This is a genomic window from Komagataeibacter sp. FNDCF1, from assembly GCF_021295335.1.
In the GTDB taxonomy this organism is placed as follows: domain Bacteria; phylum Pseudomonadota; class Alphaproteobacteria; order Acetobacterales; family Acetobacteraceae; genus Komagataeibacter.
On the sequence record NZ_JAIWOT010000001.1, the window covers coordinates 978,123 to 1,035,793 of the forward strand.

At 63.6% G+C, this 57,671-nt stretch carries 50 protein-coding genes and 1 pseudogene (2 of these 51 cut by a window edge); 31 read left to right on the forward strand and 20 right to left on the reverse strand.

Features of this window, described 5'->3' with window-relative positions; genetic code table 11:
• Together LDL32_RS04580 and LDL32_RS04585 are read left to right on the forward strand one after the other, a co-directional pair.
• Positions 1–159, forward strand: the 3' end of a protein-coding gene (locus LDL32_RS04580; RefSeq protein WP_233064791.1) for a Ppx/GppA phosphatase family protein. The gene continues 969 nt to the left of window position 1, outside the view; 159 of the gene's 1,128 nt are visible here — the last part of the coding sequence; the start codon falls outside the window, past its left edge; the stop codon is at positions 157–159.
• Positions 160–171: 12 nt separating this feature from the next.
• Positions 172–936: an RlmE family RNA methyltransferase gene (locus LDL32_RS04585; RefSeq protein ID WP_233064792.1), complete on the forward strand. Its 765-nt coding sequence runs from the start codon at positions 172–174 to the stop codon at positions 934–936.
• Positions 937–968: 32 nt separating this feature from the next.
• Here the strand turns inward: LDL32_RS04585 and LDL32_RS04590 are convergent, their stop codons facing one another.
• Positions 969–1,877, reverse strand: a complete 909-nt coding sequence (locus tag LDL32_RS04590; protein WP_233068701.1) for an ROK family protein — start codon at positions 1,875–1,877, stop codon at positions 969–971.
• Between the two features lie 123 nt (positions 1,878–2,000).
• Here LDL32_RS04590 and LDL32_RS04595 point away from each other — a divergent pair, with 123 nt between their 5' ends.
• The 11 genes from LDL32_RS04595 to LDL32_RS04645 all read left to right on the forward strand — a co-directional run bounded on the left by LDL32_RS04595 (position 2,001) and on the right by LDL32_RS04645 (position 11,587).
• Positions 2,001–2,267, forward strand: coding sequence for a sulfurtransferase TusA family protein (locus LDL32_RS04595; RefSeq protein ID WP_233064793.1), 267 nt, complete (start codon positions 2,001–2,003; stop codon positions 2,265–2,267).
• 101 nt (positions 2,268–2,368) lie between these two features.
• Positions 2,369–2,599, forward strand: a complete 231-nt coding sequence (locus tag LDL32_RS04600; RefSeq protein WP_233064794.1) for an exodeoxyribonuclease VII small subunit — start codon at positions 2,369–2,371, stop codon at positions 2,597–2,599.
• An 8-nt stretch (positions 2,600–2,607) separates the two neighbouring features.
• A complete protein-coding gene (locus LDL32_RS04605) occupies positions 2,608–3,543 on the forward strand; it encodes a polyprenyl synthetase family protein (RefSeq protein WP_370636636.1) in 936 nt (311 codons plus the stop codon).
• A gap of 5 nt (positions 3,544–3,548) precedes the next feature.
• On the forward strand, positions 3,549–5,540 hold the full coding sequence (dxs, locus tag LDL32_RS04610; protein ID WP_233064795.1) for a 1-deoxy-D-xylulose-5-phosphate synthase: 1,992 nt from the start codon (positions 3,549–3,551) through the stop codon (positions 5,538–5,540).
• Between the two features lie 24 nt (positions 5,541–5,564).
• Positions 5,565–6,308 (forward strand): TlyA family RNA methyltransferase, encoded by a 744-nt coding sequence (locus LDL32_RS04615; RefSeq protein ID WP_233064797.1) that lies wholly within the window; start codon positions 5,565–5,567, stop codon positions 6,306–6,308.
• Positions 6,309–6,415: 107 nt separating this feature from the next.
• Positions 6,416–7,654, forward strand: coding sequence for a 23S rRNA (adenine(2503)-C(2))-methyltransferase RlmN (rlmN, locus tag LDL32_RS04620; protein ID WP_233064799.1), 1,239 nt, complete (start codon positions 6,416–6,418; stop codon positions 7,652–7,654).
• A gap of 116 nt (positions 7,655–7,770) precedes the next feature.
• Complete coding sequence (locus tag LDL32_RS04625) at positions 7,771–9,000, forward strand: argininosuccinate synthase (RefSeq protein ID WP_007400432.1); 1,230 nt, start codon at positions 7,771–7,773, stop codon at positions 8,998–9,000.
• A gap of 42 nt (positions 9,001–9,042) precedes the next feature.
• A complete protein-coding gene (locus tag LDL32_RS04630; RefSeq protein WP_233064800.1) occupies positions 9,043–9,540 on the forward strand; it encodes an FKBP-type peptidyl-prolyl cis-trans isomerase in 498 nt (165 codons plus the stop codon).
• A gap of 76 nt (positions 9,541–9,616) precedes the next feature.
• Entirely contained in the window at positions 9,617–10,105 is a 489-nt protein-coding gene (locus LDL32_RS04635) for a cytochrome c (protein ID WP_233064802.1), read from the forward strand.
• 48 nt (positions 10,106–10,153) lie between these two features.
• A complete protein-coding gene (gene trpS / locus LDL32_RS04640) occupies positions 10,154–11,149 on the forward strand; it encodes a tryptophan--tRNA ligase (RefSeq protein WP_233064804.1) in 996 nt (331 codons plus the stop codon).
• A gap of 18 nt (positions 11,150–11,167) precedes the next feature.
• On the forward strand, positions 11,168–11,587 hold the full coding sequence (locus tag LDL32_RS04645; protein WP_233064806.1) for a secondary thiamine-phosphate synthase enzyme YjbQ: 420 nt from the start codon (positions 11,168–11,170) through the stop codon (positions 11,585–11,587).
• 15 nt (positions 11,588–11,602) lie between these two features.
• Here LDL32_RS04645 and fghA read toward each other — a convergent pair whose 3' ends face one another.
• Together fghA and LDL32_RS04655 are read right to left on the reverse strand one after the other, a co-directional pair.
• Positions 11,603–12,472 carry an S-formylglutathione hydrolase gene (gene fghA, locus LDL32_RS04650; protein ID WP_233064808.1) on the reverse strand — a complete coding sequence of 290 codons (870 nt, stop codon included), beginning with the start codon at positions 12,470–12,472 and terminating at the stop codon, positions 11,603–11,605.
• Between the two features lie 3 nt (positions 12,473–12,475).
• Positions 12,476–13,591 (reverse strand): S-(hydroxymethyl)glutathione dehydrogenase/class III alcohol dehydrogenase, encoded by a 1,116-nt coding sequence (locus tag LDL32_RS04655; RefSeq protein WP_233064810.1) that lies wholly within the window; start codon positions 13,589–13,591, stop codon positions 12,476–12,478.
• A 243-nt stretch (positions 13,592–13,834) separates the two neighbouring features.
• On the opposite strand from LDL32_RS04655, the gene LDL32_RS04660 reads away from it, so the two are divergent.
• Together LDL32_RS04660 and LDL32_RS04665 are read left to right on the forward strand one after the other, a co-directional pair.
• Complete coding sequence (locus LDL32_RS04660; RefSeq protein ID WP_233064812.1) at positions 13,835–14,710, forward strand: bestrophin family protein; 876 nt, start codon at positions 13,835–13,837, stop codon at positions 14,708–14,710.
• Positions 14,711–14,769: 59 nt separating this feature from the next.
• Complete coding sequence (locus LDL32_RS04665) at positions 14,770–15,366, forward strand: CarD family transcriptional regulator (RefSeq protein ID WP_026018640.1); 597 nt, start codon at positions 14,770–14,772, stop codon at positions 15,364–15,366.
• Between the two features lie 77 nt (positions 15,367–15,443).
• Here LDL32_RS04665 and LDL32_RS04670 read toward each other — a convergent pair whose 3' ends face one another.
• From LDL32_RS04670 to LDL32_RS04680, 3 genes are read right to left on the reverse strand one after another with little or no spacing between them, the layout of a single operon-like run.
• The gene (locus LDL32_RS04670) at positions 15,444–16,619 is read right to left on the reverse strand and encodes an MFS transporter (RefSeq protein ID WP_233064814.1); all 1,176 of its coding nucleotides are present in this window, start codon (positions 16,617–16,619) and stop codon (positions 15,444–15,446) included.
• 49 nt (positions 16,620–16,668) lie between these two features.
• Entirely contained in the window at positions 16,669–20,868 is a 4,200-nt protein-coding gene (locus LDL32_RS04675) for a translocation/assembly module TamB domain-containing protein (protein WP_233064815.1), read from the reverse strand.
• A complete protein-coding gene (locus LDL32_RS04680) occupies positions 20,868–22,841 on the reverse strand; it encodes an autotransporter assembly complex family protein (RefSeq protein ID WP_233064816.1) in 1,974 nt (657 codons plus the stop codon). The genes LDL32_RS04675 and LDL32_RS04680 overlap by 1 nt, the downstream gene beginning before the upstream one ends.
• A 517-nt stretch (positions 22,842–23,358) precedes the next feature.
• Between LDL32_RS04680 and miaB the strand changes: the two genes are divergently transcribed.
• The 6 genes from miaB to LDL32_RS04710 all read left to right on the forward strand — a co-directional run bounded on the left by miaB (position 23,359) and on the right by LDL32_RS04710 (position 32,627).
• Positions 23,359–24,672, forward strand: a complete 1,314-nt coding sequence (gene miaB, locus LDL32_RS04685; protein WP_370636747.1) for a tRNA (N6-isopentenyl adenosine(37)-C2)-methylthiotransferase MiaB — start codon at positions 23,359–23,361, stop codon at positions 24,670–24,672.
• Between the two features lie 92 nt (positions 24,673–24,764).
• Positions 24,765–25,826 (forward strand): PhoH family protein, encoded by a 1,062-nt coding sequence (locus LDL32_RS04690; protein ID WP_370636748.1) that lies wholly within the window; start codon positions 24,765–24,767, stop codon positions 25,824–25,826.
• A 52-nt stretch (positions 25,827–25,878) separates the two neighbouring features.
• Complete coding sequence (gene ybeY / locus LDL32_RS04695) at positions 25,879–26,391, forward strand: rRNA maturation RNase YbeY (protein WP_233068704.1); 513 nt, start codon at positions 25,879–25,881, stop codon at positions 26,389–26,391.
• Positions 26,388–27,329, forward strand: a complete 942-nt coding sequence (locus tag LDL32_RS04700) for a hemolysin family protein (protein WP_233064824.1) — start codon at positions 26,388–26,390, stop codon at positions 27,327–27,329. Before ybeY ends, LDL32_RS04700 begins: the two co-directional genes overlap by 4 nt.
• 119 nt (positions 27,330–27,448) lie before the next feature.
• Entirely contained in the window at positions 27,449–28,075 is a 627-nt protein-coding gene (locus tag LDL32_RS04705; RefSeq protein ID WP_233064826.1) for a thioredoxin domain-containing protein, read from the forward strand.
• A gap of 16 nt (positions 28,076–28,091) precedes the next feature.
• Positions 28,092–32,627 (forward strand): AAA family ATPase, encoded by a 4,536-nt coding sequence (locus LDL32_RS04710; RefSeq protein WP_233064827.1) that lies wholly within the window; start codon positions 28,092–28,094, stop codon positions 32,625–32,627.
• A 161-nt stretch (positions 32,628–32,788) separates the two neighbouring features.
• On the opposite strand, the gene LDL32_RS04715 is transcribed toward LDL32_RS04710, so the two are convergent.
• Positions 32,789–34,306 carry an acetyl-CoA hydrolase/transferase family protein gene (locus LDL32_RS04715; protein ID WP_233064828.1) on the reverse strand — a complete coding sequence of 506 codons (1,518 nt, stop codon included), beginning with the start codon at positions 34,304–34,306 and terminating at the stop codon, positions 32,789–32,791.
• Between the two features lie 611 nt (positions 34,307–34,917).
• Here LDL32_RS04715 and LDL32_RS04720 point away from each other — a divergent pair.
• From LDL32_RS04720 to LDL32_RS04740, 5 genes and pseudogenes are all read left to right on the forward strand, one after another.
• A pseudogene (locus tag LDL32_RS04720) lies at positions 34,918–35,531 on the forward strand (phosphatase).
• A 48-nt stretch (positions 35,532–35,579) separates the two neighbouring features.
• Positions 35,580–35,897 carry a chorismate mutase gene (locus tag LDL32_RS04725; protein WP_233064829.1) on the forward strand — a complete coding sequence of 106 codons (318 nt, stop codon included), beginning with the start codon at positions 35,580–35,582 and terminating at the stop codon, positions 35,895–35,897.
• A 7-nt stretch (positions 35,898–35,904) separates the two neighbouring features.
• Positions 35,905–36,456 carry a histidine phosphatase family protein gene (locus tag LDL32_RS04730; RefSeq protein ID WP_233064831.1) on the forward strand — a complete coding sequence of 184 codons (552 nt, stop codon included), beginning with the start codon at positions 35,905–35,907 and terminating at the stop codon, positions 36,454–36,456.
• Between the two features lie 222 nt (positions 36,457–36,678).
• Positions 36,679–37,977: a citrate synthase gene (gene gltA, locus LDL32_RS04735; RefSeq protein WP_233064834.1), complete on the forward strand. Its 1,299-nt coding sequence runs from the start codon at positions 36,679–36,681 to the stop codon at positions 37,975–37,977.
• Between the two features lie 118 nt (positions 37,978–38,095).
• Positions 38,096–40,036, forward strand: a complete 1,941-nt coding sequence (locus tag LDL32_RS04740; protein ID WP_233064835.1) for a DUF2075 domain-containing protein — start codon at positions 38,096–38,098, stop codon at positions 40,034–40,036.
• A gap of 85 nt (positions 40,037–40,121) precedes the next feature.
• Here LDL32_RS04740 and LDL32_RS04745 read toward each other — a convergent pair whose 3' ends face one another.
• Positions 40,122–40,376, reverse strand: coding sequence for a hypothetical protein (locus LDL32_RS04745; protein ID WP_233064836.1), 255 nt, complete (start codon positions 40,374–40,376; stop codon positions 40,122–40,124).
• Between the two features lie 228 nt (positions 40,377–40,604).
• On the opposite strand from LDL32_RS04745, the gene LDL32_RS04750 reads away from it, so the two are divergent.
• Positions 40,605–41,366, forward strand: coding sequence for an orotate phosphoribosyltransferase (locus tag LDL32_RS04750; protein ID WP_233064838.1), 762 nt, complete (start codon positions 40,605–40,607; stop codon positions 41,364–41,366).
• Positions 41,367–41,379: 13 nt separating this feature from the next.
• Positions 41,380–42,216 (forward strand): glutamate racemase, encoded by an 837-nt coding sequence (locus LDL32_RS04755; protein WP_233064840.1) that lies wholly within the window; start codon positions 41,380–41,382, stop codon positions 42,214–42,216.
• Between the two features lie 98 nt (positions 42,217–42,314).
• Here LDL32_RS04755 and LDL32_RS04760 read toward each other — a convergent pair whose 3' ends face one another.
• Positions 42,315–43,319: a polyprenyl synthetase family protein gene (locus LDL32_RS04760; RefSeq protein WP_233064842.1), complete on the reverse strand. Its 1,005-nt coding sequence runs from the start codon at positions 43,317–43,319 to the stop codon at positions 42,315–42,317.
• Positions 43,320–43,524: 205 nt separating this feature from the next.
• Here LDL32_RS04760 and LDL32_RS04765 point away from each other — a divergent pair, with 205 nt between their 5' ends.
• Positions 43,525–44,274, forward strand: coding sequence for a tRNA1(Val) (adenine(37)-N6)-methyltransferase (locus LDL32_RS04765; RefSeq protein WP_370636749.1), 750 nt, complete (start codon positions 43,525–43,527; stop codon positions 44,272–44,274).
• A 103-nt stretch (positions 44,275–44,377) separates the two neighbouring features.
• Here the strand turns inward: LDL32_RS04765 and LDL32_RS04770 are convergent, their stop codons facing one another.
• From LDL32_RS04770 to uvrC, 7 genes are all read right to left on the reverse strand, one after another.
• Positions 44,378–45,379, reverse strand: a complete 1,002-nt coding sequence (locus LDL32_RS04770; protein ID WP_233064845.1) for a ribonucleotide-diphosphate reductase subunit beta — start codon at positions 45,377–45,379, stop codon at positions 44,378–44,380.
• Positions 45,380–45,487: 108 nt separating this feature from the next.
• Complete coding sequence (locus tag LDL32_RS04775) at positions 45,488–47,434, reverse strand: ribonucleoside-diphosphate reductase subunit alpha (protein WP_370636637.1); 1,947 nt, start codon at positions 47,432–47,434, stop codon at positions 45,488–45,490.
• 229 nt (positions 47,435–47,663) lie between these two features.
• A complete protein-coding gene (locus tag LDL32_RS04780) occupies positions 47,664–48,128 on the reverse strand; it encodes a molybdenum cofactor biosynthesis protein MoaE (RefSeq protein WP_233064846.1) in 465 nt (154 codons plus the stop codon).
• Positions 48,129–48,134: 6 nt separating this feature from the next.
• Positions 48,135–48,389, reverse strand: coding sequence for a molybdopterin converting factor subunit 1 (gene moaD / locus LDL32_RS04785; RefSeq protein ID WP_233068707.1), 255 nt, complete (start codon positions 48,387–48,389; stop codon positions 48,135–48,137).
• A 52-nt stretch (positions 48,390–48,441) separates the two neighbouring features.
• A complete protein-coding gene (locus LDL32_RS04790; protein WP_233064847.1) occupies positions 48,442–48,948 on the reverse strand; it encodes a hypothetical protein in 507 nt (168 codons plus the stop codon).
• Between the two features lie 91 nt (positions 48,949–49,039).
• The gene (pgsA, locus tag LDL32_RS04795; RefSeq protein ID WP_233064848.1) at positions 49,040–49,639 is read right to left on the reverse strand and encodes a CDP-diacylglycerol--glycerol-3-phosphate 3-phosphatidyltransferase; all 600 of its coding nucleotides are present in this window, start codon (positions 49,637–49,639) and stop codon (positions 49,040–49,042) included.
• Positions 49,640–49,731: 92 nt separating this feature from the next.
• On the reverse strand, positions 49,732–51,618 hold the full coding sequence (gene uvrC, locus LDL32_RS04800) for an excinuclease ABC subunit UvrC (protein WP_233064849.1): 1,887 nt from the start codon (positions 51,616–51,618) through the stop codon (positions 49,732–49,734).
• Positions 51,619–51,998: 380 nt separating this feature from the next.
• Between uvrC and LDL32_RS04805 the strand changes: the two genes are divergently transcribed.
• Positions 51,999–52,793: an exodeoxyribonuclease III gene (locus tag LDL32_RS04805; protein WP_233064850.1), complete on the forward strand. Its 795-nt coding sequence runs from the start codon at positions 51,999–52,001 to the stop codon at positions 52,791–52,793.
• 81 nt (positions 52,794–52,874) lie between these two features.
• Here the strand turns inward: LDL32_RS04805 and LDL32_RS04810 are convergent, their stop codons facing one another.
• Positions 52,875–53,594: a response regulator transcription factor gene (locus LDL32_RS04810; RefSeq protein ID WP_233064851.1), complete on the reverse strand. Its 720-nt coding sequence runs from the start codon at positions 53,592–53,594 to the stop codon at positions 52,875–52,877.
• A gap of 222 nt (positions 53,595–53,816) precedes the next feature.
• Between LDL32_RS04810 and LDL32_RS04815 the strand changes: the two genes are divergently transcribed.
• Complete coding sequence (locus LDL32_RS04815; protein WP_233064852.1) at positions 53,817–54,272, forward strand: L,D-transpeptidase; 456 nt, start codon at positions 53,817–53,819, stop codon at positions 54,270–54,272.
• Here LDL32_RS04815 and LDL32_RS04820 read toward each other — a convergent pair.
• The 3 genes from LDL32_RS04820 to guaB form a co-directional block, all read right to left on the reverse strand.
• Positions 54,259–56,118 carry a sodium:proton antiporter gene (locus tag LDL32_RS04820; RefSeq protein ID WP_233064853.1) on the reverse strand — a complete coding sequence of 620 codons (1,860 nt, stop codon included), beginning with the start codon at positions 56,116–56,118 and terminating at the stop codon, positions 54,259–54,261. The genes LDL32_RS04815 and LDL32_RS04820 overlap by 14 nt on opposite strands.
• A 104-nt stretch (positions 56,119–56,222) precedes the next feature.
• The gene (locus LDL32_RS04825; RefSeq protein WP_233064855.1) at positions 56,223–57,518 is read right to left on the reverse strand and encodes an RsmB/NOP family class I SAM-dependent RNA methyltransferase; all 1,296 of its coding nucleotides are present in this window, start codon (positions 57,516–57,518) and stop codon (positions 56,223–56,225) included.
• Positions 57,519–57,554: 36 nt separating this feature from the next.
• A protein-coding gene (gene guaB / locus LDL32_RS04830) for an IMP dehydrogenase (protein ID WP_233064856.1) crosses the window boundary here: on the reverse strand, positions 57,555–57,671 show its 3' portion. 1,386 nt of this gene lie beyond the right edge of the window; 117 of the gene's 1,503 nt are visible here — the last part of the coding sequence; its start codon lies off the right edge, out of view; it ends in the stop codon at positions 57,555–57,557.

Below are 57,671 nucleotides of genomic sequence, written 5' to 3' on the forward strand. Positions count from 1 at the left end.
ACGTGGCCGATGCTCAACCTGACGGTAGCGGACAGGGGATTGCGTGACGGACTGCTTTTACGCATGATCGGGGACCGCAGGCGGCATGGCGGCTTTGCCACCCCCCCGTCGCCTTCCTTCTCCCTGCACAGTCATATGGAGCACCGGGTCAGTACCTGACCGCGTCCCGTCATGAAACAGCGTTCCACCACCCGCATACCGGGCAAGGCCCGCACCAGCAGCCTTACGCCCGGCACAGGCGACACCAGCACCGACGGACGGGCGGCCCAGACCAGCCGGACCAAGACCGTAACCGTAAAGAAGGCGCGCGGCCGCACCACCGCCCAGCATCGCTGGCTGCAGCGCCAGCTCAACGACCCCTATGTGCAGGCCGCGCAGAAACAGGGCTGGCGCTCCCGCGCGGCCTTCAAGCTGATCGAACTGGATGACCGCTTTCACCTGATCCGTCCGGGCACGCGCGTGGTTGACCTGGGGGCTGCCCCCGGTGGCTGGACACAGGTCGCGGTCAAGCGTGGCGCAGCGGAAGTGGTGGGGGTTGACCTGCTGCCTGTCGATCCGGTGCCGGGTGCAACCGTAATCGAAGGCGACTTCAATGACCCCGCCATGCCTGACCGCCTGACCGGCCTGCTGGGGGGCAAGGCGGATCTGGTCATGTCCGACATGGCGCCCAACACCACCGGCCATGCCCCCACCGATCACCTGCGCATCATCGGCCTGGCGGAACTGGCTCTGGATTTCGCAACCCGCATCCTGGCGCCCGACGGGGCATTCGTGGCCAAGGTGTTTCAGGGCGGTTCGGAAAAGCAGATGCTGGCGGATCTCAAGCGCCTGTTCACGCAGGTCCGCCATGCCAAGCCACCGGCCAGCCGCAAGGAATCAAGCGAACTGTATGTGGTGGCAACCGGCTTTCGTGGCCTGGATGCAGCGGAAGACTGATCCAGGCCGCAGTCATGCAGCCTGAAATGTGATCAGGCCACGTGATGATCATTCCACAGCCACGCCGCCCCGCGCACGCCTGAACTGTCGCCATGGCGGTTGCGCACGATGGGCGTGGTGCAGTTGGGCGTAATGACATAACGCTGCATCAGGCGGGGAACGCGTTCGTAAATCGATTCAAGGTTGGATACCCCGCCGCCCAGCACGATCACATCGGGGTCCATGAAATTGATCGCCATGGCGCAGGCGCGGGCCATGCGGTCCATGTAGCGGTCCAGTGCGCCAATGGCGGTCAGGTCGCCCGCTTCGGCTTCCTGCTCGATATGGGCGGCACTGCGATGGCCGGGCCCCTTCCAGTCCTGCGCCAGCGCCGAACCGCTCAGGAATCGTTCCATGCACCCCTCATTGCCACAGAAGCATTTGGGCATGGGGAACTCCTCCAGCCGTGGCCATGGCAGCGGAACATGCCCCCATTCACCGGCAATATGGTTATGGCCGATCAGCAGTTTCCCATCGATCACGATGCCGGCACCCATGCCGGTACCGATGATTACCCCGAACACGCTGTGGTGACCCGCACCCGCACCATCAATCGCCTCGGACAGGGCAAAACAGTTCGCATCGTTCTCGATCCGCACCTCACGGCCAAGGGCCGCCGTCATGTCACGGATCAGCGGCTGGTTGTTGAGCCATGTCGCGTTGGCGTTCTTGATCACGCCCGTATCGGGACTGATCGAACCTGGGATCCCGATTCCCACCGTTCCCGTGCCACCCAGTTCCTGATCCACGCCGTGGATCAACTCGCACATGGCCTTGATGGCAGCGGGATAGTTGCCAGGATTGGTGATGCGCCGGCGTATGCGCTCGGCCCCATCCTTGGCAAGGGCGGCTATTTCGATCTTGGTGCCGCCAAAATCAATTCCAATACGATAGGAGCCCATGCGGAGTCTTTCTTTCATCATGTTTTATCAACGGCGCGTTTTCTTTTATGGTCTTACCCGAGCGCAACATCAAACCATAGTATGCACGGGCATGGCTGCCCATATCACGGAGATACGGTTCCCATGAGCGAGATCCTGCTAGACGCCCGCGGCCTGAGCTGTCCCCTGCCCGTGCTCAGGGCCAACCGCATGCTGCGCACCCTGCCCCCCGGCGCCCGGCTGCGCGTGATCGCGACCGACCGGGCATCCGTTGCGGATTTCCAGGCCTTCTGCCGCGAGACCGGGCACGCGCTCATTGCCTTCGGGGAGGAAGGTGGCACGCTGTCCTTCGTGATCCGCCGCAAACCCGATACGGTATCAGGCTCCGGCACCACCGCGCTGCCCGCATAAGTGTCAAAACGCCACAGAACCAGTTGTACCCTTGGCAGGATGCCCCACATGGATGTAATGCCTGCGCCAGCCAAGTCATTTTCAGGAAGCGCCACGCACACATGACCCAGGACCTGAACACGCTTTCGTTCGAGGACGCACTGGCCGAACTCGAGACCATCGTGCGCCAGCTTGAGGTCGGACAGCTCAGGCTGGAGGACGCGATCACGTCCTATGAGCGTGGCGCCGCCCTGCGCCAGTACTGCCAGAAAAAGCTGGACGAGGCCGAGGCCCGCGTCCAGGCGATTGTCCAGCGTGCCGATGGCACGCTGGATGCAAAACCAATGGATTGATGCACCAGATGAGCCAAACAACAGCCCCCTCGTCCCGAACCGACAGTGCGGATCGCATGGTCCGTCTGCGTGCATCCATGTCCGCGCGCGCAACCGCGATCGAGGGCATGATCGACCGCCTGCTGCCCCGCGTCGAAGGGGGCGAGGCCCGCCTGATCGACGCCATGCGCTATGCAACCCTGGGTGGTGGCAAGCGCCTGCGCGGCTATCTGGTGGCCGAAGTGGCCAGCCTGTTCGGGGTGGCGGCGGAAGGCGCGGACCGTGTGGCCGCATCCGTCGAGATGCTGCATGCCTATTCGCTGGTGCATGATGACCTGCCCGCCATGGATGATGATGACCTGCGCCGTGGCCAGCCCTCCACCCACCGCAAGTTCGATGAGGCAACCGCCATTCTTGCCGGTGATGCGCTGCAGACCATGTCGTTCGACATCCTGGCCGGTCCGCTGACGCATGAAAGCGCGGATGTGCGCATAAACCTGGTCCGCGCACTGGCCGATGCCTCGGGTGCGGCCGGCATGGTCGGTGGCCAGATGATCGACATGGAAGGTGAAGGCCGCGCCCTGTCGCTTGAGGAAGTCGCCCGCCTGCATGCACTGAAAACCGGTTGCCTGATCCGCTATTCGGCCGAGGCCGGGGCCATCCTGGGCCAGGCCAGTGACGATGTGCGCAAGCGCATTTCCGCCTATGGCCGTGACCTGGGTGCTGCCTTCCAGATTGCCGATGACGTGCTGGACGCCACGGCAAGTGCCGAGGAACTGGGCAAGACCGCAGGCAAGGACGAAGCCGCCGGCAAGTCCACCTATGTCGCCCTGCTGGGTGTGGACGGTGCGGCGAAGGAAGCCCGCCGCGTGGCGGAACAGGCTGAATCCCATATCGACATCTTTGGTCCCGAGGCCGATCGCCTGCGCGATCTGGTGCACTACGTGGTAGAGCGCAGGAACTGATCGACATGACCGAGAGCAACACGCCTGGCAAGATTCCCACCCTCGGGCGCTACCCGCAGCTTGACCGGGTGCGCGCGCCGCATGACCTGCGCAACCTGTCGGTGGAGCAGCTGAAGCAACTGGCGGAGGAACTGCGGTCCGAGACGATCGATGCCGTGTCCACGACGGGTGGCCACCTTGGGGCGTCGCTGGGCGTGGTTGAACTGACCGTGGCGCTGCATGCCGTGTTCGACACACCCGATGACCGGGTGATCTGGGATGTGGGCCACCAGGCCTATCCGCACAAGATCCTGACCGGGCGGCGCGAGCGCATCCGCACCCTGCGCCAGCCGGGCGGGCTGTCGGGCTTCACGCGGCGCAGCGAGAGCGAATACGACCCGTTTGGCGCGGCGCATTCGTCCACCTCCATTTCCGCGGGCCTGGGCATGGCCGTGGCCCATCACCTGCGCGCGGAGGAGGACCCCTCCTACCGCGAGCGCAACGTGATCGCGGTGATCGGCGATGGCTCGATCTCGGCGGGCATGGCCTATGAGGCGATGAACAACGCCTCGCATTGCGGCCCCGGCGCCGAGCGCCTGATCGTGGTGCTCAACGACAACGAGATGTCCATCGCGCCCCCGGTCGGCGCGATGTCGAACTACCTGTCGCGGCTGATGTCCTCGCGCAAGTTCCTCTCCTTACGCGAACTCGCCGCCAAGATGGCCAAGCGCCTGCCCGGCCGGCTGGAACGCACGGCAAAGAAGGCGGATGAATACGCGCGCGGCATCATGACCGGCGGCACGCTGTTCGAAGAGCTGGGCTTCTATTATGTCGGCCCGGTGGACGGGCATGACATGAACCAGCTGGTTCACATCCTGCGCAACCTGCGCGATGCCGAGGATGTCGGCCCCGTGCTGCTGCACGTGATTACCGAGAAGGGCCATGGCTACAGGCCGGCCGAATCGGCGGGCGACAAGTACCACGCGGTCTCGAAGTTCAACGTGGTGACCGGCGAGCAGAAGAAGGGCCCGTCCGGCCCGCCCAGCTACACCTCGGTCTTTGCCGGCGAACTGGTGCGCCAGGCCGCAACCGACGAGAAGATCGTCACGATCACCGCCGCCATGCCGTCCGGCACGGGGCTGGACAAGTTCGCCAAACTCTACCCTGACCGCTTTTTCGACGTGGGCATTGCCGAACAGCATGCCGTGACATTCGCCGCCGGCATGGCGACGGAGGGGCTGCGCCCGTTCTGCGCCATCTATTCCTCCTTCCTGCAGCGCGCCTATGACCAGGTGATGCATGACGTGGTGCTGCAGAAGCTGCCGGTGCGCTTCGCCATCGACCGCGCGGGGCTGGTGGGCGCCGATGGCGCAACCCATGCCGGTTCGTTCGATATCGCCTATCTGGGCTGCCTGCCCGGCATCACGCTGATGGCGCCAAGCACCGAGGTGGAACTCAAGCACATGACGGCCACCGCCATCGCGTTTGACGAAGGCCCGATCGGCCTGCGTTACCCGCGCGGCGCGGGTCTGGGGCTGGACCTGCCGGCGGCGGGCGAGGTGCTGGAGATCGGGCGCGGGCGAATCGTGCGCGAGATGACACGCCAGACCGGGCCGGAACAGGGAGGCATCGCCATCCTCTCGCTCGGGCCGAGGCTGGCCGAGGCGCTGAAGGCGGCCGACATGCTGGCAGCGCACGGCCTGTCCCCCACCGTGGCCGATGCCCGCTTCGCCAAGCCGATCGACACGGCGCTGGTCGAGCAGCTGGCGCGCAACCACGCCGTGCTGATCACCATCGAGGAAGGATCGGTTGGCGGGTTTGCCAGCTTTGTCATGACACATCTGGCAAAGACCGGTTTGCTGGACCGCGTGCGCTTCCGCCCCATGACGCTGCCCGACCGCTTCATCGATCATAACACGCAGGACGCACAGTATATCGAGGCAGGGCTGGATGCGGCATCGATCGTGAAGACCGCCCTGTCCGCCCTTGGCCTGCCGCAGTCGCGGCAGATGGCCTGAGCGCATCCGGGGCCGGTAGCGTCCATGGCAAAACGTCGCGTTGACCAGATGCTGGTGGACCGGGGGCTGGTGGAGACCCGCACCCGGGCGCAGGCGCTCATCATGGCGGGACTGGTCCACACACCTGACCGGCGCATAGCAAAGGCAGGCGAGCAGATACCGGAGGACACGCCCCTGACACTCAAGGGGCAGGACCATCCATGGGTCTCACGCGGGGGGATCAAGCTGGCGCATGGGCTGGAGCATTTCGGACTCTCGCCCTCGGGCCTGACCTGCCTTGATGTCGGGGCCTCCACCGGTGGCTTTACCGACGTGTTACTGCACGAAGGGGCGGCGAAGGTCTATGCGGTGGATGTGGGTCACGGCCAACTGGCCTGGAAGCTCCGCCGCAACACCGAGCAGGTGGTCGTGCTGGAAAAATGCAATGCCCGCGCGCTGGACACCACAATCATTCCCGACCCGATCGGCGCGCTGGTATGTGACGCCAGCTTCATCGGCCTGCGCACCGTCCTGCCTGCGGGGCTGGACCTGTGCGCACCGGGCGCATGGGCCATTGCGCTGATCAAGCCACAGTTCGAAGCCGGGCGTGAGGCCGTGGGGGCAAAAGGCGTCGTGCGTGACCCGGCCGTGCATGAGGCCGTATGCGAAATGATCCGCCAGTGGTGGTCGGACCTGCCCGGATGGACCGTGCTGGGCATCGACCCCAGCCCCATTACCGGGCCGGAAGGCAACCGGGAATTCCTGATTGCCGCCCGCAAGGACGGGTGATCGGCGGTCGCATCTGCCGGCTGCACTGTGATACACAGGCACGATGGAGCGGCAGGCACAACGCCCTCCCCCTTTTGAATGACATGTAGAACATAGGCAGCACCGGTATGTCCTCCGCAGTCCCCACCCCTTCCCGCTCACGTGACGGGACGGCGGCCTCCCTCCTTAATGATGAGGAACGCGCGCGCATCCGTGCCAAATCGGCCCAGTTCGCCCCGCCCACGGCGGCCATGCCTGATGGCAGGCGCGATCTGGTGGGCCTGTCGCGTGAAGAACTGACGGACATCATGGTCGAGATTGGCGAAAAGCCATTCCGCACCAAGCAGCTGTGGCACTGGATCTACGATCAGGGCGCCACCGATTTCTCGCGCATGAGTTCCATCGCGCGCCCGTTGCAGGAAAAGCTGGCCGAACGTTTTGTCGTCGGACGTCCCGGCGTGGTGACCGAACAGACATCGCAGGATTCCACGCGCAAATTCCTGTTCCGCTTCCGCGATGGGCAGGAAGCCGAGACCGTCTACATTCCCGACCGGCAGGAAGACCGCGGGGCCGTGTGCATTTCCTCGCAGGTGGGCTGCACGCTGTCATGCACGTTCTGCCACACCGGCACGCAGGCGCTGGTGCGCAACCTGGGCGCTGCCGAGATCGTGGGCCAGTTCATGGCTGCGCGCGACAGCTATGGCGAATGGCCCAGCCCCAAGGGTGATACCCCGCGCCTGCTGTCCACCATCGTGCTGATGGGTATGGGTGAGCCGCTGTACAATTACGACAACGTAGCCAAGGCCATGCGCATCATCATGGATGGCGAGGGCATTGGCCTGTCGCGCCGGCGCATCACGCTTTCCACATCCGGCGTGGTGCCGATGATGGACCAGTGCGGGGCGGAACTGGGCATCAACCTGGCCGTGTCGCTGCATGCGGTGCGCGATGACCTGCGTGACGAGATCGTGCCGCTCAACCGCAAATACCCGATCAGGGAGGTAATTGCCGCCTGCCGTCGCTACCCGGCCGCCAGCAATGCCCGCCGCATAACGTTCGAATACATCATGCTGCGCGGCATCAATGACAGCGAGGCCGACGCACGCGAACTGGTGCGCCTGATCTCGGGCATACCGGCCAAGGTCAACCTGATCCCGTTCAACCCGTGGCCGGGCAGCAGCTACCGCCCCTCCACACGTGAACAGCTGGATCGGTTTGCGAACATCGTGATGGATGCGGGCTTTGCTTCCCCCATCCGCATGCCACGCGGGCGCGACATCCTGGCCGCGTGCGGGCAGCTGCGCACCGAAAGCCAGCGCCTGCGCCGCGCAGCCCGCCCCGATGACGGGACCGATGCCGCGCAATGACCTAAAAATCCGCCCATCACTTCTGGTCGCCCGCGCTGTGGGATGCTAGGAGGACAGGCCGCCGGTTGACCCGGCAAAGTCGTGTTGAAAGTTTTGTGGACAGGAGCGTTCTCCCCATGGCCGCCAGGGATGTCAAAAAGGTCGTTCTCGCCTATTCGGGCGGTCTTGATACTTCCGTGATTCTGCGCTGGTTGCAGACCACCTATAATTGCGAGGTCGTGACCTTTACGGCAGACCTGGGCCAGGGCGAGGAACTCGAACCCGCCCGCCGCAAGGCCGAGATGTTCGGCGTGAAGGAAATCTTTGTCGAGGACCTGCGCGAGACCTTCGTCAAGGACTTCGTCTTCCCCATGTTCCGCGCCAACGCGCTGTACGAGGGGCAGTACCTGCTGGGCACCTCCATCGCCCGCCCCCTGATCGCCCAGCGCCAGATCGAGATTGCCGAGCAGGTCGGCGCCGATGCCGTGGCCCATGGCGCCACCGGCAAGGGTAACGACCAGGTCCGTTTCGAACTGGCCTATTACGCGCTCAAGCCCGACATCACCGTGATCGCGCCGTGGCGTGAATGGGACCTGACATCGCGCACCCGCCTGCTGGCCTTTGCCGAGGAACACCAGATCCCCATCGCAAAGGACAAGCGTGGGGAGGCACCGTTCTCGGTCGATGCGAACCTGCTGCACTCCTCCTCCGAAGGCAAGCTGCTGGAAGACCCGGCGGTCGGGCCGGAGGAAATCGTGTTCCAGCGCACCATCTCCCCCGAAGCGGCACCGGACAAGGCCACCGAAATCACCATCGATTTCGTATCGGGTGACCCGGTTGCGATCAATGGCGTGGCCATGTCGCCCGCAACGCTGCTCACGCGCCTGAACGAACTGGGCCGCGACAACGGCATCGGCCGGCTTGACCTGGTGGAAAACCGCTTCGTGGGCATGAAGTCACGCGGCATTTACGAGACACCGGGCGGCACGATCCTGCTGACCGCGCACCGCAGCATCGAAAGCATCACCCTTGACCGCGAGGCCATGCACCTCAAGGACAGCCTGATGCCGCGCTATGCCGAGATCATCTATAACGGGCTGTGGTTCTCCCCCGAGCGCCGCATGCTGCAGGCCCTGATCGACCAGAGTCAGCATTCGGTGACCGGCCGCGTGCGGCTGAAACTGTACAAGGGCAACGTGATCTGCGTGGGCCGCGAAAGCCCCAACAGCCTGTATGACACCCGCGTCGTCACCTTCGAGGATGACGAAGGCGCCTACAACCAGGCCGATGCGCAGGGCTTCATCAACCTGAACGCGCTGCGCCTGCGGCTGGGGGCCAAGATCGGCCGGCGCGGCGGCGCGCTCTGATCGCCTGCCCTTCATGCTTTTCCAACAATCAGCCGAGGTGTCATGAAACGCTTTTCCCGTATCATTCCCCTTCTTGTCGCAACCACGGTCGCCGTGCCGCTTGCGGCATGCGGTGGCGGAAAGCAGGATGACCAGCCGGAACTGACCCCGGCCCAGTTCATGGACAACGTGCGCAAGCAGCCCGGTGTCCAGACCCTGCCCGACGGACTGGCCTACAAGGTGCTGAAATCCGGGCCGAAGGATGGCGCGCAGCCCACCGTCAACGACAGCGTGATGGTGATCTATGAAGGCCGTCTGCCCGATGGCGGCATTTTTGACAGTTCCGAGCAGCACGGCCACGGCGCATATATGCAGATGCCACTGGAAATGGTGATCAAGGGCTGGCAGGAAGCGGTGCCCATGATGCATGTGGGCGATACATGGATGCTGTATGTCCCGCCCGAACTGGGCTACGGGCATAAATCCATGGGGATCATCCAGCCGGACAGCCCGCTCATCTTCAAGATACAGCTCCTGGGTGTTTCCCCCAGCGGCCATTAGGACCTGGAAAAAGCCATTCATCTGCCGGGTGAATGGCTTTTTTACCATTAAGGCAGACGGGAAACGAAAAACGGACATGAAGATTGTGACCGGGCGCATGGTATCTGCGCTGCGCCTTGCCGGCATGGCCAGCGCCATGGTCCTGCTGGCCGCCTGCTCGCGCTACGGGCAGCATGGCTATGCACGCTACCGCACCAATTGCGGCATCTGCCACCATGGCGGTGAAGGCCTGAAGGGCGAGATCCCGCCCATATCGGGCCGGGTTGACAGGATTGCGGCAACGCCCGAAGGCAAGCAGTACCTGATGCATGTGCTGCTGAACGGGTTGAATGGCCCGTTGGAAATTGATGGCGTGCACTACAACTTCTCCATGCCACCTTTCCGCACCCATCTGTCGGATGAGGAAATTGCCTCCATCCTGAGCTATCTGGCCACGCGGGGTGATACGCAGCCTGTCCCGGTATTTACCGCCGGAGATGTCGCGGCCGAACGCGCCCACCCCATGACCACCTCCATGGTGGCGGAAGAACGTCGCCGCCTTGATGCGGTTCATCCCCTGCCCTGACAACCCGGCATCTTGACCCGCCGGGGCAAAAAAACGGACAATATTTCCATGCAACGCCTGTTTTCCGGCATTCAGCCGACCGGTATCCCGCAGCTTGGCAATTACCTGGGCGCGATACGCAACTGGGTTGCGCTGCAGCGCGACCATGACTGCATTTTCTGCCTGGTGGACATGCACGCCATCACCACATGGCAGGAACCCGCCACTCTGCGCCAGCAGACCCTGGCGCAGGCCGCCGTCCTGCTGGCATCGGGCATTGATGTCGAACGGCATATCCTGTTCAACCAGTCCGCCGTCAGCGCCCATGCGCGGCTGGGATGGATCTTCAACTGTGTCGCCCGCATCGGCTGGCTCAACCGCATGACCCAGTTCAAGGACAAGGCGGGCAAGGACCGCGAGAAGCATTCCGCCGGGCTGTATGTCTATCCCGACCTGATGGCGGCCGATATCCTGGCGTACAGGGCTACTGTCGTGCCGGTGGGCGATGACCAGAAGCAGCATCTGGAACTGACCAACGACATTGCCCAGAAATTCAACCATGATTACGGGACGGACTTTTTCCCGCAGGTCGAGGCTCTTATTCCGCCTCAGGGCGCGCGCGTCATGAGCCTGCGCGATGGCAGCAAGAAGATGTCCAAATCCGATCCCTCCGCCCAGAGCCGGATCGAGATGACGGATGATGCCGATACCATTGCCAGCAAGATCCGCCGCGCCAAGACCGATTCCGAACCCCTGCCCTCCGAGGAGGCAGGGCTTGAAAACCGGCCCGAGGCCCGCAATCTGGTAACCATATACGCCACGTTGTCAGGCCGGACGGTACCGGACGTGCTGGCGGAGTTTGGCGGGCAGGGTTTCGGTCCATTCAAGACGGCACTGACGGATGTACTGGTGGGCGCCGTCGCCCCTATTGCATCAGAGACCGGTCGTCTGCTGCGCGAACCCGACTTCCTGCGCGAGACACTGCGCGCGGGCGCAGCGCGGGCTCGCACCATTGCCGAACCCATCGTATCGGAAGCGGAATCCCTGATCGGTTTCCTGAAATAACCACGAAAGGACAAGCCCATGCGCCAGGAACTGCACAGCCTTCATGTCAGTACCCGGGGCAAGGGGCTGGTTCCGATTGACCGGCCGGTACTGGACTGGGTGGGGCAGAGCGGCATTGAAACCGGCCTGCTCACCCTGTGGTGCCGTCATACCTCGGCCTCACTGACCGTGCAGGAAAATGCTGACCCGACGGTACGGGCGGATATAGAACGCTATTTTGAAACCCTGGTGCCCGAACAGCCCGGTCGCTACATTCATGAAGATGAAGGCCCGGATGACATGCCCGCCCACCTGCGCAGCATGCTTACCAATACCCAGCTATCCATTCCGGTGGCGGATGGCCGCCCGGTGCTGGGCATGTGGCAGGGGCTTTACCTGTTCGAGCATCGTAGCCGCCCCCACCGGCGTGAGATCGTACTGCACCTGATTGGTGCATGATCCCACGCCCGCACGTCACATCGCGTTGAGGATGGTGGCGTGGTGGTCGATATGATCCGCAATGAACGACTGGATGAACCAGTAGGAATGATCATATCCCGCATGCAGCCGCAGCTTTAGTGGCTGGCCAACCTGCGCCGCCGCTTTGCGCAGCAGTTCGGGCTTGAGCTGGTTATGCAGGAACTGATCGGATTCCCCCTGGTCAACCAGGATTTCCGTCGGGTGGGTATGCCCGGCTTCAAGCAGCAGCGTCGCGTCATGCCGTGCCCATGTGGCGCGATCGGGACCAAGATAGGTGGAGAACGCCTTCTCCCCCCATGGCACGACGGCCGGGTGGCAGATGGGTGCGAACGCCGAGACCGATTTCCATGCCTTCGGGTCCCGCAACGCATGGACCAGGGCCCCGTGGCCACCCATGGAATGACCCATTATGCCGCGCCGCGCGCCATCGAGCGCGAACAGGGCCTGCGTCAGTTCCGGCAGTTCCTGACTGACATAGGTGCCCATGCGGTAATGCGCCTGCCATGCCGGGGTCGTGGCATCAAGGTAGAAGCCCGCACCCGTGCCCAGGTCGTAGGATTCGTCCTCGCCCGCAACACCCGCGCCGCGCGGCGAGGTATCGGGAGCAACCAGTGCAAGCCCGTGGCGTGCGGCAAACCGCACGGCATTGGACTTGATCAGGAAGGTTTCGTCCGTGCAGGTCAGCCCCGCCAGTACGTACACCACCGGCACGCGCGCGCCCGCCAGTGCCTGTTCGGGCAGGAACACGCCAAAACGTGCTTCCAGCCCGAGGCTGTCGGACGGATGGCTGTAAAAGCCAACCCGCCCGCCGCAGCTTGCATGTTCCTCAATGGTCTTGATCGTGGGTTTGGGAGCTGCCGTCATGGATCAGAACTCGACCACGGTGCGGATGCTCTCGCCCTTTGCCATCATGTCGAAGCCTTCGTTGATGCGCTCGAGCGGCAGCTTATGGGTGATGAGGCTGTTGATGTCGATGCGGTTTTCCATGAACCAGTCCACGATGCGCGGCACGTCCGTGCGCCCGCGCGCGCCACCGAAGGCCGAACCGATCCAGCGCCGCCCGGTGACAAGCTGGAACGGCCGCGTGCTGATTTCCTGACCCGCCCCGGCCACGCCGATCACGGTGGACACGCCCCAGCCACGATGCGCGCATTCCAGCGCCTGGCGCATGAGCGTGGGGTTGCCCACGCATTCGAACGAATAGTCGACGCCGCCGCCGGTCATTTCCACCAGATGGCCGACCAGGTCGCCATTGGGGCCAAGGTCCTTCGGGTTGACGAAATCGGTCATGCCGAACTTGCGGGCAATCGCCTCACGCCCGGGGTTGATGTCCACGCCGATGATCCGGTCGGCGCCAACCATCTTCGCCCCCTGGATGACATTCAGCCCGATGCCGCCCAGACCGAACACGGCCACCGTGCTGCCTGCCTCCACCTTTGCGCTGAACAGCACGGCGCCGATGCCGGTGGTCACGCCGCAGCCGATGTAGAACACCTTGTCAAACGGTGCGTCGGGACGGATCTTCGCCAGCGCGATCTCGGGCAGGACCGTGTAGTTGGCAAACGTGGAGCAGCCCATGTAGTGATGGATCGGCTGCCCCTTGAACGAAAAGCGCGACGTGCCATCGGGCATGAGCCCCTTGCCCTGCGTGGAACGGATGGCCGTGCACAGGTTGGTCTTGCGCGACAGGCAGGACTTGCACTCCCGGCATTCGGGCGTATAGAGCGGGATCACATGGTCACCGGGCTTCAGGTGCTTCACACCCGGGCCCACTTCCACGACCACGCCCGCGCCCTCATGGCCCAGGATGGCGGGGAAAAGCCCCTCAGGGTCGGCGCCGGACAGGGTGAACTTGTCCGTATGGCACAGGCCGGTGGCCTTGATCTCGACCAGTACTTCACCCTCGCGCGGGCCTTCAAGCTGTACCGTCTCGATTTCAAGCGGTTTGCCTGCTTCAAAGGCAACGGCTGCCCTTACATCCATGATCCGTCTTTCCTTGCATGCGTTGCGGGCGTTCAGGCCCGTAGCTGATCCGGAACGATTAAGGGCATCATGGGCATGACGTCAATGTTGCATGCGCTGTTTCCCTGCAATGCCGTTTCGATAACAAATGATGCCACATGTCATTGACCGGTACCGCAGGCGCGCCGGGCTGTGTTAAGCGGGGGGATGGGAAGAGGGTCACAAAAGCCGTCTTCCGTTCTGCCACCATGCCGGAAAGCCCATATGGTCGTTAATCGCAAGATTGGTTTGTGGATCCTGATGCGCGAGAGCCTGCTGTCGCTGGTGCTGCTGTGCGCGTGGGATGTTGTCGTGGTGGTCATGTTCCAGATTTTCCATCAGGAATGGATGGAACAGCCGACACTTCCCATATCGCTCATCGGCTCGGCACTGGTCCTGTTCATGAGCTTCCGCAACAATACCGCCTATAACCGCTGGTGGGAGGGACGGACCCTGTGGGGGGCCGTGACCAACAACAGCCGCTCCTTTGCCCGGCAGGCGGGCACGATCCTGGGCGGTTGTCCTGACCTTGCCCGTGCCATGGCGGCCTATCCCTATGCCCTGCGCGGCGCGCTGGGCCGGCTTGACGCAACGGACGACATCATGCGCCTGCTGCCGGATTCCATGAAGGACGGGGTAAAGGACAAGGCCAACATTCCCGCCGCCATCCTGTTCCAGATCGGGCTGCGGGTGGACATGGAATCCCGCAGGCTGGGCATTGATGGCGCGCTGCAGGGCCAGATCGACCGCATCCTGTCGGACATGAGCAACGCACAGGGCGGCCTGGAACGCATCCGCAACACGCCGCTCGCCATCCAGTTCTCGATATTGCCCAAGGTGGTGGCGGCGGTGTTCTGCATCATCCTGCCGCTGTCCATGGTGCAGACGCTGGGGTGGATCACACCGCTCGGCTCATCGCTGGTGGGACTTCTGTTCGTGGCGCTGGACAAGATCGGAAGCGACCTGCAGGACCCCTTTGGCGCAACGCCGCATGGCATGCCCATGCTCACCATCTCGCGCACGATCGAGATCGACCTGCTCCAGTCCTGTGGCCTGCCTGCCCCGCCGCCGCTTGCCCCTGTCAACGGCATACAGGGCTGAGCCTGCTTCCCCCTGCAAGGGGCCAAGACAGAAGAAGGAATTTATGCTATACGGGTGGCATGAGCATGTTCAGAACCACCCAGAAGGGCACTGTGACCGATGCAATGGCACGCACGGCCGCAGCGGCCACGGCAGCCGAGGCAAAGTCCAGCAAGGCTGTAAAAGATGAGGACCCCTTCCGCGAGGGCGATGCAATCGTGTATGCGGCGCATGGTGTTGGCCGTGTCGACCGCATCGGCGTTGACGAAATTGCCGGGACGAAGCTGGAAATGATCCAGATCTCCTTTCCCGGCAACCAGATGACGCTGCGCATCCCGCTGTCCAAGGCGCGCAAGTCGGGGCTGCGCAAGATCGTCTCACGCGAGATCGTGGACAAGGCCATGGCCATCATCAAGGGCAAGCCCCATGTCAGCCGCGGCATGTGGGCGCGCCGGGCCGTCGCTTACCAGGAAAAGATCAATTCGGGCGATCTGGTGCAGATTGCCGAAGTGCTGCGCGACCTGCGCCGCAATGTGGACAGCCTTGATGGCAGCTTCAGCGAGCGCAAGCTGTTCGAGGCGGCACAGGAACGCTTCGTGGCCGAAGTGGCGGTGCTGGAGGGCAAGGAACCTACCGAAGTGCTCGAAAAACTGACCGAGGTCATGAAGGCGGCGTAACCGCCCCGTCCTTCCCGCCATTTCCCGGAAAAAACCCAACCCGCCGGCCCGTGTGCCGGCGGTTCTGTTATACGGCCCTATCCGACCCGGGGATTGCGCAGCACCATCATCACCCCGCTGCCCGCCAGGGCCGCCAGCATGGCCATGGCAAAGGGGCTGGCAGGCCCCGCCACCCCGGCCAGCATGCCGGACAGCACGGCCCCTGCCCCCGCCGCGACATCAAAAAACGCATCCAGCAGCCCGATAGCCGACCCGACCGCCGTGGGGGGCACCTGCCGCAGCACCGGCGTGGCCAGCAGCGGATAGGTAAGCGAAAAACCCAGCCCGCTCACGAAACAGCCCGCCGCCGCCCATACGGGCCCCGGCGCCAGCCAGATCATGCCAAGCCCCGCTGCTTCCGCCAGCATGATCGTCCTTACCAGCGGCCGCACGTCCTCACGGTCGACATGACGCCCCCCCACCAGCCGGGCCATTACATGGCCTGTGCCAAACGCGGCTAGCGCCCATCCGCCCCCATGCCACCCCCGCGCGACATAAAAAATGACCAGAAAAGACGAAATGGCGGCAAACCCCAGCGTGGACAGGCCCAGTGCCATGCCCCATGCCCAGATGTGTCCGATCAGGTCCCGCCACCGCATGCCCGCATGGCTGCCGTCGTGCAGGCGGGGCGGCTGTGGCAGACGCAGGGCAAGGCCGATGCCCGCAATCGGCAGGGCAACGGCGACAAGGCAGACGCACAGGAAACCCTCCTGCGCCTCGATCATGCCGCCAAGCGCCGTACCCACGCCCAGCCCGGCAAAGATCGCAAGCCCGACCCAGGACATCGCGGCCCCGGCACGCGCGCTTCCGGCCATGGTGACCGCCCATATGCCGCCACCTGTCACCAGCAGCCCTTCGCCCAGCCCCATGGCGCCCCGCCCCAGCACGATCATGGCCTGCTGGATGACGGGGGAGAACACGGGCAGCAGGGCGGCGGCACAGGCCAGCCCCGAACCTGCAGTCCACCCCAGCCCGGCCAGCAGGGTATCGCGCCCGCCACGCTGGTCCGCCATCTGCCCCGCCCATGGGCGTGACAGCAATGTCGCACACGACTGCAGGCCCATCACCACCCCGATCATGGTGGTGCCGCAGGCAAAGCGTGCCTGAAGTTCCAGCGGCAGGGCGGGCAGAGCCAGCCCCATGGCAAGCATGCCGCTGGCAATTGCCAGCAGGATGGGCACAAGACTCCCGCGAGCCGTAACATGAACATTCATGACGGAAGCGTAATGCATTTGCGCCAGGGTGAACAGGCCGTGCGGCGGGTCAGTACCTGAATTGGTACAGCAGGCCAATACTGCTGCCGGGGTCGTTCTCCGGCGTCGTGAAACCCGTCACATTGCCACCCGTGCCAACGGTGGTATTGAGCTTGAGCCGCTTGGTCAGGTCCACCTGCACCTGCGCCTGCGTGCCCGATCCGGACGTGGCCTGCTTGGCCCCCACATACACGCGGCGCATGACGTATTTCCCCGCCTCGATCGCCCCCGTATCGTTACCGCCGGAACCGTTGGAGGAACTGCTCATCTGCAACCGGTCCAGATGCAGCGTCTTGCGCACCATGCCCAGCGGGTCAAAGGCGGAGCCGCCGCTCAGTGTAGCCACCGCCGCCGCGATGGAAGCCATCTGCGTGGGCGAGAGCGACTGCGTATCCGTGCCGAACAGCAGGATGGCCAGGATCTGGTCCTGTGACAGTGGCGGTGTTGAGGAAAACGTGATCTTGGGCGCGCTGGCATAGCCACCCACGTTCAGGCGCGCGGTACCATCATTCGTGCTGCGCTCGGCCACGAAGTCCAGCGTCGGATCGATCTTGTGGGTCACCCCCACCCCATTGAAGCCCACCTGCCCCTTGCTGAAATCAAGCGAGATGCCGCCCAGTGAAAACCCGCCCTTGACCAGCGAGAACCCGCCCGACACCAGTGGCGCCGTAGCCGTGCCGCCCGCATGAATCTTGCCATGCATTTCGGTATTCAGCCCGTGCCCGCGCACATAAAACCGACCCGGGGATGCAACATCCAGCCCCAGCCCGACCACCAGCGGGGATGTATGGGCGGCTTTCGCCTGCGCGCTTTCATCGCCGGGGCGGATCACATCCAAGTGGGCGACCGAAGTGGGCAGGGAGTCGGGAATATTGATGTCCACCCGCCTGAGCGTGATGGCGCCCGTGGCGTCGATGCGGCTGGCAAGCTGGCCCTTTATGCCCAGATCGCCATCAAGGGTTGTGGTGATCAGGTCACTGGCCAGCGGGCGGGCGTTATCAGCATGGACATGCAGGTCGATCGGCTGGCCGGGTTCAAGCACGCCATAGCTGCCCGAGGCACTAATGCTTCCCTTGCCTGCCTGCGCCGCAAGGTCGGAAATGACCAGCCGGTCCCCCATCGCGTTGACCGTGCCATGAATGGCGGCAAGCTGTATGCCCTCGCCAAAATCATGGAACAGGCCGTTGGCAAGTGTCAGCGTGCCACCAAGACGCGGCTGGGCCGGGGTGCCACGCACGCCCAGGTTCATCTGGAGCATGCCCCCCGCCTGCATGCCCTGCGCACCCAGATAGGCATTGGCCACCGCAAGATCCACGTTCCCCTCGGTCTGCAGCGTGATCTGCCCCGTCCCGTTGACCGGGGTCGTGCCATGCACCCCGAGATTGACCTGCGTGCCGGCCTGCATCCGCGCATCGACCCGCGCCATGCCGGACGTCAGGACGGCAGTTGCATCCAGCGATGCGGGTGCGAGGGAGGATGTATAGTCCGTGTGGTATTTCAGGCCCGTGCCGTTCACGCTTATCCGGCCCGATGGACGGTCGAGGGTACCACTCAGCCGTGCCTCCGCCGAAAGCTGGCCCTGGGCGTGCAGCGATGGCACGAAAGGGGTGACCAGATCGGGTGAGAGGCGGGCCAGCGTTGCATGCAGGTCCAGTGTGGGCCTGATTTTGCCTGCCACCTCCACGCTGCCTGACTGGCCGCCTGGCGGGATCAGGCTCATGCGCAGGTGATCGATGGCAATTTCCTTGCCATAGGTCACGCTTACGGGCGCATCAAGACGGACCTGTTCGCGCCGGGCCTCGGCCACCAGCCGGTGCATGGCCACCGAACTGGCGGGAAGATTGGCCACCAGCGCGGTATCAAGGGTGGCGGGACCGGTCCAGGGCGTATCAAGCCCGGACTGGGCGGTCACGTTCAGCGCCGATGTCGGCCCCTTTGCCGTGACATGGGCATGGCCGCTCATGTCACGGAAATGGGCGTTGTCCACCATCAGGTCCAGATCGCTGGTGGGGGTTGCGCCCACCGGGTCGAGCACCCTGCCCCTGAGCACCAGCCGGTCGATGCGCGCGATGGGGGCTGCCAGCGCACTGTCCACGTTCACGGCAAGGGCTGATGGAGAGTCCGCTGTCGCACTGGTACTGTGCAGGCTGGCGGATAGGTGGCCACCAATGTCCTGCCCGGTCAGGTCACGCAGGTCGGCCAGCCGGGTCATGTGCAGGTCCAGCGTGCCCGATGGCACCAGCCGGCCCGCAGGCAGCGTCATGTCCGCCTGCCCGGTCAGGCTTTTCCAGCTCAGATGCTCCACGGTCAGATGGCGGCTGGTGTCGGCATTGCTGTCCAGACGGGCCGCGACCTGAACCGGCGCGCGGTCCACGGTGCCGGAAATGGCCAGCACGCCCTGCCTGACCTGTGGCAGGTGCTGCATGTCCAGACTGGCCTGCACATCACCCGCCGCCGTGTTGCTGGCCGCGATGCTGGCCTGCGTGGTCAGGCTGGCGGCAAGGTCGCTTACCGGGCCCGAGGCATGCAGGTCGGCCTGCATGTGCCCCTTCAGCGTGGGGGCCAGCACATGCAGGTCCGACAGGGCCAGATGCGCGGTAGTGTCCACCGCAAGCGGGGTGCCGGTCACGATGCGGGTGGGCGTTGCCTCCAGGTGCAGGGTTTTCCCCTCAGCCAGCAATGTGGTGAAGGTGAGCGTGCGCGCACCATGCACCGCCGGTGTGATGCTGCCCGCCACGTTCAGGTGACCCGCATCGCCCACCAGCCCCACGGCAACCGGCAGGCCGCCATCAAGCACGATATGGCTGTCCAGCCCGAAATGCCCGTCCTGCCCCGCAACCGGCAGCGTGACATTGCCATCAACCGCCGCATGACCATGCAGTTCCGTCCCGCCCGCCGCCGCAAGCGGGGCCAGGGCGGGCAGGTCGGCATGGAAGGTGGCGGCCACAGGCCCTGCGGTCAGCACCTGCCCGGTCAGCCGCGCCAGCGGGTGGGTGAGCAAGAGGTCGACCGGACCGCCCCGGTCATCGGGGTGCCACAGCACGTCCAGACTGACCGGATCAGCGGCAAAAAGCGTGGGCTGGCTGCCCGGCACCAGCAGGCCGGTGATGGTGGCGTGGATGGCGGCATGTTCCGGCTGGCCAGTCCCCTGCCCGCTCAGGCCATCGGCCACGAGATGCAGCGCGCCAAAGCCTGCGCCGTTGCTGGTCAGGCGGTCCACATCCAGCGTGCCGTTGCCGGTGGGGCGCTCCAGCGTGCCACCCATATGGGCGGCCAGCCGCGCGCCCTGCCAGCCGGTGGCGCCATCCAGCACCATGGCCGGGCTGCTCGCCGCCACGTCCAGCGCCATGTGGTGACTGACCAGCCCCACCTGCCCCTTCGCACTGGCCTGCACCGCCCCCGTGGCCAGCGCAAGCGCCAGCCGCGTATCATTACGCGGCCCATCAAGGCTGAGTGACAGGTCCAGTGGCGCCAGCGCGGGTATCTGGCCCAGCGTGGCCACAAAGCCGTCAGCCCCTTCATGCGCATGCAGGTCAAGGGCTACGGTACGCCGGTCCAGCCGGGTTGTCAGCGCCAGCGTGCCGGGATGGTCGAGACGGGTCAGGTTCAGCGCGATATCGGCCGGTGGCAGGGTGGCGACGGAAAAACTGTCCAGCACCGGCGCAATATCGGCCAGGCTGGCATGTCCCTCCAGCCGGAAGGAGGCAGGCACGCGGGCAAGGGCCGCCCCCACGTCAATCCGCGCCACGTGCACCGCATGGATATCGATGCCCATATGGATGCTGTTCGATGTCTGGTCCGGTGTTTTTTTTGCGGGATGGGCGGGGTCATCCTCGCTCAGACGCGGGATGGACAGTCGTGCCATGGACAGGTTGCTTATGACCGCGCGCCGCCCCAGCAGCCGCAGCGGCGACCAGTCCAGTTGCAGCCCGTCGATGGACAGCCACGCCCCCTTGTAGTCATCCAGTTCCAGATGGGCCACACGCAGCGCGTCGGGAAAGCGCCCCCCCAGTCCCGACAGGTGCACACTGCCGCCGGTAAGTCCTGGCAGGCGACGTTCGATCTCACGCTGGCCGGCACCCGTATTGGCCACCACCAGCACCATGCCCAGCGCCACGGCCACCAGCCCCACGGGAATGCCCAGTGCCAGCGCGACACCGCGCAGGATACGCCGCCCGCGCGGCGGCGCGGCAGGGGTCTGTCCAGGCATCAGAATGTCTCCCCCAGCCCCACGTACAGTTCCCACTTGTCGCCCTTTGCCGGGCGGTTGAGCGGTACGGCCACATCCAGCCGCACCGGGCCGATGGGGGTGTAGTAGCGCGCACCCGCACCCGCGCCCACACGCACCGTACCCTCGAACGGCGTGTGATTGCCCGTGACCTGGCCTGCGTCAACAAAGCCCACGGCCCCGAATTTCTGCAATATGCGCTGGCGGTATTCAAACGATCCCGCATCCATGGATGTGCCACCCACGGCGTAGCGCGTGTTAGCGAACTGCGGACCCACCCCCTGGTAGCGGAAGCCGCGCACCGTGGCCGACCCGCCGGCGTAAAGCCGCTGGTCGGGCGGGATGGCGAATGTCGAGGCGCCTTCCACGTTACCGATGGTCCCGCGCCATGCCAGCACGCTGCGGCCGGGGTGTGAAAGGCCAAGATGCGTGAGATCGAAATAGGTCGAGACGGTCGCCTGCATGATGGCGAAGAACGATGTCCCGTCGGTCAGAGAGGCGGAAGGCGTGATGCTGGCCCCGATCCGCACGCCATGGGTCGCGGGCGTTATGGGGTTGTCCACCCCCGTGCCGTCATAATTGGCGGTGAGTGGCAGCGACACGATGAAATAGCTGTTGGTGGTGCGCATCTGCTGGATCTGTTCCTGCTCGATCTCGCCGCCAAAGGATACGTTCCACAGCCGGTTGACGTGGCGTACCACGCCAACGCGCGCCAGAAGCGCGGTCTGGCGGTAGGAATAGAGTTCCTGCTTGATACCCTCCAGCCGGGCGCTCAGGTTCTGCTGGCGCGACCCGAAATCGGGCTTCATCAGGTCGGCATAGAAATCATAGCCCAGCCCCTGCTCCGCCGAGCCGCCAAGCCCGGTGATCAGTGCCGTCAGCCGCAGCCGCTCGGCATTGCCGAACAGGTTGTTATGGGTCCATGTGACACCCGCGCGGCCACCCAGGTCGGTCGAGTATCCGCCCTCCACGCCCACGCTGTGGCGCTTGCCCTCCCGGAAGGTGAAGTCGAGCGGCATGGTGCCGTCGCTGGCCAGCGTGTCGCCATGGTTGACCTGCACATCGGAGAATAGTCCGGTGGCGGCGATATCCTGCCGTGCGCGCTCGATGCGTGAGGGCTGGTAGAGTTCCCCCGGCGCGATGGTCATCCGGCGCGCGATATAGGCCGGATGCGTGCGCTGCAGCCCCGCAAAGTCGAACGCACCCAGATTGACCACCGGCCCCCGGTGCACCGTATAGGCCAGGTCCAGCGTATGGGTGGCGGGCCGCAGCCATGCCTGGGGCGTGCCGACATGGGCAAGCGCGTAGCCTTCCTCCGTCAGGGCGACCTGCAGTGCGGCGCCGGCGGACAGCACGCCTTCGGCCTGTGCAGGGATGCCCGGCTTCATGCCGAAGGCCCGTGCCTCATCCGCGTTCAGATGGACCGGAGGGTCCCCGCTGTCGGGGTTGAGGGTCACGGTGCCGATAAGGAACTGGACACCCGGCGTGACACTGATCGTGACCTGCGCCCTGTGCCCCGCCGGAATGGCCTGCATCCATTCCGGCAGGTCGGGGTCGCGGCCGTCATGGCCCGCGCCGGACGTGTCCCCTGCCCTGTCCCCAGCCTTGTCCCCGGCCTTGGAGTGGCCCGCCACGTCAGTCACGGTCATGGTGATGCCACCCGCATAATAGCCGTAGCTTTCCAGCGCGCTGATCAGGCGGGAATAGTCGTTATGAATGCGCCCGGTCAGGGCAAAGGGGCTGACCGCCTGCGTCTTCTGCAGGGAAAGCAGGTCGGAGGAGGCACGCAGTGCCGCGTCCAGATCGGCATTGCCCGTGGGCCGGAGCACGGTGGTGTAGTCCTGCGGGTCGGCAGCGCGTGCGGCGTCCCCCCTTGGCACGAAGGCCGCCATGATCACACACAGACTTGCATAACCGGCACTGCGCGTGACATGGGCACCCAGGGTGCATGCCATGCGGAGATGACGCAATCGTGTCAAACGGTGCCGCCCCTGTTCCTGTCTCGCGTGCGGTTATTTTCCCACTGTGTGATTTCTGCCATTCCCGGCATGCATGATCAAACCGATATTAACGTCCACGTCTTAATAAGTTCCGAATATGTCATCCCCGTGCCCGGAATCGCACCGCCCTGTTGCAAACCGTCACCAGTCCGCCGATCTTGGCTTGACAGCACCCCGATTCCGCGGGGCATGATCATTGCAGGCAGGAAGGGTTGCCGCGCCCGGCAGCCCTGAATTACTTGGCGGGAGCGTTGATGGCGGGACCCCGTGTTCCCAGGGCTATCGGTCGCAAGGCACTTGACCGCGCGCAGCCGAACCATGATGTGTTGCGCCCGTTGTGCGGGTATCGGCCCGCCCTGCTGCCTGAGGATACCTGACCGTGAACAGCCTGTCTCCCCTTTCCGGCGTGGCGCAGCCACCCTCCAGCACATCATCCGCGAGGGGCCTGCATGTCATAACATGGGGCTGCCAGATGAACGTGTATGACAGCGAGCGGATGACCGACGTGCTGCGCCCGCTGGGCTACCGGGCCGTGAACACGCCCGATGACGCGGACATGATCATCCTGAACACCTGCCACATCCGTGACCGCGCGGCGGAAAAGGTATTTTCCGAGCTGGGCCGTCTGCGCAAGGTGAAGGAAGCGCGCGCCGAACGCGGCGAAGGCACCGTGCTGGCCGTGGCCGGATGCGTGGCGCAGGCCGAAGGGCAGGAAATCCTGACCCGCGCGCCTTATGTTGATATCGTGCTCGGTCCCCAGACCTATCACCGCCTGCCCGAGATGGTGGCCCGTGCCGCGCGCGCGGCCGGCGCCGTGATCGAAACCGACTTCCCCGTCGAGCAGAAATTCGACTTCCTGCCCGCGCACCGCGAGGTGCCCGCCGGTGGAGCCGCCTTCCTGACCATTCAGGAAGGATGTGACAAATTCTGCTCCTTCTGCGTCGTGCCCTATACGCGCGGAGCCGAAAGCAGCCGCCCGGTCATGGCTGTCCTGTCCGAAGCCCGCCGGCTTGTGGCCGCCGGCGTGCGCGAGATCACGCTGCTGGGCCAGAACGTCAACGCCTATCACGGCGAAGGGCCGGATGGCGCCACGTGGGGGCTGGCGCGTCTTGCCCGCATGCTGGCCGATGAGGTGGGTGTCGCGCGCATCCGCTACACCACGTCCCACCCGCGCGACATGGAAGATGACCTGATCACCGCCCACCGTGACCTGCCGCAGCTCATGCCGTTTTTGCACCTGCCGGTGCAGTCCGGCTCCGACCGGGTGCTGGCGGCCATGAACCGCGGCCACACGGCTGATGAATACCGCCTGCTGGTGGACCGCCTGCGCAATGCGCGCCCTGATATGGCCCTGTCATCCGATTTCATCGTGGGCCACCCCGGCGAGACGGATGCCGACTTTGCCGACACCATGCGCCTGATCCGCAATGTCGGATTCGCACAGGCCTATTCGTTCAAGTATTCCCCCCGCCCCGGCACGCCGGCCGCAGGCGCGGGCCAGCAGGTACCCGAGGACGTGAAGGATGCGCGCCTGCAGGAACTCCAGGCCGTGCTGCGCATGCAGCAGGACGCCTTCAACGATGCAAGCATCGGCCAGGTGGCACCCGTCCTGTTTACCGGACGCGGGCGCAAGCCGGGGCAGGTTTCCGGCAAGAGCCCGTGGCTGCAGGCCGTGAACGTGGAAGGGCCGGAAAGCCTGATCGGCCATATCGCCAGCGTGGATATCCGCCACAGATACACCAATTCCCTTGGTGGTGTCCTGACAGAGGAGACAGACAGGGCTTGAGAGAACAGACACAATCCACGCTCCACGCCCCCCGTCGCAGCGGCGGGCGGCGGCCTCCCCATCATGGCGCGGCCGCGGCGAATGACCGCACCGTGACCCTGCAGTTCGAGGACAATGCGCTGCTGGCACAGCTTGTGGGGGATCACGACCGTCATCTCCTGCATCTTGAACGTGGATTTGATGTCCGGCTGGCGTGCCGGGGCAACCGTATCGCCATTACGGGTGCGGCCCAGCGGGTTGCACTGACACAGGGCACGCTGACCGATCTCTACAGCCGCGCCCGCACGGGCCAGGTGGTGGATACGGCTGCCGTGGATACCGCCATCCGCATGGCGGCGCATGCCTTCTCCGCCCCATCCACCGCGACCACAGCAGGGGACATAGCAACCATGCACGATGCCCGCACGCCCGTCGCCCCGCCCCGCCCGTCACTTGCGGACCTGCCCACAATCATGACCCGGCGCGGCCCCATCGCCCCGCGCTCCGTCGGACAGGGGCAGTACATGGACATGCTGGCCCGGCAGGAAATGGTATTCGGCCTTGGCCCCGCCGGCACCGGCAAGACCTACCTGGCCGTGGCCCAGGCCGTGGCCATGCTGCAGGCGGGACAGGTGGACCGCATCGTGCTTTCACGCCCCGCGGTGGAAGCGGGCGAGCGGCTGGGCTTCCTGCCCGGCGACATGAAGGAAAAGATCGATCCCTACCTGCGCCCGCTCTATGATGCGCTGCATGACATGATGCCGGGTGACCAGGTAATCCGCCGCATGGGTACGGGGGAGATAGAGGTGGCGCCGCTCGCCTTCATGCGCGGGCGGACGCTGGCACACTGTTTTGTCATTCTGGACGAGGCGCAGAACACCACCCCCGCCCAGATGAAGATGTTCCTGACCCGCATGGGGGAAGGCACGCGCATGGTCATTACCGGCGACCTGAGCCAGGTTGACCTGCCGCGTGGCGTGACATCCGGCCTGCGGGAAGCGGTCGAGACGCTCGACGGCCTCCCCGGGATCGGCATGATGCGATTTGAATCGCGTGACGTGGTGCGCCACCCGCTGGTGGCGCGTATAGTGGAGGCATACGACCAGCGCGCCGGGGCACATGACCGCCCCCACCGCGCCCGGTCGCAGCAGGAGAACAATGAAACCTCGAAGTAGCACTGGCCCCGCCCGTTCCGGCGGGGTCGCGGATGCACCGGGGCGGGCGCACATGCCCGGCCCCACGGCCATTCCGGTCGGGCCCGACATAACCGTGGCGGACAGGCGCTGGCATCGCGCCGTCCCCCACCCGGCCCGTCTTGTCACCCGCGCGGTCAATGCCGCGCTGGACGCCACGGGCGAGCGCGGGCCGGTCACGGTCGTGCTGGCGGATGACCGTACGGTCATGCACATGAACTGGCGGCATCGCGGGCGCAACAGGCCCACCAATGTCCTGACATTCGAATATGCCCCCGCGCACGCCACCGGCGGGTTGTGGGGTGGTGACATCATCATCGCGTTTGAAACGGTCGCGCGTGAAGCCCGTGCGGCAGGCCGCAGCATGGCGGCCCATCTGGCGCATCTGGTTGTTCACGGCGTGCTGCATCTGGCGCGGTACGACCACCATCACCCCGGCGAGGCCCGGGAAATGGAAATGGAAGAAGGCCGTATCCTGTCCACCCTGGGCTTTGCCAATCCGTGGAAACCCGGCCGCATGGCCACGGCGCGGGGGGCACGCTCATGAGCAGGCCGGGAAATGATGGCGCGGGGAGCGCGGAACCTCCGTCCGGGTCGCGCGGCAGGGGATTCCTGTCACTGTTCAGCCGCAGGCGCGCCGAACAGGGACTGCGCCATTCCATTGCCGCGCTGGTCAAGGAAGCCGATGATGCCGCGGGGAACGAAGGGGAACCCGGTTCCTCGGAACTGGACCGGCAGGAACGCGCCCTGCTGGCCAACGTGCTGCGCCTGCGTGGCATCACGGCGGATGACGTGATGATCCCGCGCGCCGATATCGTGGCGATGCCCGTCGATATCAGCCTGGACGAAGCACTGGCCATGATGCGGCGGGAAAACCATTCCCGCATGCCGGTCTATCGCGGGCAGCTCGACAACATCGAGGGCATGATCCACGTCAAGGACCTGATTGCCTATGTCGGCACATCGGAAGCCTTCCGCATGGAGCCGCTGCTGCGCCAGCCGCTGATGGTCGCGCCCCAGCTGCCCGTGCTGGACCTGCTGCTGCAGATGCGCGTGCGGCATGTCCACCTTGCCCTCGTGATTGATGAATATGGCGGCATTGACGGGCTGGTCACCATCGAGGACCTGATCGAGACGATCGTGGGTGACATATCGGACGAGCATGACGAACCGACCGTCAACATGATCCGTGATCGCCCCGACGGCACGCTGGACGTGGATGCCCGCACCCCCGTCGCAACCTTTGAGGAAAAGGTCGGCCCCGTGCTGACACGTGACGAGCGCGAGGCCGAGATCGAGACCGTGGGCGGGCTCGTGTTCCGCCTGGCGGGCCATGTGCCGACACGCGGCGAGATCGTGACACACGAAAGTGGCATGGTCTTCCGCATCCTTGATTCGGATGCCCGCCATATCCGCCGCGTGCGCGTGCGCCTGCCACCGCAGGACGGCCCGCAGCCCAAGGCCCAGCCCGCCACCCGGTCATAAGTCCGGCGCGCCGCACGGGCGAAAGGGTGGATTTACGCCCGCCCTCCGCCTCTCTACACTTGCATCATTGCCGGGGCGCGCATGGCCCCGCCCCAGCCCATACCGGAGAGTTGACCGCGATGCCCATCAAACGCCGCACCCTGCTTGCCCTTGCCCCCGCACTGATTGCCGGCGGCGGCCTGCTTTCGGGTCGGGCCATGGCGCAGACCGCCGATCCGCGTCTGTCGATCCGCGCGGTGGGCAATCCGTCTGCCAAGGTCCATGTCGAGGAATGGTTCTCCCTGACCTGCACGCATTGCGCCCGCTTTGCCGCCGACATCTTTCCCGAGGTCCGCAGCAAGCTGATCGACACGGGCAAGGTATACTACATCTTCCGCGACTTCCCGCTGGACCAGGTGGCGCTGACCGCCTCCATGGTGGCCCGCAGCCTGCCGCCCGAACGCTATGAGCCGTTCGTCCTTGCCCTGCTGTCCAGCCAGGACCACTGGGCCTTTGGCAAGACGCCGGAGGAATCACAGGAAGAAATCCGCAAGATGGCGGCGCTTGCCGGCATGTCATCCGAACTGTTCCAGCAGACCATCCATGACGATACGCTGCGCCATGCGATCATGGACGAGGAGGACCGCGCCCAGACCCAGTACAAGATCGACGGCACCCCCACCTTCCGCTTCAATGACAGGGAGCAGGTCGCGCAGGAACTGACCTACGACGAGTTTGCCCGGAAGGTCGAGGCGGCAAGCCACTGACCGGGACCATTCCATCATGACCGCCCGTTTCGTCCGGCTGCGCGTCGCAGGCTTCAAAAGCTTCGCCGACCCGGTTTCCCTTGATATCCTGCCCGGGCTGACCGGCATCGTGGGCCCTAATGGCTGCGGCAAGTCCAATGTGGTCGAAGCCCTGCGCTGGGTCATGGGGGAGACCAATGCCCGCTCCCTGCGTGGCAGCGAGATGGATGACCTGATCTTCGCCGGCACCACCGCGCGGGCCGCGCGCAACATGGCGGATGTCACCCTGACGCTGGAGGGTACGGCCGAAGTCGCTCCCGCCCCCTTTCAGGGGCAGGACGAACTGCAGGTCTCCCGCCGGGCCGAGCGGGGATCGGGCAGCGGCTACCGCATCAACGGGCGCACCATGCGCGGGCGCGACGTGCAGACCCTGTTTGCCGATCTGGCATCGGGTGCGCGGTCCTCGGCCATGGTCAGCCAGGGCCGCGTCTCCGCGCTGGTCAATGCCCGGCCGGAGGAACGCCGCACGATCCTGGAGGAAGCCGCCGGCATTACCGGCCTGCATGGCCGCAGGCATGAAGCCGAACTCAAGCTGCGTGCGACCGAAGCCAACCTGGCCCGGGCGGAAGACCTGCGCATCCAGCTTGAATCCCGGCTGGACGACCTGCGCGAGCAGTCCGGGCAGGCCGCGCGCTACCGCGAACTCTCACAAGGGCTGCGGGAAGCGGAAACCGCCCTGCTCGCCCTGCTTCACGCACGCGCCCACAAGGGTGTGGCGGAGAGCGAATCCGCCCTCCACACCGCCCGCACAGACCTGAGGGCGGCGGAGGAAATGGCGGAAAACGCCGTCATTGCCGATTTTGAAATCACGCAGACCCTTCCGGCCCTGCGTGATGAACTGGATACGCGCCGCACCGCCCTTGAACGCTTCAAGGTCCGGGCCGAAACCATTGCCGATGAACTGGCCAGCGCCGAATCCACGCTGGCCGCGGCCCGCAGCCGCCTTGACGAATGTGAAGGCGTGCATGCGCAGGCGCTGGCCCGGCGTGATGACGCAACCGTCATGCTGACACAGCTTGAAGCCGAGCGTGCACAGGTGGAGGAACGGCTGGCCGCCCTCCCCGCCCTGCGCGACGCCCTGGAGGCGGAACGGACGGCGCTGGGCCAGAAGGCGGCGGACATGGCCGCCCGTGTGGAACAGGCCACCACCACATTGCGCGAAGCCCAGTTGCAGACCACACAGGCCCGCACGGCACTGGAAGCGGCGACCGCAACACATGCCAGCCTGGCCACCCAGCACAGGGAACTGGCCACCGAGATCATGGCCCTTGAATCCGACATGCCAACCGAAGCCGCGATCGCGGCCCATGAGGAACGGATTACCGATACGGCGGCGCGGGCCACCACAGCACTCGCCGCGCGTGAAGAGGCCACCCGAACCCATTCGGAAGCCGTGCTGCAGGCCGGACTGGCGCGCAACGCCGCCACGGAAAGCACCCGCCTGCACGCACAGGCGACCCATGACGCCAGTGCCGTGAAGACCCGGCTTGACGCGCTGGAGCGTGACGTGACGGCCCTGCGCGCCCGGGTGGAGCAGGCCCGCGCCAGTCTGGTGCCCGAGGCCGAGCGTGACCGTCTGGCGCAGGCCCTGCACGATGCGGAGGGCACGCTGGCCACCGTCCGCACCGGACTGGAGGCGGCGGAAGAAGCCCGCGCACAGGCCACGCAGGCTGAAATCCAGGCCAATGCCCGCCTGAAGGAAGCCCGCTCCACCCGGCAGGCGACCGAGGAATCCCTGCGCGCGGCGCAGGCTGCCCACACCCGTGCGGGCAGCGAGGTGGAAACGCTGGCCACCGGCATGGAACAGTTACGCGCGCAGGCCGTGCCCGATTCCGCCCTGCATGCGCTAACAGCCCGCCGAGAGGCCGCCGAGCACACGCTGGAAACCGCGCGCAACCACATGGACGCCGCCGAATCCGCCCTGATCACCGCAACGCGGGAGGAAGAGTCGCATACGGCCGGGCTGGCGCAGGCCCGCGCCCGGCTGTCCGGTCTGGAAGCCGAAGCCGATGGTCTGGCCCGTGCCCTGCAAAGCGACACGGAACAGACCGCCGTAACCGGCGTGACACTGGCCGAAAACCTGCATGTGCCCGCCGGGCTGGAAACCGCTCTGGCCGTGGTACTGTCCGACGGACTTGAAGCCGCCGTGAAGGGGTCCGCCCCACGTGAATGGCATGACCTGCCGCCCGGCACGCCTGCCCCCTTTCCCTCAGCGGGAATCAGTCCGCTGTCCACCCTGCTGGAAGCGCCCCATGCCCTGTCGCGCGCGCTGGGTGCGGCGGGACTGCTGCCCGAAGGCATGGATGGTGCCGCCCTGCAGGCGGGTCTTGCCCCCGGGCAATGCCTTGTCACGCGTGAGGGAGCGCTGTGGCGGTGGGATGGCTACGTTCAGGCACCCAACCTGCCCGGACGCGCGGCCCTGCGGCTGAAGCAGCTGGGCCGCCTGCGCGAACTGCGTGCGGAACTGGAACAGGTCCAAGCCGAAATCCCGACGCTGGATGAGGCGATGACGACCACCGCCGCCACGCGACAGAAGGCGGCCCACGCACTCGATACGGCACGCGAGGCCCGCGTCAGTGCCGAGAATGCCCTGCAGGCCGCCCGCACGGAGGAAGCCGACCTGTCCCGGCGGCACGCCACCGTCGCAGCACAGATCCATACGCTGTCCGTGCAGCACGAGACCGCGCAGGCCGCACTGGACGAGGCCCGCGCAAGCCTGGCCCGTGCCCGCGCGCAGGAAGCAGCCCTGCCGGACACGGTTGAACTGACGCAGGCCCAGCAGACGGCACAGCACCATGCTGCACAGGCACAGGCCGAGGAAAGCCGCCTGCGCACGGCACGCCAGCAGGCCGAAGCCGCGCTGGAACGCGCCCGTCAGGCGCTGCATGCCACCCTGGCCAGCCATAACGGGGCCGAAACCCGCCTGCAATCCATGCTGCCCGAACTGAGCCGGCTGGACACCGACCGCGATGCGCTGGCCCGGGAATACGCCACCCGGCAGGAACATCTGTCCAGCCTGCCCGCCCCCGCCATAGCGCAGGAAGCCGCCACGCAGGCGGCCACGCACGCCGCCAATGCGGAACAGGCCCTGCGCCATGCGCGTGAAGCGGTCGAGACCACTGCCGTACAGCTGGAACAGGCACGCACCGCACGCACCAGCCTTGAGCAGAAAATGCGCGAGACGGGCGCAAGGCTTGAAGCACGGCGTGCCCGTATGGCCGACCTGACCCATGCATTGGACCAGGCGGAAGAAGCCGAGCAGGCTGCCCGCGCGCATCTTGCCGCCCTGCCCGACATCGTGGAACTGGAGCATGACCTTGCCGCCCTGCGCGCGCAGGCGGCAGCGGTGCAGGCGCAGGATGATGAACGACGTGAAGCCCTGAGCCAGCTTCAGGCGGAAAACGCGACCCTGCGCCAGCGCTTCGATGCCTCGGCTCAGGAAATGACCCAGTGGACCGCCCGCGTGGAAGCAGCGGCGCTGGAAGCCGAAGCCGCACGGGCCCGCCTGCACAACGCGCAGGCCGAACATGACCGCGTGGCCCCCCTGCCCGTGGCCGTGCGTGAACGGCGCGACGCAATCGCAAGCGAACTGGAAGAACATGCCACCCGGCACGATGCGGCAGCACAGGCCCTGCAGGTGGCGCAGGCCCGTGCGGCTGAACGCCAGCAGGCCCGCGGCACGGCACAGGACACACTGATTGCCGCGCGTGAGGAACTGGTCCGCGCCGAAGGCAGGTGCGAACAGGCGCAGCTTCTGCTGGCCCAGATTCAGGCGGAATCCGAGCCGCCGCCTGGCGTGGTGGCCGCCGACCTGAGCACGGGGGCCGAAACCAGCCTGCGCCGCCGGGTCACCCGCCTTGAGCGCCAGCGCGAGGAACTGGGTCCCGTCAACCTGCGCGCCGAGATCGAGGCACAGGATGCGTCAGGCAAGATCGACACCATCCTGCATGAACGGGACGAACTGCAATCCGCCATTGCCCGCCTGCGCGGCATGATCGGCCAGCTCAACCGCGAGGGGCGGGAACGGCTGATGGCCGTGTTCTCCCAGATCGACCAGCATTTCCAGGCGCTGTTCGCGCGCATGTTCAACGGTGGCCGTGCCCATCTGGGCATGGTGGGCAATGACGACCCGCTGCAGGCCGGGCTGGAAATCTATGCCCAGCCGCCGGGCAAGAAGCTGGCGACGCTTTCCCTGCTGTCGGGCGGCGAGCAGGCACTGACCGCGCTGTCGCTCATCTTTGCCGTGTTCCGCTGCAACCCTGCCCCAATCTGCGTGCTGGACGAAGTGGATGCCCCGCTGGATGACGCCAATGTGGGCCGGTTCTGCGCGCTGCTGGCTGATATGGTGGCCGAAGCGGGCACGCGCTTCCTGGTCGTGACCCACCACCAGCTGACCATGGCGCACATGGACCGGCTGTATGGCGTGACCATGCAGGAGCGTGGCGTGAGCCGCGTGCTGTCGGTTGATCTGGAACGCGCCACCGAAATGGTGGACGGCGAACCTGCCCGCTAGGGGACCGATAAGGAATAAAAGCTTCCGGGCGCCGCCTTTTTTCAAAAAGGCGGCGTCCTGCAAAGCTTTTTGAAAAAAGCCTCACCAAAAACTTTTATGGCTTTCGGTATGCCCCGTGGGCGAAGGGAGCGGATCTGTCCGACCCGCATCCCTCCGGCGCATTACGGCATCATGCTGCCGGTCTCGATGAAGCGCTGGTGCCACGACAGGGCTTCGGTCAGCAGATGCGGGGACTGCTGGCCGAACGAACCCGCACGCGCACGCTTGTAGTAATCCTGCAGCATGGGGCGGTAGTCGGGGTGGGCGCAGTTGGCGATGATCACTTCCGCGCGCTGCTTGGGCGAGAGGCCACGCAGGTCGGCCAGGCCCTGCTCGGTCACCAGTACCTGCGAATCCTGCGTGATGTGATCGACATGGGACGCCATGGGCACGATGGCGGAAATCTTGCCGCCCTTGGCGGTGGACGGCGTCATGAACACGGAAATATAGGCGTTGCGCGCAAAATCGCCCGAACCGCCAATGCCGTTCTGGATTTTCGAACCCATGATCTGGGTCGAGTTCACGTTGCCGTAGATGTCCGATTCGATCAGGCCGTTCATGGCGATACAGCCCAGGCGGCGGATCAGGCCGGGATGGTTGCTGATGTCCTGCGGGCGCAGGATGATCTTCTTCTGGAACTCGCGCATGCGGGCATTGAGCGATTCCGCCGCTTCCGGGCTGAGCGAGAACGCCGTGGCCGAGGCAACCCGCATCTTCCCGGTTTCCAGCATGCCCAGCATGCCGTCCTGAATGACTTCCGTGTAGGCGGTCAGGTCATCGAACGGCCCTTCCTCCAGCCCGCCCATGACGGCATTGGCCACGTTGCCCACACCGGACTGCAGCGGCAGGAGCGAGGGCGGCAGGCGGCCCATCTTCACTTCGTGGCGGAAGAATTCCATCAGGTGGCCGGCAATGCCGCGCGCGGTCTCGTCCGGCGGGGAGAACGGAGCGTTGCGGTCGGGCGCATTGGTCTCGACAATCGCCACGATCTTGGCCGGGTCCACCTTCAGCGATGTGCCACCGATCCGGTCATCGGGGCGCAGCAGCGGGATGGGCTGGCGGTGCGGCGGCAGGGCGGCGCCGTACCAGATGTCGTGCATGCCCTCGAGTGCGGCATCCTGCCAGCTGTTGACCTCGATGATCACCTGCCTGGCGGTGTCGAGCCATGTCTTGGAATTGCCGACGGAGGAGGACGGGACAATGCTGCCATCCTCACGGATCGCGGTGGCCTCGATGATGGCGGTGTCGATCTCACCGAAGAATCCCGCCCACGCCATCGGCGCGACATGGCTGAGATGCATGTCCAGGTATTCCGTCTCGCCCTTGTTGATGCGCGCGCGCAGGCCGGGATCGGAATTGTAGGGCATGCGGAAGGAGATGCCGTTGACCTTTGCCAGCGCGCCATCAAGTTCCGGCCCGGTGGAGGCGCCGGTCAGAAGCCGGATGCGGTAGTCATTGCCCTTGGCGTGCTCGCGCTCCATCAGCGCCGCCAGCGCCTGCGGCACCGCCTTGGGGTAGCCTGCGCCCGTGAAGCCGCTGGTGCCGACCGTGCTGCCCGGGCGGACAAGGGAGGCCGCCTGCTCGGCGGTGGTGATCTTGGCCCGGAGCGCCGCATTCCGGATTCGGGTGTGGTCGATCATGAACTTTCCCTCAAAACTCTTATCGTTATGTCCAGCCGGCGTAGCCTGCGCCGGATATGTCGTATGCCGTAGCCGCGGCTGCCCGGGCGGGGCGCGTCTCCCCTACCATAATCCGGGCCTGCCCGCCCTGCCTGCGCCCCGACGCCGGATGTGGGTATTCCCTTTGCATCCCTTGTCACGACGCCGCGTTCCACTTCAGCATGACGCCAACATCTGTTCTCCCTCCCGTGGGCCACGTCACAACAAAAGAGTGTGACACACGGGACTGACCGGCCTTGACGCTTTCACGTTTGCTCCATCATGCGCCGGCTATGTGCCAGCGGTATTTTTGGTATGTATATTTAGCAACATATCTGCGGCCCCTGTACAATGCCGTTACCCGGATGCAACCGTTTTGTGTCATTAAGGATACATTCTTGCCTCTTCCCCCTAGTGCATGGTGACCAATCTTGTGAATAATAGGAAGCCGAACCCGACCAGGGGCAGCGGCGCACACGGCACGGCCATCCGAAGCAGGAGAGGATTTTCGTTTGAGACGTCGGTTTCCCTCCCACCGGCCTGTCATGGCACGGGATGGCGCGGCCATTCCCCCGGGCGTGAGGGATGACCCGATGCCCGCCATCACGGTACCGGCGCACCCGCTGGCCGGCCTGCTGGCTGGCAGGAAGCTGCGGGTGGTGGGCGACGTACATGGTGACCTGCATGCCTTCCGCCACGCGGCCGCGACGGACCGTTTTGTCATACAGCTGGGCGACCTGATCGATTACGGCCCGGACAGCGCCGTGACCCCCCGCTCATGGAAACGCTGGCCCAGTTCATGGCCGAGGAGAACGCCGACGTGCACCAGCGCGCGCTGGCCGACCTGGCGCGCGCGCCCGCGTGGATCGTGATCGGGCAGTCCATATTCGTGCATGGGGGCTTTCATGCCCGCATGCTGGGCGAACTGCCGCCGCCGGGTCTGGGCACGGTGACCCCGCTGCTTTCGCGCGCACTGTTTGGCGAGACCACGGGCCGGATGCAGAAGGACGGCTACCCCGAGCGCCGGCTGAACTGGGTAGACCACATCCCGGCAGGCTATACGGTTTATTGCGGGCATGACCGCCGCTCGACCGACGGGCGGCCATGGGTCCGCCAGGGGCGCATGGGCGGACGGGCCATATTTACCGATACGGGTGCTGGCAAGGGCGGGCATCTGGCATGGATCGACCTGCCACCGCTCCTGTAGGCAGCCCCCTGCATGATACCCTGATTTCACAAAGGAAAATCGACCCCGATGAACAGCATCCAGGCCCAGCATGAAGCAGCCCAGCAGAAGCTGGAGGAACTGCGCCGCAGCATCGATAACATCGATGCCGCCCTGATCTACATGCTGGCCGAACGCTTCCGCCACACGCAGGCGGTGGGCAAACTCAAGGCCACCAATGACATGCCGCCCGCCGACCCCGCGCGTGAGGCGCGCCAGGTCGCCCGCCTGCGCCAGCTTGCCACCGCCGCCCAGCTTGATCCTGACTTCGCGGAAAAATTCCTTGCCTTCATCATCCGTGAGGTAATCCGCCACCACGAAGCCATTGCCGCCAGCGAAGGGCGGTAAGCCGCCCATGACCGACACAGCCGTACGCCCCGCATCACCTGCGGGCCAGCTGGTGCTGATACGCCACGCGCAGGCGGCTCCCGCCCCCTTTGGAGAGATGGGCCAGCATGCCGACATGCGCCGTCCCCTTACCGCCCGGGGCCATGACATGGCGGCCCGCTGCGGGGCGTGGCTGCGCGAATGTCTCTTCGCGCCGGACCTGGTACTGGTCAGCCCTGCCCTGCGCACGCTGCAGACGCTGGAGGGCATCGGATCATTTTATGGCGATCGGCAGCCCGCTATCCGACATGTGAACGCCCTGTATGACGCCACCACCGACACCATCCGGGACATGTTGTATGAGGTTCCGGATAAATGCAGCAATATCATTATATTAGGTCACAATCCTGGCCTTTCTGCACTGGTCTGCCACTGGGCGGCAGGCCGGTGCCCGGCCGCACTGGAACCGGCGCTGCACCAGGGCTTTCCACCGGCCGCAATGGCCTGTTTCACCACCGGGAAGCCATGGAACACGGCCACGGACAGCGAAATCCGTCTTCAGGACCTGTATTGCCAATAATGTCATTGCCCGTGACCGTGCAGGTGGATTGCCACGGCAGGGGTTTCGTTCCTATCGTCTGTGCCGAGGCCTGATGCCAGCCGCCCCGTGCGGCCATCGGGTAAATAAATTTGGGCACACTTACAAACTGCCGCACGAACGGCAGATTGCCCGGAGGTTGGAGACACGTGTCGCCCCGTGCCCATGCGCACGCCGCGGTGACACCCAAGAGGAGTGTTGTAGATGAGCGAGTCCGGAAAAACCGCCACAATGTCGCTGGATGGCAAGAATATCAGCCTGCCCATGCTGTCAGGCACGCTTGGCCCGGATGTCATCGACATCCGCAAGCTGCCCGCGCAGGCAGGGGTATTCACCTATGATCCCGGTTATGGCGAAACGGCTTCATGCTCCAGCAAGATCACCTTCATCGACGGTGAAAAGGGTATCCTGCTGCATCGCGGCTATCCCATCGCGCAGCTGGCCGAGCAGGCGACCTTCATGGAAGTGGCCTACCTGCTGCTCAATGGTGAACTGCCCAAGAAAACCGAATACGACGCGTTCGTAAGTTCCATCAAGCATCACACGCTGCTGCATGAGCAGATCCGCAATTTCTTCAACGGTTTCCGCCGTGATGCCCACCCCATGGCCATCCTGTGCGGCACGGTGGGGGCGCTGTCCTCCTTCTACCATGAAGGTCTGGATGTCTCGAACGCTGCCACCCGCTACCAGTCGGCGCTGCGCATCATCGCCAAGATCCCGACCATTGCGGCATGGGCCTACAAATATACGCAGGGCGAGACCTTCGTTTACCCGCGCAATGACCTGTCATATGCGGAAAACTTCCTGTCGATGATGTTCGCCGTGCCCAGCGAGCCGTACAAGGTCAACCCGGTGCTGGCACGCGCCATGGACCGCATCCTGATCCTGCATGCCGACCATGAACAGAATGCCTCCACCTCCACCGTGCGTCTGGCAGGCTCCACCGGTGCCAATCCGTTTGCCTGTATTTCGGCAGGCATCGCGGCCCTGTGGGGACCCGCCCATGGTGGTGCCAACGAGGCGGTGCTGAAGATGCTGGCCGAGATCGGGCACAAGGACAACATCCCCGAATTCATCGCCAAGGTGAAGGACAAGAACAGCGGCGTGCGCCTGATGGGCTTTGGCCACCGGGTGTACAAGAACTTCGATCCGCGCGCGAAGATCATGCAGGCCACCTGTCATGAAGTTCTGGGCGAACTGGGGATCAAGGACGACCCGCTGCTCGACCTTGCGATCGAACTGGAAAAAATCGCCATCCACGACGAATATTTCGTCAAGCGCAGCCTGTATCCGAATGTCGATTTCTATTCGGGCATCATTCTCAAGGCCATGGGCATTCCCACCAGCATGTTTACCGTGCTGTTCGCCGTGGCCCGCACCACGGGCTGGATCAGCCAGTGGAAGGAAATGATCGAGGAGCCGGGCCAGCGCATCGGCCGCCCCCGCCAACTCTATACCGGCGCGCCGGAACGCGATTTCACGCCGTTTGACAAGCGTGGCTGAATAAAAAATTTATGCCAGGCAGGTATCCTTCCTGCCTGGCATAACAGTCTGGTTTTCAGAAAATCGAATCACTTAGATTGATATTGTCATAACACATCGACTAAGTCACCATACGGGCATGGACCGTGCATATTTATCGATCGAATCATCTGAAGTTGAATTTACGAATAATAGCTATTTATTCGGATTATTAGCTCAGAAGCTTCCCTTTGCCATTGAGCCAACCCAAAGAGCCGCTTGGGATTACCAAATCAGGCATTTACGAGAACTAGCAGAACAACTGCCTGGTGCTCATTTTTTTATGGAATTTCTTATTCCGCGGATGGGACGACGGGTTGATCTTGTTATCCTGTTTAAAGGGATAATTTATGTGATCGAATACAAAGTTGGCGCTTCCCAATTCGATCAATCTAGTTTGGACCAAGTGTACGGTTACGGTCTAGACTTAAAACATTTCCACGAAACTAGCCATAATCAACGAATTGTGCCAATTCTTGTTGCAACACAAGCAAAGGAGTCGCATGAACCACACGTGCATTGGGATGCTGATGGTCTTTCCAAGCCTTTAAAAGTTACACCAAGCCTATTACCTGTGGTAATAAAACACATAGCACACTGTATAAATACATCGCCTTTGCCTGCGGAAAAATGGGTTAAAGGCCGTTACAAACCTACTCCAACCATCGTTGAAGCAGCTCAAGCGCTTTATCAAGGCCACGATGTTGACGAAATCTCACGTTCTGAGTCCGGGGCTGAGAATTTAACGCACACTGCAGATTACGTGGCTGAAGCCATTGAAAATGCCAAACGCACACACCGTAAAATGATATGCTTTATTACTGGTGTCCCCGGCTCAGGCAAAACTCTTGCTGGTCTTAATATAGCCACATCTCGACAACGCATGCATAGCGATGAGCATGCTGTTTTCCTATCCGGAAACGGTCCTCTTGTTGAGGTCCTGCGTGAAGCGCTAGCCCTTGATGCTGTTGCTCAAGCACATTTTAAAGGCCAACCATCAAGCAAGGTGGAAGAAAGGCGTCGCGCAAGCGCTTTCATTCAAAATATTCATCATTTTCGTGACGAGGCCCTTACGACAGATCAGCCCCCTATCGAAAAAGTTGTCATTTTTGATGAAGCTCAACGTGCATGGAACATTGAGCAAACATCTAAATTTATGCAGCAAAAGAAAGGACAACATGGTTTTTCTATGTCAGAGCCTAGATTTTTGCTGAGTGTAATGGACCGTCATACTGATTGGTGCGCTATTATCTGCCTTGTCGGAAATGGCCAAGAAATTAATACTGGTGAAGCTGGTATTGAAGAGTGGCTTCGTACTCTGCAATGCTATTTTGCACATTGGCAGGTTCATCTACCCGGAACTTTAGTGCATTCTTGCTCAGTCTCAAACGAAATATTGACCCCCTGTTTGCATCTAGCCACCTCTATCCGTTCATTTCGAGCAGAAAGACTTTCTGATTTCGTCGGATATATGTTAAAAGGCGACAAAGAGAATGCTAAAAAAACTAAAGAAACACTGAATCATTATCCATTATTTATTACACGTGACTTAGCAAAAGCAAGGCACTGGCTAAGAAACAAACGGCGAGGCAACGAACGTGCCGGGCTTTTAGCTTCATCAAATGCAAGCCGTCTCAAACCCTACGGTATTTTTGTTAAATCCCAAATCGAACCGACAAAATGGTTTCTTGCACGCCCTGATGATGTGCGATCATCAGATGCCCTAGAAGATGCTGCTACGGAATTTGACGTACAAGGACTAGAACTAGATTGGGCCTGTCTATGCTGGGATGCCAATTTACGTCATGACGTACAATGGAAAGCGTGGCGCTTTGCTGGGACACGCTGGGGTCAAATCCATGATCCGATGCGCCAAGCATACCTTATCAATGCTTACCGCGTATTATTAACACGGGCACGACAAGGTCTTGTAATATTCGTTCCTCATGGCGATGCGCATGATCTCACGCGCTTACCAATCATGTACGACAAAATTTACGATTTTTTAGTGACTTGTGGATTTCAGATATTAGAAATCTAAATGTTTCTTTAATCACATATAACATCAAAGAGACGAACTGCTCATGCAGTACGCCTCATCTTTGTGTCAGAGAATTTCCGAATGATCATTCACACTCGCAGCCATTTGTCGGGCCGGAACGCTTCTGAATGACGTGATGGTCGATCCATTCCGACACCAGACGCCGTGCCTCGTTAAGCGAGGATTCGGGATGGTGGATCCGGTACAGCGTGGTACAGGCATGAAACGCCGATACATCGCTGGTCCCGACGCCACGCAGTTCCTGGTAGGCGGTGATGACGGCACGCTCACACTTGCGGGAGATGCGACTGTTTTCAACGGACACGATGCGATGATCCATTAATGAGAATGATTATCAGTATTGGCATATTAGAGCGAATACCCCTCGGGGGCAAGGGAAGCATGGCCCCCTACCCTGCCGTTCAGGTCACGTTATGTTTCCAACAGCAGCTTTTTTTCGGCAATTCTGGCACAGGCCCGCGCTGACCGATGGATTTTCCCATCTGTTGCGGTTAATCGTCTGTACAGTCATTCACGACAGCACATATCATTGGGCCGGAGATAGGGTATGCACGACGCCACGGGGAACGGGGCTGGACTTTCAACAGGGTCAACGGCGTGGGACCGTGATGCCGCGCTGATGACGGCGCGCCTGCTGCTGGAAATAAAGGCTGTCAATTTCCGCCCCGATGATCCCTATACCCTGACATCAGGCTGGAAATCCCCGGTTTATATCGACTGCCGCCGCATCATCTTCTTCCCGCGCGCGCGGCAGAAGATCATGGAACTGGCGGTGGAAAAGATCGGCCGCCATGTCGGTTACGAAAGCATCGACGCGGTTGTGGGGGGCGAGACGGCGGGCATTCCCTTCGCCGCCTGGATTGCCGACCGCATGATGGCGCCCATGGCCTATGTGCGCAAGAAGCCCAAGGGTTTCGGCCGCAACGCACAGATCGAAGGTGATGTGCCCGAAGGCATGCGCACCCTGCTGGTGGAAGACCTGACCACGGATGGGTCATCCAAGGTACAGTTCGCCAATGCCCTGCGCAATGCCGGTGCGATCGTAGATCACACATTCGTTGTGTTTTTCTATGGCGTATTCCCCGGTGCCTACCGCACGCTGGCCGACATGAACATAAGCCTGCATGCGCTCTGCACATGGTGGGACGTGCTGGAGGCCTGTGCCGGCAAGCCCTACTTTGCAGAAAAAGATGCTGCCGAGGTCCGACGTTTCCTTGAAGACCCCTGCGCATGGTCGGCAAGGCATGGCGGCGTGGGCAGTGCGGAGGAAGCGCTTGCCCTCAAGGCAAAGCGTGATGCCGGAGCCTGATCCGGGCTGACTGATGGCGCGGATCCTTGCATTCGATTCCGGTATTGGCGGGCTGGGGATTGTAGCCCAGCTCCGCACGCTGCTACCGGGCGTCCCGATCGATTACCTGGCCGATACTGCCGTTTTTCCCTATGGCGAACAGCCCGATATCCTGCTCAGGCAGCGGATTGTCACCCTGTTGGGCCAGGCCATTGCCCGCCTGCGCCCCAGCGTGGTGGTGGTTGCCTGCAATACCGCCAGCACCCTGGCGCTGGATAGCCTGCGCGCGACTTACGCCGTGCCTTTTATCGGCTGCGTGCCGCCCATAAAATGGGCGGCGGACCGCACCCGTACCGGCACCATCGGGCTGCTGGCCACCCGCGCCACGGTACGCAGGCCCTATCTGCTGGACCTGCATGCCCGCTTTGCCCCCCACTGCACCCTGCTGGCCCACGGCGCGCGTGGTCTGGCCGATATGGCGGAACAGGCCTTTCGCGGCCTGCCGCCGGACCACGCAAAACTCAGGGCCGAACTTCACGGGCTGTTCGGGCAGGAAGGGGGAGAAAATATTGACGTGGTCGGCATTGGTTGCACGCACTACACCTTCCTGCTCGACGCCATGCGTGAAGTCGGCCCGACGGGCGTAACATGGCTGGACCCGGCTCCTGCCGTGGCGCGCCAGACCGCACGTGTGCTGGCGGAATGTGCAGCCCCCGGCGCAACGGTGGCCCCCGTGGAGGGGGAGCAGGTCAGCTTCACGGCCATGCCGGCTGACCTCCCTGCCCTGCTGCCCGGCCTTGCAAGGCTGGGTTACGGACCGGATGCGCCATCCCTGTTTCAGGAAGATGAGGCCCTGCCGCATATCCCATGAAACCCGGCAGGCCTGCTCATGCCGGGCAGGCAGGCGGGATGGTGCCGCCCGCCACGGTTGATGCATGCAAAAAACGTAAAATCCCGTACGCCTGCACCCTAGCGCAGGCGGTTGACGGTATAGCTGGCCGTGTCCTGCAATAGCTGACGCAGGCGGCTGGGGGGGAAGATGGACAGCGCTTCACACGCGGCCTGCGCATATTCGGTGGCACGGTCGAGCGTGATGCGGATGGCACCGGTCCGGGCAATCAGTTGCAGGGCGTGATCCAGGTCCTCGGGCTGCTGTTCGCTCTGTTCGATCACGCGCTGCCAGAATGCGCGGTCCTCCTCCGACCCGGCGGCATAGGCTGCAAGCACCGGCAGGGTGATCTTGCCTTCACGGAAATCATCACCCACCGTCTTGCCCAGATGGGCCTGGTCGGCAGCGTAATCCAGCGCGTCATCCACCAGTTGGAAGGCCATGCCAAGGTTGGTGCCATAGGATTCGAGGGCGCGTTCCACCATCTCGTCCCGTCCGGCCACCACCGCACCTACACGGCAGGCTGCCGCAAAAAGCGCCGCAGTTTTGCCATGAATCACTTCCAGATACTGGTCAATGCGCGTGGAAAGGTCATTCTGCGTGGACATCTGCAGCACTTCCCCTTCCGCAATGGTGGCGGAAGCGGATGAGAGGATATTCATGACCTTGAGCGAGCCATCATCCGTCATGAGCTGGAACGAGCGGGCGAACAGGAAGTCCCCCACCAGTACCGATGCCTTGTTGCCGAACACCGCATTCGCGCTGGCCATGCCGCGGCGCAGGGAACTTTCATCCACCACGTCATCATGCAGCAGGGTTGCGGTGTGAATGAACTCCACACAGGCTGCCAGACCTACATGGCGCTGGTGCGTGGCATCGGGTTCGTAGCCGCACAGCCGGGCTGAGGCCAGTGTCAGCAGCGGGCGCAGCCGCTTGCCACCGGCAGCCACCAGATGGGCCGCAAGCTGGGGAATGAGCGCAACCGGGCTGTCCATCCGCTCGACAATGGCGCGATTGCACGCCGCCATGTCATCCGCAAGATATTCCGCCAGATCGCGCAGGGCGACTTCTGATCCATCTGCCATCGGGCGGCGAGCCCCTTCGTCTTTCTGACTTGCCGTTTCGTCGGATTCCGGCAGACTAACTGCTAGGGCCAAAAGGTTACTCTCCCGGTTCCGAATGTATGAACATAGATACGAGTATATGGGCGGCGCTGGAATAACGGTCAAGCCGGAGCACGCAGGCATGGGGTACGGGACGGCAGGCATCCTGCCCCCTCCACCATCCGGCATGGACCCGGTCACAACCGGCACTTTGCTGGGCGGAAAGGTAATCTATCGCCAGTTTCCGACCGGAAACCGGACCGGACTGGAGCCGGTTCTGATGGCTGCTTTTGTGCCTGCGCGCCCCGGACAGGTGGTTGCCGAAGGCGGATGCGGCGCGGGCGCGGGGCTTCTCTGCCTTGCGAATCGGGTGCCGGGACTGACCGGAATCGGACTGGAACATGACAGTGCCACCGCCAGCCTTGCCGCCCATAATTTCCAGCTTAATGGACGTGACGGGCTGCGGGTGCGCCAGACCACCCTGCCTGCCCTGCCCGATGACCCGCTGCTGTCCGGCCCCGGCCTGCGGCGCATCGACCATGCCTTTGCCAACCCGCCATGGCATGGGCACGATTCCTCGGCGTCGCCCCATACACAGCGTGACCTTGCCCGGCGCCCGCCCACGGGGCAGCTGCCGGGCTGGGTGCGCGTGATGGCGGCCCAACTGCGCCATCATGGTACGCTGACCCTTGCCCTGCCCGCCAGCCTGCTGGGCGCGGGCGTGAGCGCAATGGAAACGGCACGCCTGGGCGGCATACGGATTTTTCCGTTCTGGCCACGCCCTGGTCACGCAGCACGCATCGTACTGGTGCAGGGGCGTGCCAATTCACGCGCGGGCAGCCAGATGCTGCCCGGACTGGTGCTGCATGAAGCAGGTGGCGGCTTTACCCCCGCCGCGCGCGCGGTACTGGAGGGTGGCGCACCGCTGGCGGGCTGAAAAAGTTTTTTGGCGAAGCTTTTTTCAAAATGCTTCAGGGAACGCCGCCTTTTTGAAAAAAAGGCGGCACCCAAAAAACTTTTATTCTTTGGGACGCGCCGGTTCAGTCGCCGAAGGCTTCATCCCACGTGCCCGTGGTGGAAGCGCGGCTGTATTCGGTTGCCCGGTTTTCAAAGAAATTGGCGTGTTCGACCGCGTTGACCATCTCGTCCACCCACGGCAGCGGGTTGGTGGCGATGTCATAGATTCCATCCAGCCCCAGCTGGCCTAGGCGGCGGTTGGCCACGAAGCGGATGTAGCGCTTGACCTGTCCGGCATCCAGGCCTTCCACCGCCCCCATCTCGAAGGACAGGTCGATGAACGCATCCTCGTGATCGACGATGTCACGACAGATCTGGCGGATGTCATCACGCAGGGTATCGGTCCAGATTTCCGGGTTTTCCTGCACGAACACCCGGAACAGCCGGGCCATCGAATCACAGTGCAGCGATTCGTCACGCACCGACCACGACACGATCTGCCCCATGCCCTTGAGCTTGTTGTGGCGGGGGAAGTTCAGCAGGATGGCAAACGAGGCAAAAAGCTGCAGCCCTTCGGTAAATGCGCCAAAGGCTGCCAGCGTGCGGGCGATCTGGTAGTTATCACTGACCGAGAACTGCTGCATGTAGTCATATTTATCCTTCATTTCCTTATATTTAAGGAAAGCGGAATACTCGGTCTCGGGCATGCCGATGGTATCGAGCAGATGACTGTAGGCAGCGATGTGGATGGTCTCGATGTTGGAAAACGCCGAGAGCATCATCAGCACTTCAGTCGGTTTGAACACCTGGCTGTAGTGCTTCATGTAGCAGTTGTTCACCTCCACATCCGACTGCGTGAAGAAGCGGAAGATCTGGGTCACCAGATGCCGCTCGCTCTCGCTCAGGGTGCGGTGCCAGTCCTTCACGTCATCGGCCAGCGGCACTTCCTCGGGCAGCCAGTGGACGCGCTGCTGGGTCAGCCATGCATCATAGGCCCACGGATAGCGGAACGGCTTGTAGACGGGGTTGGCCGTCAGCAGGCTCTGTTCCACGGGGGCATCTGCGACGGGGGCTGTATCGGTCATGGCCGTGCTGTCCTGTACATGGGTTAAGCTGCCGGGCGCAGGCCCGGCAGCGGAGCATAATCGGTACCTCCCGCATAAAGCCGGAGGGATATGTTGCTGGCCGGCCGGTTACTGGCAGGCCAGGCATTCCTCATAATCCGTGGTGGTGGCAGGCCCCGCCCCTTCAGCCGGACTGCTCCCCTCTTTGTGCGTCATGTCGCGCTTTTCCTGCCCGTCACTGACCGCATCGGCACGCTGGATGGACAGCGAGCGGCAGTAATACAGTGACTTCACGCCCCGCTTCCACGCCATGTAATGGATCTGGTGCAGGTCACGCTTGTGCACGTTAGCGGGCAGGAAGATGTTGATCGACTGTGCCTGGCAGATGAAGGGCGCGCGATCGGCCGCATGTTCGATCACCCAGCGCTGGTCCAGTTCGAATGCGGTCTTGAACACGTCCTTTTCCTGCTGGGTCAGGAAATCCAGATGCTGGACGCTGCCCTTGTTCAGCGTGATGGAGGACCAGACCTCGCCCGTGTTCTGGCCGCGTTCGGTCAGCAGGCGGTCAAGATGGCGGTTACGCACGGTGAACGAGCCGGACAGTGTCTTCTGCAGGAACACATTGGCGGCAATCGGCTCGATGCCGGGGCTGGCATTGCCCGCGATGATCGAGATCGACGCCGTGGGCGCGATCGCCATCTTGTTGGAGAATCGCTCCATCACGCCATAATCCGCGGCATCCGGGCATGGCCCGCGCTCTTCGGCCAGCTTGCGGGATGCCGCGTCGGCCTGCGTGCGGATGTGCCTGAAAATCTTGCGGTTCCAGCTTTTGGCCACAACACTTTCAAACGGAACATTGTTGGCCTGCAGGAAGGAGTGGAACCCCATCACCCCCAGGCCGACCGAACGCTCGCGCATGGCGGCGTAGCGGGCGCGCTCCATGTCGTCCGGCGCGCGGTCGATGAAGTCCTGCAGCACATTGTCGAGGAACAGCATCACGTCCTCGATGAACTGCGGGTTATCCTTCCACTCGTCCCACGTCTCCAGGTTGAGGGAGGACAGGCAGCACACCGCCGTGCGCTCGCGGCCATGCTGGTCCATGCCGGTGGGCAGCGTGATTTCCGCACACAGGTTGGAGGTCTTGACTTCCAGCCCCGCCAGCTTGTGGTGCTCGGGACGGGCATTGTTCACATGGTCGGAGAAGATGATGTACGGCTCCCCCTGCTCCATGCGCGCGGTCAGGATGCGGATCCACAGCGCGCGCGCCGAGATCTTGCGGATGACCGTGTTGTCCTTGGGGGAAAGCAGCGCCCATTCGTCATCATCCGCCACCGCGCGCATGAAGGCGTCGGGCACCAGCACGCCATGATGCAGGTTGAGCGCCTTGCGGTTGGGGTCACCACCCGTGGGGCGGCGCAGTTCGATGAATTCCTCGATCTCGGGATGCCAGACCGGCAGGTACACCGCAGCCGACCCGCGGCGCAGCGAGCCCTGGCTGATGGCCAGCGTCAGGCTGTCCATCACGCGGATGAACGGAATGACGCCGGACGTCTTGCCGTTACGGCCCACATTCTCGCCAATCGAGCGCAGGTTGCCCCAGTACGAGCCGATGCCACCGCCCTTGGACGCCAGCCAGACATTCTCGTTCCACAGGTCCACGATGCCGCGCAGGCTGTCATTCGCCTCGTTCAGGAAGCATGAGATGGGCAGGCCGCGCGTCGTGCCGCCATTGGACAGGACGGGCGTTGCGGGCATGAACCAGTGGCGCGAGATATAGTCATACAGGCGCTGCGCATGGGCGGGATTCGCCCCGTAGTAGGACGCCACGCGACCGAACAGGTCCTGGTAGCTTTCACCGGGCAGCAGATAGCGGTTATCCAGCGTGGCCTTGCCAAACGCCGTCAGCAGCGCATCACGGGCATGGTCCACCCGCACGGGGTGATGGCCGGGCAGCTGGACCACATTGTCCAGCATGTCAGACATTTCAGGCATCGTGGCACTGTCCTTTCCCTGAACGATTCCATCCCCGCTGGCTGAACCATCGACCATGCCGCCGGATACATCGTCCAGGACCATTCATTTTCTCCGATAAATCGCCCGCAGCCACGCGCAGGACCGGTCGGATCCTGTGTGCGGGCCTAGGCGTCGATTTCAATATGACCCCATATATGGATCAAACGACGGTCGATTGCACTACATAATGTATGGGGACAAAATGTGGAGCGATGTTCCGAATCAGCGGACAAGCTGGGGTCAAGGCTTTGCAGGGCGACTTTTATTTTTTTAAATTTTGCCCCTGTCACTTTTATGCCCCCAGCGTGCCCCAGCGCGTGGTGGCCGCATCATCACAGGCACGCGGCTCGACCCAGGCCGTGCTTCCATCGGCAAATTCCTCGCGTTTCCAGAATGGTGCGTGGGTCTTGAGCCAGTCCATCATGAACGCCGTCGCCTCCAGCGCCGCCGCGCGGTGGGCTGCGGCGCACAGTACCAGCACGATCGGCATGCCCACCTCCAGCCGGCCCACGCGGTGGATGACGGTGCAGCCCGCAAGCCCGAATCGCGCGCAGGCGGATTCGGCAATCTGGCGCATCATGGTCTCGGTCATGCCGGGATAGTGCTCCAGTTCCAGCGCCACCAGGCCATTCCCACCACGGACAAAACCGGTAAACGCGCCAACGCCCCCCACGGCTTCCCCGTCCGCCAGCAGCTGCGCGGTCTCATGGGTGGAATCGAACGCTTCCGCCTGCACGCGGATCGTAACGCGGGGCATGTGGCGTCAGCCTCCCGTAACGGGGGGGAAGAAGGCGATCTCATCATTGGCGGCAATGGAGGCCGCGTTTGTGGCGAAACTCTGGTTCACGGCAACACGGATCAGTTCGGGCCTTGCAAAGATTTCCGCATACGCGCCGCCACGGGCGCGCAGCTGATGGATCAGGCCATCCACTGACTCCACACCCGGCGGCAGGGTGATCGTCTCACCGGGGCGGCCAAGCCGGTCCCGCAGCCATGCAAAATAGAGAATGCGCAGCATTCCGGTCTCATCTCCTGCCATACAGGCCATGACGGGTGGCTCCGGGCCATCCTCAGGGGGTCTGCTGTTCCTGAACCGTGCCGTCAGCCCCGACCACGGTGCTGGTGCCATCCCCGTTCGGGACGATGATGGCTGAATCCGACACGCCCTTATGCGTCGCCTCGGCACCCGAAGACAATGTGGAAATGGAAGCCCGCCCCCCCTGTGCGCCATCGGGTGGCGTATCGTTGCCGATCTGCATCTCGCCGCCTGCGGGCAGGTCCACCTCGCGCTCGACCAGTCGCGAGCGGTCGGCGGCACTGGTGGGACCATCCGGCCCGGCGCCGATTGCGGCCAGCGCCGCCTGACCAGAGGGCACGACAGGCCAGATATTATGTTCCTCCGGCAGGATCGGCAGCATCTGCGGGGCCTGCCCAGCCACGCGGCGCATGTTTTCCACGTCCGCGCGGGGGGTATTGGGCAGGCTTCCGGGCAGTTCCGTATTATCGGACAGGATCTTTCCAAACCCGCCGCATCCGGCCAGACATAGCAGCAATGATAGCAGCATTGCGTTGCGCACCGTGTTCTCCCTTTCTGGCCTGTCCGGCACAAGGCAGGCCGGTCGGCCTACAGGAGAGAGCAACCACGGGGCGCGTTAATTTTTCATGTAATCAGGGCGATAATTTTGTCGCGCCGGAGTGATTGCCACTGACATGCCGCAGCCCGGTGGACAGGTAATCCCACCCGGTAATCAGGGTCAGGATGGCGGCAATCCACATCATGATGGCACCCAGCGCATCAACCGGCAGCCAGCCGATATGCAGCAGATGCGCCGTGCTGTCGCCCGCCAGCAGGAAGCCGATGGCGGTCATCTGGAATCCGGTTTTCCATTTGGCGAGTCTGGTCACCGGCAGCCCCACCCGGGTCGCGGCCAGGTACTCGCGCAGGCCGCTGACCAGGATCTCACGCGACAGGATGATGATCGCCGGATACAGGCAGCCATACGGCAGCCGCCCCAGCCCCGCCATGACCATGAGCGACGCGCCCACCAGCAGCTTGTCCGCAATCGGGTCGAGCATGCGGCCCAGATCGGAATTCTGGTTCCACGCACGCGCCAGCTTGCCATCCAGATAGTCGGTAATCCCGGCCAGGATGAACAGGACGCAGGCGGCGCAGTCAGTCTGGGCGGTGTGAAGGACAACCAGGCCGACGACAAGGGGAACCACGACAATGCGGGACAGGGTCAGGAGATTGGGCAGGTCGGTAAGCATGCTGGTACTGCTATAGCCAAGGATGGAGAAAAGCCGAAATACTGATAACGCCTGTCAGGCACGTTCTGCGCTCACATCTGCATGACAGGCGATCAGTCCCCTGTCCAGTCGGGATGGAAATATCCGTATATGACGCGCGCCATGTCACGGTTGATACCCGGTGCATTTTCCAGTTCCCCCAGGCCCGCCTGCCGCACGCTGCGCGCCGAGCCGAAATGCTTGAGCAGCGCGCGTTTGCGTGCAGGACCAACGCCGGGAATATCATCCAGTTCCGAGCGCACCAGCGTTTTGGAACGGCCGGCGCGATGGGTGGTGATGGCAAAGCGGTGCGCCTCGTCACGCAGGCGCTGAAGGTAGTACAGCACCGGGTCGCGCGGCGGCAGCTGGAAGGGCGGCCGCCCAGCCATATGGAACCATTCGCGCCCCGCATCCCTGTCCGGCCCCTTGGCAATGGCGACCAGCGTCACGCCCGTCACCCCCAGTTCATCCAGCACGCCGCGCACGGCAGTGTACTGTCCCGCGCCGCCGTCGATCAGCAGGATGTCGGGCCAGTCCTCCGGGCGCACGCCCTCTTCCCTGTCCTTCAGCGCGCGGCGGAAGCGGCGTTCCAGCACCTCGCGCATCATGGCGAAGTCATCGCCCGGCGTGACCGGTCCCTTTATGGAGAATTTGCGGTAGGCCCGCTTGTCAAACCCTTCCGGCCCGCCCACCACCATCACGCCATAGGCGTTGGCCCCCTGGATATGGCTGTTGTCATAGGTCTCGATCCGCTGTGGCGGCGCGTCCAGCCCGAACAGGTCGGCAACCCCCTGCAGCAGCCGTGCCTGCCCGGCACTTTCGGCCAGCCTGCGCTCCAGCGCTTCACGCGCGTTGATCTCGGCATGTTCGATCACGCCGCGCTTTTCCCCGCGCTGCGGGTGGATGATCTCGACCTTGCGGCCCCGGCGCAGGGTCAGGGCCGATGTCAGCACCGCCAGTTCCGGCAGGTCCTGATTGACCAGCACATGGGCGGGCGGTGGTTTGTCGTCATAGAACTGCCCGATGAAGGCGGCGAGTACATCGGGCGCGTTCTCGTCACGCGCGTGGCTGGGAAAGAACGCCCGGTTGCCGTTGTTGCGTCCCGCGCGGATAAAGAACACCTGAATGCACGACTGACCCGCGATCTGCCAGATGGCAATGATGTCCGCATCCATTACCGTCGACGGGTTGATGACGCTGGAATCCTGCTGCAGCGCCGAAAGCCCGCGTATGCGGTCACGGATGGCGGCCGCGCGCTCGAACTCCAGCGCCTGCGCCGCTTCTTCCATCTCGTGGCCCAGCTGTTCGCGCATGTGCGGGTTCCTGCCCGCCAGGAAATCACGCGCCTGACCCGCCAGTTCGGCGTAATCCTCGCGGCTTATGCGGTCCGTACAGGGGGCGGAGCAGCGGTGGATCTGGTGCAGCAGGCATGGGCGCGTGCGGCCCTGCATCTCGCTGTCGGAACACGACCGCAGCAGGAAGGTGCGCTGGAGCAGGTTGAGCGTCTGGTTGACCGACCAAGCGGAGGCAAATGGCCCCCAGTAGCTTGCCCCCTTCACCGGCTTGCCCCGGTGCTTGCTGATCTGGGGAAAGTCGTGCCGGTCGGTCAGCATGATCCACGGATAGCTTTTGTCATCGCGCAGCAGGATGTTGTACCGCGGCTGCATGCGCTTGATGTAATTGGACTCCAGCAGCAGGGCCTCGGCCTCGGTATGGGTGGTCACGATCTCCATGCCATGGGTTTCGGACACCATGCGCCGCAGCCGTTCGGTCAGGCGGCTGACATGGGTGTAGGACGCCACGCGCTTCTTCAGGTTCAGCGCCTTGCCCACATACAGCACGTCCCCCTTTGCCCCGAGCATGCGGTACACGCCGGGGGATTGCGGCATGGTATGCAGGGCATGATGGATCGCCTCCACCCCCACCGGCCGGGTGGGAGGGGCTGAAATGGCGGTTGTCATGGTCGGTAGCCGTTCATCCACTGATGATGTGGATAAGTCTGTGGAGCAGCAGCAGAAAAAAACGTGCGGATGGCGGTTTTCCTTTCCTGCACTTGGATTGCCCAAAAAAACATCACTAACGGTAACCTACTGTTTTATAATAACTATATTTGAGAACCCATGGCGCTGAAAAAAAATCTTACGCAAGATCGGCCGGATTCAAGCCTGTCAACCCCGTAAGTGGACAAATTGTGGCATTCGCGTGATGGGTGTGTCCGGTTTCCTTTTTATCCGAAATATCAGCCGCCTTTTATAATTCGTTCCTGTTTTTGTCTCGCACCGTACGACCGGGTGGGAAAAATATTCTTGTCAGCCCGCGCCGGATCGGCAATGCACCCGATATGCGTATCGTAACCTGGAATATCAATTCCCTCCGCCTGCGGATGCCCCTGCTCGCCCGGCTCTGCGCGGAAACATCACCCGATATGGTCTGCCTGCAGGAAACCAAGGTGCCTGACGCCCTGTTCCCGCACGAAGCGGTGCGCGCGCTGGGATTCGGACATGTCGCCTACCGGGGCATGAAGGGGTATAACGGTGTTGCCATCCTGTCCCGCCAGCCCGTGCAGGTGCTGGAAGATACGCCGGACTGGTGCCAGAAAGGCGACTGCCGCCATCTGGCCGTGCGCCATGGCACGGGCGATGACGCGATCGACGTGCATGATTTCTACGTACCGGCCGGTGGCGATATTCCCGACCCGGTAGAAAACCCGAAATTTGCCCACAAGCTGGCATTCGTGGAAGAAGCGCGCCACTGGTTTTCCGCCCGTGCCATGCGGCGCACGGTGCTGGTGGGGGACCTGAACATCGCCCCGCTGGAGCACGATGTATGGAGCCACAGGCAGCTCCTGAAGATCGTCAGCCACACACCACCGGAAACCGAACGCCTGCTGGCATGGCAGCAGACCGGCTTTGTCGACGCGATGCGCCACTTCGTCCCCCCGGAGGAGAAGCTGTACACCTGGTGGTCATACCGCAACCGTGACTGGCGCGCGTCAAACCGCGGGCGGCGGCTCGATCATGTCTGGATCACGCCGGACCTGCGGGATGCGCTGCGTGGCATGCAGGTGCTTCAGGATGCGCGGGACTGGGAAAAGCCATCCGACCACGTGCCGGTCATCATCGATATCGACGCCTGAGCGCCCGCCCACCCTGAAATGCGACCGGGCCACCCAGAACCGGGCGGCCCGTCACGAAAATCCTCACCGTCTGCCTGTCGTTCAGGCCAGGGCGGGCTTGCCCCCTTCGGGGTCGAGGCGATAGCCGCCCCCTTCCGTCACCAGCAGGGAGGCATTGGTGGGATCGGGCTCGATCTTCTGCCGCAGGCGGTAGATATGCGTCTCGAGCGTATGGGTTGTCACTGCGGCGTTATAGCCCCAGACCTCGTTAAGCAGCACCTGACGCGGCACCGGGCGCGTACCCGCGCGGTACAGGAATTTCAGGATCGCGGCTTCTTTTTCCGTCAGGCGAATACGGCGGTTCTTCGCCGTCTCCTGCAGTAGCTTGGCCGACGGGCGGAAGATGTATGGCCCGATGGCGAATACCGCATCCTCGCTGTTCTCGAAAATCCGCATCTGTGCACGCAGCCGCGCCAGCAGTTCGGCAATGCGGAACGGCTTGGCCACGTAATCATTGGCGCCCGCGTCCAGGCCGCGCACCACGTCCGTCTCGTCATCCGAACCTGTCAGGATGATGATCGGGATCCGCTTGCCCTTGCGCCGCAGGTCGGCACAGAAATCACGACCATCCCCATCGGGAAGGGAAACATCGAGAATGATCGCATCGAACCGGGCGCCCGGCACCTGCAGTCTTTCCCAGGCTTCGGCAACGGAGCCAGCCTCGATCGCTTCAAATTCACCATCAATCTGTAGCTGTTCAACGAGCATTTGACGTAAAGTCTGATCGTCGTCCGCTATCAGTATGGGACGTGCTCCTGCCATCGAACCCTCTTCATCACTTTAGTTCCGGCCCGTTATCGGCCCGGTTTCTGTCCAGTCATTCATGCCCGGCCCCGTCGGCAGCCAGGCCCATGACCTGATGGCCATGATGCCGCATGCATTCGAATCAGGCTGGAGATACCATACACAAGACCTGATCCAGAGGAATTCATGATACGCGCTATTTTACAAACGAATACAGGGCTGGATGCACGACTGCATTGCATGGGCGAGAACATGCCGGCCATTATCGGTGCGGCAGGCGTAAAAAACCACAAAATCGAGGGGGATCACGCCACTCCGGCAGGAATCATGCCCCTGCGGCGGGTTTTTTATCGGGCGGACCGGGTGGCATCACCTGTTTGTCATCTGCCGGTGGAACCGCTCTCGCCGCATGATGGATGGTGTGACGACCCTGCCCATCCCGACTATAACCGCCATGTCATCCTGCCCCACCCCGCCCGGCACGAGCGGCTGTGGCGCGAGGATCACGTTTATGACATTCTCGTGGTTCTGGGTTATAACGACGACCCCGTCCATTCCGGTCGGGGCTCGGCCATCTTTGCCCACCTGCCACCAGCGGGCGGCAGGCCGACGGAGGGGTGCATCGCCCTGCCCGAACCCGTCCTGCGCCGCCTGCTGGCGGCGGGCCTGGCGGAAATTGAGGTCAGGCCGGTATAGCATCCCGCGTGGCAGGAGGATGGGCCGCCGCCCGTGCCGCCGTATCAGGTGGCACGAAGCGGATGATGATGTCACCGGGCGCGGCTTCGGCGGGGATCGCATCCTCGGCGGAGCAGATCCAGATCGCGGTGCCCTTGCGGATGATCATGAACAGCATGGGCGGGCCTTCGAGCAGCTGCTCCTCCCCTGCCTCCTCGCTCATGACATGGCTGGCGAAGCGCCATCCCTGGGCATAAAGCGAATCTATGAGGGAGAAATTCCATCCCGGTTCCCCCAGCACCTTGCCGCGTGAATCGCGGCTCAGCCCATGGTACAGGTCCAGCCGGGCGATGCCGGGACTGACCTGGAACACGCGCTGGCGCCCGAGATCGGGCGCCATGCGCGCGCAGACAAGACCGTTATAGATGGAATCGGGGGTCGCGGCGATCAGGTAGTCCGCCGGGCGTTCCTCCAGGCTTTCCTGTCCCGCATCCGACAGCAGTTCGGCACGCAGGATCGGTACGCCCAGCTTCGCCGCCTTGTTCAGCGCAGGCGCATAGGTATCGACCAGCAGCACCGGCACGCCCTGTTCATGCACGGCGCGGGCCAGGTTGGTGGACCATGCATTCGCACCCATTATGGCCAGTGCCGGTTCATCGGACAGGGTCAGCCGCAGGGCACGCGCAAGCGGCCGGAGCGAGAAGCCATGCAGGATCATGGTAGATGCGATCAGCGCGAACACGGCAGGCGTAATCAGGTTGGCGCCGGGATAGCCCGCTTCCCGCAGCTGGATCCCGACCACGCCCGCCACCGCTGCCGCCACGATGCCGCGCGGCGCGATCCAGCCCACGAACAGGCGTTCCTGCCATGACATGCTGGCCCCGATAGTGGACAGGAAGATGCCCAGTGGCCTGACCACGAACATGATCGTGAACGTGAGCGCCATGATGGGCAGGGAAAGCTGGGCAAGCAACGTGCGCTGCAGGTCCGCCGTCAGCAGCACGAACAGGCAGGACACCACGATCACGCCAAGCGATTCCTTGATGCGCTGCAGTTCCGACATGCCGGTCACATGCAGGTTCGCCAGCGCCATGCCGAACACGGTTGCCGCCATCAGGCCGGCCCCCTGCATGAGCAGGTTGCAGAATGCCGCAACCCCCATGGCAAAGGCCAGGATCATGGGTATGCGCAGGATTTCGGGCAGCAGGTCGCGCGCGGAAAGGAACTTGATCAGCAAGGCGGGAAAGACGCCACAGGCAATGGAAAACATGGTGGCGAACAGCAGGTGTGGCCCGATCTCGATGGCAGCCAGTGACATGCCCGACAGGTGCGAAGGCCGCAGCAGCAGGCATTCCAGTACAAGGGTGGCAAGGATGGCCGCGATCGGGTCATTGACAATCGCCTCCCACCGCAGGAAGGCCGCGACCCGTGGCCGCAGCTTGGTATGCCGGAGCAGCGGCAGCACCACCGTGGGGCCGGTCACCACCACGATTGCGCCAAACAGCCACGCCGTGCCCCACGGCAGGTGACCGACATAATGCGCCGCGATCGACCCCAGCAGCCAGTTGATGGGCAGCGCGGCCGCCGTCAGCCGCAGCACGCCCTCGCCCGATTCACGCCATTGCCGCAGGTCGAGCGCAAGCCCGCCCTCGAACACGATGAAGGCCACCGCCATGGAAACCAGCGGATGGAAATAGGGCCCGATCGCCGCCGCCGGATGCAGGATTCCCAGGCCCGGCCCGTAGATCAGCCCAAGGCTGAACAGCAGTACGATGGCAGGCAGCTTGAATCGCCACGCCACCCATTGGGCGGCGATTCCGCCGCCCAGCACGCACAGAATTCCTATGGCAAGGTTGGTTGCCTGCATGCCCGTGTCCCGCGTTGTTGCAAACGCCCGCCCTGCCCGTGTGCCTGTGTCTCATTGGCGGGGCATGCGATCATGGCGCATGGATTTAGCTGATATCCTATATATCAGCTATCGCGCTGCATGATGGCAGCAAAAAAACCATCGGTATGATGCTGGCGTGGTGTCAGGCTGACCTGTCCATCATTACTCAGGCCGAGGGGCAGGTCGTCGTGCACAGCGTCGGGCGTGACCAGCGAAAATGCGGGATTGCGCGCCAGGAAGGCTGCGATCTGGTCACCATTTTCCTCACGCAGTACGGAGCATGTGGCATAGACCATGCGCCCGCCGGGACGGACCAGGCTGGCCGCGCGATCCATGATTTCGGCCTGCTTGGCGGTCAGTTCCAGCAGGTCCTGCTCACGCAGGCGCAGGCGGGCATCGGGGTTGCGCCGCCATGTGCCGGTGCCCGTGCACGGCGCATCGACCAGCACGCGGTCGAAGCTGCCGGCACGCCGCCGCGCCCAGCGGTCGCCCGCCACCAGCAGGTGACGCTCGGCATTGTGAACACCCGCGCGCCGCAGGCGGCGCACGGCCCCCTCCAGCCGGGGTTCGGATACATCGCACGCCACGATATGGCCGCGATTTTCCATGGTCATGGCCATGCCCAGGGTCTTGCCCGCAGCCCCTGCGCAGTAATCCAGCACGCGCATGCCAGGGCGTGCCCCCACGGCCGCCACGACAAGCTGGCTGCCTTCATCCTGTATCTCGACCAGTCCGTTGCGGAAGGCGGTGCTGGACGTGACCGGCTGGCGCCCCGCCACGCGCAGCCCCCAGGGGGAAAGCGTCGTCTCCTCCGCCCGTATGCCATCGCCATCCAGCGCCACGCGCGCGCCGGCACGATCGGACCTGAGCAGGTTTACCCGCAGGTCCAGCGTGGCTTCTCCCTCCATGGCGGCCAGTTCGGCTTCCAGCCCGTCACCAAACGTGCGCTCCAGCCGGGGCAGCAGCCAGTCCGGCACTTCCAGCCGGACCGCGCGCGGCATGTCGGCATGCGCCAGCGCCTGACCGCGCAGCCGGTCATAAAGCGCGCTTTCATGCCCGATCAGCCCCAGCGGAGCATACCGCCCGCCGGTAAACAGTTCGCGCGGGTTTTCCCGGCTGTCAGGTTCCAGCGCCATCATGGCCAGAACCAGCGTGCGCGGCGTGACCTGCCCGCCTGCGCGTTCGATCCACCAGTGCAGCCTGCGCCAGTGGCGCAGCACGCGCCATATGCGTGCCGATATGGCGCGGCGGTCGCCCCCGCCAATATAGCGCCGTTCGCGGAAGAAGGCGTTGGCCAGCGCATCGGCAGGCCGCCGTGGCGTTGCCTCCATTGCGGCAAGCAGGTCAATGGCGGCGGAAAGCCGTGCGCTGGGTGTCATGAATTATGGAACCGTTACTGTGGAAAACCGGCAGGGTCAGTCCTGCTGGTAGTTGGGGGCTTCACGCGTGATGGAGACATCGTGCACATGGCTTTCACGCAGGCCCGCGCCCGTTATGCGGCGGAAGCGCGCGCGCTGCTGCAGGTCCGCAAT

Excerpts from the sequence above, each read along its gene's own strand:
- LDL32_RS04585 (WP_233064792.1), top strand. The coding sequence starts at position 172 with ATGAAACAGCGTTCCACCACCCGCATACCGGGCAAGGCCCGCACCAGC.
- LDL32_RS04590 (WP_233068701.1), bottom strand. The coding sequence starts at position 1,877 with ATGGGCTCCTATCGTATTGGAATTGATTTTGGCGGCACCAAGATCGAA.
- LDL32_RS04595 (WP_233064793.1), top strand. The coding sequence starts at position 2,001 with ATGAGCGAGATCCTGCTAGACGCCCGCGGCCTGAGCTGTCCCCTGCCC.
- LDL32_RS04600 (WP_233064794.1), top strand. The coding sequence starts at position 2,369 with ATGACCCAGGACCTGAACACGCTTTCGTTCGAGGACGCACTGGCCGAA.
- LDL32_RS04605 (WP_370636636.1), top strand. The coding sequence starts at position 2,608 with ATGAGCCAAACAACAGCCCCCTCGTCCCGAACCGACAGTGCGGATCGC.
- dxs (WP_233064795.1), top strand. The coding sequence starts at position 3,549 with ATGACCGAGAGCAACACGCCTGGCAAGATTCCCACCCTCGGGCGCTAC.
- LDL32_RS04615 (WP_233064797.1), top strand. The coding sequence starts at position 5,565 with ATGGCAAAACGTCGCGTTGACCAGATGCTGGTGGACCGGGGGCTGGTG.
- rlmN (WP_233064799.1), top strand. The coding sequence starts at position 6,416 with ATGTCCTCCGCAGTCCCCACCCCTTCCCGCTCACGTGACGGGACGGCG.
- LDL32_RS04625 (WP_007400432.1), top strand. The coding sequence starts at position 7,771 with ATGGCCGCCAGGGATGTCAAAAAGGTCGTTCTCGCCTATTCGGGCGGT.
- LDL32_RS04630 (WP_233064800.1), top strand. The coding sequence starts at position 9,043 with ATGAAACGCTTTTCCCGTATCATTCCCCTTCTTGTCGCAACCACGGTC.
- LDL32_RS04635 (WP_233064802.1), top strand. The coding sequence starts at position 9,617 with ATGAAGATTGTGACCGGGCGCATGGTATCTGCGCTGCGCCTTGCCGGC.
- trpS (WP_233064804.1), top strand. The coding sequence starts at position 10,154 with ATGCAACGCCTGTTTTCCGGCATTCAGCCGACCGGTATCCCGCAGCTT.
- LDL32_RS04645 (WP_233064806.1), top strand. The coding sequence starts at position 11,168 with ATGCGCCAGGAACTGCACAGCCTTCATGTCAGTACCCGGGGCAAGGGG.
- fghA (WP_233064808.1), bottom strand. The coding sequence starts at position 12,472 with ATGACGGCAGCTCCCAAACCCACGATCAAGACCATTGAGGAACATGCA.
- LDL32_RS04655 (WP_233064810.1), bottom strand. The coding sequence starts at position 13,591 with ATGGATGTAAGGGCAGCCGTTGCCTTTGAAGCAGGCAAACCGCTTGAA.
- LDL32_RS04660 (WP_233064812.1), top strand. The coding sequence starts at position 13,835 with ATGGTCGTTAATCGCAAGATTGGTTTGTGGATCCTGATGCGCGAGAGC.
- LDL32_RS04665 (WP_026018640.1), top strand. The coding sequence starts at position 14,770 with ATGAGCATGTTCAGAACCACCCAGAAGGGCACTGTGACCGATGCAATG.
- LDL32_RS04670 (WP_233064814.1), bottom strand. The coding sequence starts at position 16,619 with ATGAATGTTCATGTTACGGCTCGCGGGAGTCTTGTGCCCATCCTGCTG.
- LDL32_RS04675 (WP_233064815.1), bottom strand. The coding sequence starts at position 20,868 with ATGCCTGGACAGACCCCTGCCGCGCCGCCGCGCGGGCGGCGTATCCTG.
- LDL32_RS04680 (WP_233064816.1), bottom strand. The coding sequence starts at position 22,841 with ATGGCATGCACCCTGGGTGCCCATGTCACGCGCAGTGCCGGTTATGCA.
- miaB (WP_370636747.1), top strand. The coding sequence starts at position 23,359 with ATGAACGTGTATGACAGCGAGCGGATGACCGACGTGCTGCGCCCGCTG.
- ybeY (WP_233068704.1), top strand. The coding sequence starts at position 25,879 with ATGCCCGGCCCCACGGCCATTCCGGTCGGGCCCGACATAACCGTGGCG.
- LDL32_RS04700 (WP_233064824.1), top strand. The coding sequence starts at position 26,388 with ATGAGCAGGCCGGGAAATGATGGCGCGGGGAGCGCGGAACCTCCGTCC.
- LDL32_RS04705 (WP_233064826.1), top strand. The coding sequence starts at position 27,449 with ATGCCCATCAAACGCCGCACCCTGCTTGCCCTTGCCCCCGCACTGATT.
- LDL32_RS04710 (WP_233064827.1), top strand. The coding sequence starts at position 28,092 with ATGACCGCCCGTTTCGTCCGGCTGCGCGTCGCAGGCTTCAAAAGCTTC.
- LDL32_RS04715 (WP_233064828.1), bottom strand. The coding sequence starts at position 34,306 with ATGATCGACCACACCCGAATCCGGAATGCGGCGCTCCGGGCCAAGATC.
- LDL32_RS04725 (WP_233064829.1), top strand. The coding sequence starts at position 35,580 with ATGAACAGCATCCAGGCCCAGCATGAAGCAGCCCAGCAGAAGCTGGAG.
- LDL32_RS04730 (WP_233064831.1), top strand. The coding sequence starts at position 35,905 with ATGACCGACACAGCCGTACGCCCCGCATCACCTGCGGGCCAGCTGGTG.
- gltA (WP_233064834.1), top strand. The coding sequence starts at position 36,679 with ATGAGCGAGTCCGGAAAAACCGCCACAATGTCGCTGGATGGCAAGAAT.
- LDL32_RS04740 (WP_233064835.1), top strand. The coding sequence starts at position 38,096 with ATGGACCGTGCATATTTATCGATCGAATCATCTGAAGTTGAATTTACG.
- LDL32_RS04745 (WP_233064836.1), bottom strand. The coding sequence starts at position 40,376 with ATGGATCATCGCATCGTGTCCGTTGAAAACAGTCGCATCTCCCGCAAG.
- LDL32_RS04750 (WP_233064838.1), top strand. The coding sequence starts at position 40,605 with ATGCACGACGCCACGGGGAACGGGGCTGGACTTTCAACAGGGTCAACG.
- LDL32_RS04755 (WP_233064840.1), top strand. The coding sequence starts at position 41,380 with ATGGCGCGGATCCTTGCATTCGATTCCGGTATTGGCGGGCTGGGGATT.
- LDL32_RS04760 (WP_233064842.1), bottom strand. The coding sequence starts at position 43,319 with ATGGCAGATGGATCAGAAGTCGCCCTGCGCGATCTGGCGGAATATCTT.
- LDL32_RS04765 (WP_370636749.1), top strand. The coding sequence starts at position 43,525 with ATGGACCCGGTCACAACCGGCACTTTGCTGGGCGGAAAGGTAATCTAT.
- LDL32_RS04770 (WP_233064845.1), bottom strand. The coding sequence starts at position 45,379 with ATGACCGATACAGCCCCCGTCGCAGATGCCCCCGTGGAACAGAGCCTG.
- LDL32_RS04775 (WP_370636637.1), bottom strand. The coding sequence starts at position 47,434 with ATGGTCCTGGACGATGTATCCGGCGGCATGGTCGATGGTTCAGCCAGC.
- LDL32_RS04780 (WP_233064846.1), bottom strand. The coding sequence starts at position 48,128 with ATGCCCCGCGTTACGATCCGCGTGCAGGCGGAAGCGTTCGATTCCACC.
- moaD (WP_233068707.1), bottom strand. The coding sequence starts at position 48,389 with ATGCTGCGCATTCTCTATTTTGCATGGCTGCGGGACCGGCTTGGCCGC.
- pgsA (WP_233064848.1), bottom strand. The coding sequence starts at position 49,639 with ATGCTTACCGACCTGCCCAATCTCCTGACCCTGTCCCGCATTGTCGTG.
- uvrC (WP_233064849.1), bottom strand. The coding sequence starts at position 51,618 with ATGACAACCGCCATTTCAGCCCCTCCCACCCGGCCGGTGGGGGTGGAG.
- LDL32_RS04805 (WP_233064850.1), top strand. The coding sequence starts at position 51,999 with ATGCGTATCGTAACCTGGAATATCAATTCCCTCCGCCTGCGGATGCCC.
- LDL32_RS04810 (WP_233064851.1), bottom strand. The coding sequence starts at position 53,594 with ATGGCAGGAGCACGTCCCATACTGATAGCGGACGACGATCAGACTTTA.
- LDL32_RS04815 (WP_233064852.1), top strand. The coding sequence starts at position 53,817 with ATGGGCGAGAACATGCCGGCCATTATCGGTGCGGCAGGCGTAAAAAAC.
- LDL32_RS04820 (WP_233064853.1), bottom strand. The coding sequence starts at position 56,118 with ATGCAGGCAACCAACCTTGCCATAGGAATTCTGTGCGTGCTGGGCGGC.
- LDL32_RS04825 (WP_233064855.1), bottom strand. The coding sequence starts at position 57,518 with ATGACACCCAGCGCACGGCTTTCCGCCGCCATTGACCTGCTTGCCGCA.